The sequence below is a fragment of the Ruegeria sp. F12 genome (genome assembly GCF_056533885.1).
On the sequence record NZ_JBQFOV010000003.1, the window covers coordinates 171,953 to 227,931 of the forward strand.

58 protein-coding genes and 1 tRNA gene (2 of these 59 running past the window's edge) are annotated in these 55,979 nt (G+C 56.1%); 18 read left to right on the forward strand and 41 right to left on the reverse strand.

Going from position 1 to position 55,979, the window contains the following annotated elements; translation table 11 throughout:
* A protein-coding gene (gene cobS / locus ACR0CA_RS05535) for an adenosylcobinamide-GDP ribazoletransferase (RefSeq protein WP_480874964.1) crosses the window boundary here: on the forward strand, positions 1-638 show its 3' portion. It extends 127 nt beyond the left edge of the window; only the last 638 of its 765 coding nucleotides appear in the window; its start codon lies off the left edge, out of view; it ends in the stop codon at positions 636-638.
* Here the strand turns inward: cobS and ACR0CA_RS05540 are convergent.
* From ACR0CA_RS05540 to ACR0CA_RS05565, 6 genes are all read right to left on the reverse strand, one after another.
* Positions 635-1,405: a potassium channel family protein gene (locus ACR0CA_RS05540; RefSeq protein WP_480897676.1), complete on the reverse strand. Its 771-nt coding sequence runs from the start codon at positions 1,403-1,405 to the stop codon at positions 635-637. The genes cobS and ACR0CA_RS05540 overlap by 4 nt on opposite strands.
* Positions 1,406-1,508: 103 nt before the next feature.
* Positions 1,509-2,018 (reverse strand): CarD family transcriptional regulator, encoded by a 510-nt coding sequence (locus ACR0CA_RS05545; RefSeq protein ID WP_170381457.1) that lies wholly within the window; start codon positions 2,016-2,018, stop codon positions 1,509-1,511.
* Positions 2,019-2,304: 286 nt separating this feature from the next.
* Positions 2,305-2,643: a ferredoxin FdxA gene (fdxA, locus tag ACR0CA_RS05550; RefSeq protein WP_170769449.1), complete on the reverse strand. Its 339-nt coding sequence runs from the start codon at positions 2,641-2,643 to the stop codon at positions 2,305-2,307.
* 66 nt (positions 2,644-2,709) lie between these two features.
* Entirely contained in the window at positions 2,710-3,075 is a 366-nt protein-coding gene (locus ACR0CA_RS05555; protein WP_480897678.1) for an RNA-binding S4 domain-containing protein, read from the reverse strand.
* 6 nt (positions 3,076-3,081) lie between these two features.
* Complete coding sequence (locus ACR0CA_RS05560; RefSeq protein WP_480897679.1) at positions 3,082-5,892, reverse strand: helicase-related protein; 2,811 nt, start codon at positions 5,890-5,892, stop codon at positions 3,082-3,084.
* Between the two features lie 16 nt (positions 5,893-5,908).
* Complete coding sequence (locus ACR0CA_RS05565) at positions 5,909-6,517, reverse strand: tetratricopeptide repeat protein (protein WP_480897680.1); 609 nt, start codon at positions 6,515-6,517, stop codon at positions 5,909-5,911.
* A gap of 31 nt (positions 6,518-6,548) precedes the next feature.
* On the opposite strand from ACR0CA_RS05565, the gene ACR0CA_RS05570 reads away from it, so the two are divergent.
* From ACR0CA_RS05570 to ACR0CA_RS05580, 3 genes are all read left to right on the forward strand, one after another.
* The gene (locus tag ACR0CA_RS05570; RefSeq protein ID WP_170750697.1) at positions 6,549-6,839 is read left to right on the forward strand and encodes an SCP2 sterol-binding domain-containing protein; all 291 of its coding nucleotides are present in this window, start codon (positions 6,549-6,551) and stop codon (positions 6,837-6,839) included.
* The gene (locus ACR0CA_RS05575; RefSeq protein ID WP_480897682.1) at positions 6,839-7,804 is read left to right on the forward strand and encodes an alpha/beta fold hydrolase; all 966 of its coding nucleotides are present in this window, start codon (positions 6,839-6,841) and stop codon (positions 7,802-7,804) included. The genes ACR0CA_RS05570 and ACR0CA_RS05575 overlap by 1 nt, the downstream gene beginning before the upstream one ends.
* A gap of 67 nt (positions 7,805-7,871) precedes the next feature.
* Positions 7,872-9,692 (forward strand): M3 family oligoendopeptidase, encoded by a 1,821-nt coding sequence (locus tag ACR0CA_RS05580; RefSeq protein ID WP_480897683.1) that lies wholly within the window; start codon positions 7,872-7,874, stop codon positions 9,690-9,692.
* On the opposite strand, the gene ACR0CA_RS05585 is transcribed toward ACR0CA_RS05580, so the two are convergent.
* The 5 genes from ACR0CA_RS05585 to ACR0CA_RS05605 all read right to left on the reverse strand — a co-directional run bounded on the left by ACR0CA_RS05585 (position 9,693) and on the right by ACR0CA_RS05605 (position 14,162).
* A complete protein-coding gene (locus tag ACR0CA_RS05585) occupies positions 9,693-10,580 on the reverse strand; it encodes a DMT family transporter (protein WP_480897685.1) in 888 nt (295 codons plus the stop codon).
* A 3-nt stretch (positions 10,581-10,583) separates the two neighbouring features.
* Positions 10,584-10,853, reverse strand: a complete 270-nt coding sequence (locus ACR0CA_RS05590) for a DksA/TraR family C4-type zinc finger protein (protein WP_170352835.1) — start codon at positions 10,851-10,853, stop codon at positions 10,584-10,586.
* 57 nt (positions 10,854-10,910) lie between these two features.
* Positions 10,911-11,885, reverse strand: a complete 975-nt coding sequence (locus tag ACR0CA_RS05595; RefSeq protein WP_480897686.1) for a Gfo/Idh/MocA family protein — start codon at positions 11,883-11,885, stop codon at positions 10,911-10,913.
* Between the two features lie 199 nt (positions 11,886-12,084).
* Positions 12,085-12,981 carry an RNA polymerase sigma factor RpoH gene (gene rpoH / locus ACR0CA_RS05600; protein WP_170750687.1) on the reverse strand — a complete coding sequence of 299 codons (897 nt, stop codon included), beginning with the start codon at positions 12,979-12,981 and terminating at the stop codon, positions 12,085-12,087.
* 146 nt (positions 12,982-13,127) lie between these two features.
* A complete protein-coding gene (locus ACR0CA_RS05605; RefSeq protein ID WP_480897688.1) occupies positions 13,128-14,162 on the reverse strand; it encodes an RluA family pseudouridine synthase in 1,035 nt (344 codons plus the stop codon).
* Between ACR0CA_RS05605 and ACR0CA_RS05610 the strand changes: the two genes are divergently transcribed.
* Entirely contained in the window at positions 14,161-14,463 is a 303-nt protein-coding gene (locus ACR0CA_RS05610) for a DUF6476 family protein (RefSeq protein WP_480897689.1), read from the forward strand. The two genes, ACR0CA_RS05605 and ACR0CA_RS05610, sit on opposite strands and share 2 nt — an antisense overlap.
* A gap of 2 nt (positions 14,464-14,465) precedes the next feature.
* Here ACR0CA_RS05610 and ACR0CA_RS05615 read toward each other — a convergent pair whose 3' ends face one another.
* On the reverse strand, positions 14,466-15,938 hold the full coding sequence (locus ACR0CA_RS05615; protein WP_480897691.1) for a hypothetical protein: 1,473 nt from the start codon (positions 15,936-15,938) through the stop codon (positions 14,466-14,468).
* Between the two features lie 181 nt (positions 15,939-16,119).
* Here ACR0CA_RS05615 and ACR0CA_RS05620 point away from each other — a divergent pair, with 181 nt between their 5' ends.
* Entirely contained in the window at positions 16,120-17,007 is an 888-nt protein-coding gene (locus tag ACR0CA_RS05620) for a haloalkane dehalogenase (RefSeq protein WP_480897692.1), read from the forward strand.
* Here ACR0CA_RS05620 and ACR0CA_RS05625 read toward each other — a convergent pair.
* From ACR0CA_RS05625 to ACR0CA_RS05645, 5 genes are all read right to left on the reverse strand, one after another.
* Positions 17,004-17,993 (reverse strand): hypothetical protein, encoded by a 990-nt coding sequence (locus ACR0CA_RS05625; RefSeq protein WP_480897693.1) that lies wholly within the window; start codon positions 17,991-17,993, stop codon positions 17,004-17,006. The genes ACR0CA_RS05620 and ACR0CA_RS05625 overlap by 4 nt on opposite strands.
* Before the next feature lie 34 nt (positions 17,994-18,027).
* Positions 18,028-19,023, reverse strand: a complete 996-nt coding sequence (locus tag ACR0CA_RS05630; protein ID WP_480897695.1) for a glycosyltransferase family 2 protein — start codon at positions 19,021-19,023, stop codon at positions 18,028-18,030.
* A 105-nt stretch (positions 19,024-19,128) separates the two neighbouring features.
* Positions 19,129-21,150 (reverse strand): hypothetical protein, encoded by a 2,022-nt coding sequence (locus tag ACR0CA_RS05635; RefSeq protein WP_480897696.1) that lies wholly within the window; start codon positions 21,148-21,150, stop codon positions 19,129-19,131.
* Complete coding sequence (locus tag ACR0CA_RS05640) at positions 21,147-22,088, reverse strand: hypothetical protein (RefSeq protein ID WP_480897698.1); 942 nt, start codon at positions 22,086-22,088, stop codon at positions 21,147-21,149. Before ACR0CA_RS05640 ends, ACR0CA_RS05635 begins: the two co-directional genes overlap by 4 nt.
* Before the next feature lie 5 nt (positions 22,089-22,093).
* A complete protein-coding gene (locus ACR0CA_RS05645) occupies positions 22,094-23,077 on the reverse strand; it encodes a glycosyltransferase family 2 protein (RefSeq protein WP_170769430.1) in 984 nt (327 codons plus the stop codon).
* Between the two features lie 289 nt (positions 23,078-23,366).
* On the opposite strand from ACR0CA_RS05645, the gene ACR0CA_RS05650 reads away from it, so the two are divergent.
* Positions 23,367-24,473 carry a tyrosine-type recombinase/integrase gene (locus ACR0CA_RS05650; RefSeq protein WP_480897700.1) on the forward strand — a complete coding sequence of 369 codons (1,107 nt, stop codon included), beginning with the start codon at positions 23,367-23,369 and terminating at the stop codon, positions 24,471-24,473.
* A 13-nt stretch (positions 24,474-24,486) separates the two neighbouring features.
* Here ACR0CA_RS05650 and ACR0CA_RS05655 read toward each other — a convergent pair whose 3' ends face one another.
* From ACR0CA_RS05655 to ACR0CA_RS05715, 13 genes are all read right to left on the reverse strand, one after another.
* Complete coding sequence (locus tag ACR0CA_RS05655; protein ID WP_480897701.1) at positions 24,487-24,882, reverse strand: hypothetical protein; 396 nt, start codon at positions 24,880-24,882, stop codon at positions 24,487-24,489.
* Between the two features lie 1,016 nt (positions 24,883-25,898).
* The gene (locus tag ACR0CA_RS05660) at positions 25,899-26,942 is read right to left on the reverse strand and encodes a chorismate transformation FkbO/Hyg5 family protein (protein ID WP_480897703.1); all 1,044 of its coding nucleotides are present in this window, start codon (positions 26,940-26,942) and stop codon (positions 25,899-25,901) included.
* A gap of 171 nt (positions 26,943-27,113) precedes the next feature.
* The gene (locus ACR0CA_RS05665; protein ID WP_480897705.1) at positions 27,114-27,896 is read right to left on the reverse strand and encodes an SDR family oxidoreductase; all 783 of its coding nucleotides are present in this window, start codon (positions 27,894-27,896) and stop codon (positions 27,114-27,116) included.
* The gene (locus tag ACR0CA_RS05670; protein ID WP_480897707.1) at positions 27,830-28,258 is read right to left on the reverse strand and encodes an ApeP family dehydratase; all 429 of its coding nucleotides are present in this window, start codon (positions 28,256-28,258) and stop codon (positions 27,830-27,832) included. The genes ACR0CA_RS05665 and ACR0CA_RS05670 overlap by 67 nt, the downstream gene beginning before the upstream one ends.
* On the reverse strand, positions 28,258-29,034 hold the full coding sequence (locus ACR0CA_RS05675; RefSeq protein ID WP_480897709.1) for a beta-ketoacyl synthase chain length factor: 777 nt from the start codon (positions 29,032-29,034) through the stop codon (positions 28,258-28,260). The genes ACR0CA_RS05670 and ACR0CA_RS05675 overlap by 1 nt, the downstream gene beginning before the upstream one ends.
* The gene (locus ACR0CA_RS05680; protein WP_480897711.1) at positions 29,031-30,221 is read right to left on the reverse strand and encodes a beta-ketoacyl-ACP synthase; all 1,191 of its coding nucleotides are present in this window, start codon (positions 30,219-30,221) and stop codon (positions 29,031-29,033) included. The genes ACR0CA_RS05675 and ACR0CA_RS05680 overlap by 4 nt, the downstream gene beginning before the upstream one ends.
* A gap of 10 nt (positions 30,222-30,231) precedes the next feature.
* Entirely contained in the window at positions 30,232-32,373 is a 2,142-nt protein-coding gene (locus ACR0CA_RS05685) for an MMPL family transporter (RefSeq protein WP_480897712.1), read from the reverse strand.
* A gap of 26 nt (positions 32,374-32,399) precedes the next feature.
* Entirely contained in the window at positions 32,400-32,981 is a 582-nt protein-coding gene (locus tag ACR0CA_RS05690) for a hypothetical protein (protein WP_480897714.1), read from the reverse strand.
* Positions 32,905-33,816, reverse strand: coding sequence for an LpxL/LpxP family acyltransferase (locus tag ACR0CA_RS05695; RefSeq protein WP_480897715.1), 912 nt, complete (start codon positions 33,814-33,816; stop codon positions 32,905-32,907). Before ACR0CA_RS05695 ends, ACR0CA_RS05690 begins: the two co-directional genes overlap by 77 nt.
* Positions 33,809-34,108, reverse strand: coding sequence for an ApeI family dehydratase (locus tag ACR0CA_RS05700; protein ID WP_480897716.1), 300 nt, complete (start codon positions 34,106-34,108; stop codon positions 33,809-33,811). The genes ACR0CA_RS05695 and ACR0CA_RS05700 overlap by 8 nt, the downstream gene beginning before the upstream one ends.
* A 25-nt stretch (positions 34,109-34,133) precedes the next feature.
* Positions 34,134-34,535 (reverse strand): hypothetical protein, encoded by a 402-nt coding sequence (locus ACR0CA_RS05705; RefSeq protein ID WP_480897717.1) that lies wholly within the window; start codon positions 34,533-34,535, stop codon positions 34,134-34,136.
* Positions 34,536-34,553: 18 nt separating this feature from the next.
* Positions 34,554-35,288, reverse strand: a complete 735-nt coding sequence (locus ACR0CA_RS05710) for a glycosyltransferase family 2 protein (RefSeq protein ID WP_480897719.1) — start codon at positions 35,286-35,288, stop codon at positions 34,554-34,556.
* Between the two features lie 11 nt (positions 35,289-35,299).
* A complete protein-coding gene (locus tag ACR0CA_RS05715; protein WP_480897721.1) occupies positions 35,300-36,034 on the reverse strand; it encodes a class I SAM-dependent methyltransferase in 735 nt (244 codons plus the stop codon).
* A 198-nt stretch (positions 36,035-36,232) separates the two neighbouring features.
* Here ACR0CA_RS05715 and ACR0CA_RS05720 point away from each other — a divergent pair, with 198 nt between their 5' ends.
* A complete protein-coding gene (locus ACR0CA_RS05720; RefSeq protein ID WP_480897723.1) occupies positions 36,233-37,030 on the forward strand; it encodes a lysophospholipid acyltransferase family protein in 798 nt (265 codons plus the stop codon).
* A gap of 10 nt (positions 37,031-37,040) precedes the next feature.
* Here ACR0CA_RS05720 and ACR0CA_RS05725 read toward each other — a convergent pair whose 3' ends face one another.
* The 7 genes from ACR0CA_RS05725 to ACR0CA_RS05755 all read right to left on the reverse strand — a co-directional run bounded on the left by ACR0CA_RS05725 (position 37,041) and on the right by ACR0CA_RS05755 (position 42,917).
* A complete protein-coding gene (locus ACR0CA_RS05725) occupies positions 37,041-38,381 on the reverse strand; it encodes an AMP-binding protein (protein WP_480897724.1) in 1,341 nt (446 codons plus the stop codon).
* A 4-nt stretch (positions 38,382-38,385) separates the two neighbouring features.
* Entirely contained in the window at positions 38,386-39,012 is a 627-nt protein-coding gene (locus tag ACR0CA_RS05730; protein WP_480897726.1) for a hypothetical protein, read from the reverse strand.
* 6 nt (positions 39,013-39,018) lie between these two features.
* Positions 39,019-39,372, reverse strand: coding sequence for a phosphopantetheine-binding protein (locus tag ACR0CA_RS05735; protein WP_480897727.1), 354 nt, complete (start codon positions 39,370-39,372; stop codon positions 39,019-39,021).
* 701 nt (positions 39,373-40,073) lie between these two features.
* Entirely contained in the window at positions 40,074-41,963 is a 1,890-nt protein-coding gene (locus tag ACR0CA_RS05740) for an AAA family ATPase (RefSeq protein WP_480897729.1), read from the reverse strand.
* Positions 41,964-41,965: 2 nt separating this feature from the next.
* The gene (locus ACR0CA_RS05745) at positions 41,966-42,310 is read right to left on the reverse strand and encodes a hypothetical protein (protein WP_480897731.1); all 345 of its coding nucleotides are present in this window, start codon (positions 42,308-42,310) and stop codon (positions 41,966-41,968) included.
* 97 nt (positions 42,311-42,407) lie between these two features.
* Positions 42,408-42,605, reverse strand: coding sequence for a helix-turn-helix transcriptional regulator (locus ACR0CA_RS05750; protein WP_480897733.1), 198 nt, complete (start codon positions 42,603-42,605; stop codon positions 42,408-42,410).
* A gap of 225 nt (positions 42,606-42,830) precedes the next feature.
* Positions 42,831-42,917, reverse strand: a tRNA-Leu gene (locus ACR0CA_RS05755).
* A 141-nt stretch (positions 42,918-43,058) separates the two neighbouring features.
* On the opposite strand from ACR0CA_RS05755, the gene ACR0CA_RS05760 reads away from it, so the two are divergent.
* The gene (locus ACR0CA_RS05760) at positions 43,059-43,718 is read left to right on the forward strand and encodes a DsbA family oxidoreductase (protein WP_480897734.1); all 660 of its coding nucleotides are present in this window, start codon (positions 43,059-43,061) and stop codon (positions 43,716-43,718) included.
* A gap of 38 nt (positions 43,719-43,756) precedes the next feature.
* Positions 43,757-44,413, forward strand: a complete 657-nt coding sequence (gene lipB, locus ACR0CA_RS05765) for a lipoyl(octanoyl) transferase LipB (RefSeq protein WP_480897736.1) — start codon at positions 43,757-43,759, stop codon at positions 44,411-44,413.
* A gap of 309 nt (positions 44,414-44,722) precedes the next feature.
* On the opposite strand, the gene ACR0CA_RS05770 is transcribed toward lipB, so the two are convergent.
* Complete coding sequence (locus ACR0CA_RS05770; RefSeq protein WP_480897738.1) at positions 44,723-45,142, reverse strand: HIT family protein; 420 nt, start codon at positions 45,140-45,142, stop codon at positions 44,723-44,725.
* A 288-nt stretch (positions 45,143-45,430) separates the two neighbouring features.
* Between ACR0CA_RS05770 and ctaD the strand changes: the two genes are divergently transcribed.
* Entirely contained in the window at positions 45,431-47,089 is a 1,659-nt protein-coding gene (gene ctaD, locus ACR0CA_RS05775) for a cytochrome c oxidase subunit I (protein ID WP_170788481.1), read from the forward strand.
* Positions 47,090-47,207: 118 nt separating this feature from the next.
* Positions 47,208-47,699 carry a DUF2244 domain-containing protein gene (locus ACR0CA_RS05780; RefSeq protein ID WP_170788480.1) on the forward strand — a complete coding sequence of 164 codons (492 nt, stop codon included), beginning with the start codon at positions 47,208-47,210 and terminating at the stop codon, positions 47,697-47,699.
* Between the two features lie 25 nt (positions 47,700-47,724).
* Here the strand turns inward: ACR0CA_RS05780 and ACR0CA_RS05785 are convergent, their stop codons facing one another.
* Entirely contained in the window at positions 47,725-48,210 is a 486-nt protein-coding gene (locus ACR0CA_RS05785) for a GatB/YqeY domain-containing protein (RefSeq protein WP_480897741.1), read from the reverse strand.
* A gap of 183 nt (positions 48,211-48,393) precedes the next feature.
* Between ACR0CA_RS05785 and carA the strand changes: the two genes are divergently transcribed.
* Together carA and ACR0CA_RS05795 are read left to right on the forward strand one after the other, a co-directional pair.
* Positions 48,394-49,560 carry a glutamine-hydrolyzing carbamoyl-phosphate synthase small subunit gene (gene carA, locus ACR0CA_RS05790; RefSeq protein WP_480856642.1) on the forward strand — a complete coding sequence of 389 codons (1,167 nt, stop codon included), beginning with the start codon at positions 48,394-48,396 and terminating at the stop codon, positions 49,558-49,560.
* 79 nt (positions 49,561-49,639) lie between these two features.
* Positions 49,640-51,505 (forward strand): glycosyltransferase, encoded by a 1,866-nt coding sequence (locus ACR0CA_RS05795; protein WP_480897743.1) that lies wholly within the window; start codon positions 49,640-49,642, stop codon positions 51,503-51,505.
* Here ACR0CA_RS05795 and ACR0CA_RS05800 read toward each other — a convergent pair whose 3' ends face one another.
* Positions 51,506-52,153 (reverse strand): GntR family transcriptional regulator, encoded by a 648-nt coding sequence (locus ACR0CA_RS05800; RefSeq protein ID WP_170769421.1) that lies wholly within the window; start codon positions 52,151-52,153, stop codon positions 51,506-51,508.
* Positions 52,154-52,253: 100 nt separating this feature from the next.
* Between ACR0CA_RS05800 and ACR0CA_RS05805 the strand changes: the two genes are divergently transcribed.
* The 3 genes from ACR0CA_RS05805 (at position 52,254) to ACR0CA_RS05815 (ending at position 54,504) form a co-directional block, all read left to right on the forward strand.
* On the forward strand, positions 52,254-52,898 hold the full coding sequence (locus ACR0CA_RS05805) for a pyrimidine 5'-nucleotidase (RefSeq protein WP_170769420.1): 645 nt from the start codon (positions 52,254-52,256) through the stop codon (positions 52,896-52,898).
* Positions 52,899-52,985: 87 nt separating this feature from the next.
* Complete coding sequence (locus tag ACR0CA_RS05810) at positions 52,986-53,234, forward strand: hypothetical protein (protein WP_170769419.1); 249 nt, start codon at positions 52,986-52,988, stop codon at positions 53,232-53,234.
* A 73-nt stretch (positions 53,235-53,307) separates the two neighbouring features.
* Positions 53,308-54,504 (forward strand): UbiH/UbiF family hydroxylase, encoded by a 1,197-nt coding sequence (locus ACR0CA_RS05815; protein ID WP_480503023.1) that lies wholly within the window; start codon positions 53,308-53,310, stop codon positions 54,502-54,504.
* 7 nt (positions 54,505-54,511) lie between these two features.
* Here the strand turns inward: ACR0CA_RS05815 and ACR0CA_RS05820 are convergent, their stop codons facing one another.
* Complete coding sequence (locus tag ACR0CA_RS05820) at positions 54,512-55,639, reverse strand: aminotransferase class V-fold PLP-dependent enzyme (RefSeq protein WP_480897745.1); 1,128 nt, start codon at positions 55,637-55,639, stop codon at positions 54,512-54,514.
* A 205-nt stretch (positions 55,640-55,844) separates the two neighbouring features.
* On the opposite strand from ACR0CA_RS05820, the gene ACR0CA_RS05825 reads away from it, so the two are divergent.
* Positions 55,845-55,979: the 5' portion of a GntR family transcriptional regulator gene (locus ACR0CA_RS05825; RefSeq protein WP_170769416.1), read on the forward strand. Its footprint extends 567 nt past the window's final position; 135 of the gene's 702 nt are visible here — the first part of the coding sequence; it begins with the start codon at positions 55,845-55,847; its stop codon lies off the right edge, out of view.

A 55,979-nucleotide genomic window follows, 5' to 3' on the forward strand; every position in this document is an offset into this window, starting at 1 on the left:
CGTTTCCGTTCGCCGGTTTCGTTGTCGGCGCTCTGGCCTGTGCGGCGGGATGGGTCGGATCGGCTTGGGGCCTGCCCCCGTTGGCCTGCGCCGTCATACTGGTTGCAGTGCTGATCCTGTGTACCGGGGCCATGCACGAGGACGGGCTGGCTGACACCACAGACGGGTTCTGGGGCGGGTTTGACCCGGCCCGACGTCTTGAGATCATGAAAGACAGCCACATCGGCACTTATGGCGTTCTTGCCCTGATCTTGTCGCAAGCCCTGCGCGTTGCGCTGATCGCCCCCTTGCTGGCAACTGGCGCTTTCGGAGGCATACTGACTGCCTGCATCCTGTCGCGCGCAATGATGCCGATATTGATGACTGCCCTGCCCAACGCCAGAAACGCTGGTCTGAGCCATTCGGTCGGCGCTCCCCTGTCGTCCACTACTGGGATCGGGGCTGCCTTTGCCCTCGCAATGGCCCTGATCTTGACTGGTGCCACCGCATTTAAGGCTTTGATTGTCGCCGCTATTGTTACGTTCGCCATCGGTTTGGTCGCCAGATCCAAAATTCGGGGACAGACCGGCGACGTGTTGGGCGCAACGCAGGTGATGACCGAGCTTGCCATTCTGATAGCGCTGGCGGCGGCGCTTTAGGACGTGCCTCCAGTTTCGATCCGCAACACTTCGCCGCAATGTTTGCAGTGCACAGCGTCTGGGTCGTGTCGATACAAGCCGCAGCTTCGGCATTTGTGCCGTACTTTTTGTGGCATGAAAATCGCCTGCGCCAGCCGCACGAACAGCGCCACCCCAACCACCATGATAAAGACCGAAATCAGCTTACCGCCCGGTGTGTCCAGCGTGATGTCGCCGAACCCCGTTGTCGTCAGCGTCGCCATGGTGAAATACAAAGCGTCAATATAGGGGGTCTGGCTGTCCTCGGGGATGAAAAAGACCAGAACGGCAGTCGAGGTCACGAATACAAAGACCAGCAAATTGATGGCGGCAATAACCGCGTCTTCATGGGTGCGGAAATATTGGACGTCGCGGCGCAGATCGCGCAGTAAGTGAAAGGAATGGATCAGGCGCAGAGCGCGCAGAATCCGCAGAAAGGCCAGATTGCCCGAAAGGAATGGGTCGAGCATTAGCGACACGATCACAACCAGATCGGCTAGGGTGTAAATCTTGAAGAACAGTTTGCGCCGGTCCCGCGCGATCCATAGGCGCGCCGAAAAGTCCAGCAGGATCAGGAACCCGACGAACATGCTGGCGATCGTGATCCCAGGACCGTGTGAAATATGCGCAGTGGCGACAAAAAACACGATTGTCACCGCGTCGAACAGGATCAGCCCGTAGCGGAACCAGACCGAAACCGGGTCATGTCCGATATAGAGATATTTGAGCGTTTTCTTTATCTGGGCCATCTAGACGCCTCTACCTATTGGGAAAATACCCCCAAACGAAGAGGTAGAAAATAAAAAAGGCCGCCCCCAACAGGAGCGGCCCAAACTATTCAAAGCAATGCGATCAGGCAGCGCGCGAGGTCAGCACCTCATCCACCTGCTTGGCGGCCGACACTTCACCGGCGCCGGATACGGCTGCAACTTCACGGGTCAGACGTTCCAAGGCAGCTTCATAGAGCTGACGCTCGGAATAGCTTTGTTCGCGCTGATCGTCAGTGCGGTGCAGATCGCGGACCACCTCTGCGATCGAGATCAGGTCGCCTGAGTTGATTTTCTGTTCATATTCCTGCGCCCGGCGCGACCACATCGCGCGCTTCACCTTGGCCTTGCCCTTCAACGTCTTCATCGCCTGAGAGATCACGTCGGGCGAACTCAGCGACCGCAGACCGGATTCGGTCACCTTGTTGGTCGGAACACGCAGGGTCATCTTGTCTTTCTCGAACGAGATCACAAACAGCTCAAGCGAATACCCGGCAACTTCCTGTTCCTCGATCGAGATAATCTGACCCACACCATGCGCGGGGTAAACCACATAATCGTTCGGGCGGAACTCAAGCTTTTTCGACTTAGACATTCAGGTTCATCCTTGGTTAGCAGAGCCAGACAAAAAACGACAAAACACCCCAAAACCGTGCCTTGAAGGCCCGGTCAGGCAGTTTGTTTGTCAAAAAATTAGAACTCCAAAGCGTCCATACTTACGGAGTCATCCCCAGCTCAGTCATCATTCAGCTACGAAGTATATCACAAAAATGCGACACACAAAAGCGTTACCGACCAATGAGCCGATAAAATCATTATTAAACATAAGGTTGCGGCGTTTTTTTCGGCATCTAAACCACTGAGTTCAGAGAGCGAATCGCTTAGCCACCTTCGCCGGGCGCTTCAGAGAAGTACTTCTCCATCTTGCCTTCTTCGCCGTCGCGTTCCTCGGCTTCTGGCAAGGGGTCTTTCTTGGTCACGATGACCGGCCACATTTCCGAGTATTTTCGGTTGAACTCGACCCATTCATCCATACCCGGCTCGGTATCGGGGCGGATTGCGTCGGCGGGGCATTCGGGTTCGCACACGCCGCAGTCGATGCATTCATCGGGGTGGATGACCAACGTGTTCTCACCTTCGTAGAAACAATCCACCGGGCATACTTCGACACAGTCGGTATATTTGCAGCCAATGCAGTTTTCAGTGACAACGTAGGTCATGGTCGGATTCCCGTTTGCGCTTTGGGCGTCTAGCTAAATCAGTATGGCGTCAGCTTCAAGATAGGATCAGCTATCTTGATAGCGAGAAAGGTCAAGCGCGCGCCGATCTTTCTTAGTTGGACGACCTTTTCCTTCAAAGCTTGGATTTTGCAGCGGCTTGTCCTGCTTTTCGGTCAAATCCGTATATAGCGTTTGTGCCTCGGGGGCTGGACCGCGCCGTTCACCCAGTTTTTCCACCCGCACAACACGCACAATGCGGCCCTGAGGAAAGGTCAGAACATCGCCGGGGTTGATAGCTGTCGCCGGTTTCAGAACCCGGTTACCGTTGACACGCACATGGCCGCCGCTGACCTGTTTGGCCGACAGGCTGCGGGTCTTGAAGAACCGCGCCTGCCACAGCCATTTGTCGATCCGCAGCTTGGCCTCGGACATGCGCGTTTAGTTGCCGTCCTTCAGCCCCATCAACGCAGCGGCGAAGGGGTTGTCGGGATCAATGGCTTTCTCTTTCTTGGGCGGACGGGCCGAGAAAGATTTCGCGCCTTGCGGCTTGCCACCCTTTTTGCCCTGCGGGCGGCGGTTGTCCTGAGGTTTGCCACGCGGTTTGCCCTTGCCCTGCCCCTGCTCGCGGCGCGGGCCACGATTTTGCTGACGCTGACGGCCCCACGTGAAGGTATAGAACACCTCGACCTCGGGCTCATCACTTGCGGGTTCTACGACCGGAGCCTCGGCTGCCGCCTCGGTGCTTTCGGTGGCCTCGGCTGGCGCCTCGGCGGGTGCGGCGGCCTCATTCGTCGCACCTGCGTCTGCCGGGGTTTCCTCAGTCACAGGTTGCTCGGACGCTTCTGCCGCAGGTTGTTCAGCAGGAGCGGCTTTGACCTTTTCACGCTCGCCACGCTCGGCCTTGTAACCCAAGCCTTGCATCAGGTCGGCGAATTGTTCCAGAGTCATACCGGTGATCGAGAGCATGTCGGGCTTGGCTTCGAACCCGCCCCGGCTGTCCTCAGACCGCAGCATGTCTGCCAGACGTTCCAGCATATCAATACGGATCGAGCGCTCACCGGCGTCGCGGTAACCGCACATGGTGTCATACCCTTGCGGCGCGTCCTTAGCGACGGGGACCGTAACCAGACCCGGAGGCGGCGCTTCAGGGAATTCCTGCAAGCCGCTGGACAGCGCCCACAGAACCAGACGCAAGCGCGTCGGCGCGGGTTTCAGCAGCAGCGGCATAAAGATCGTGAATTGACCGAAGCGGATGCCGTGCTTGCGCAGCGCACCGCGAGCGTCCTGATCCAGATCCTTGACCTCTTGCGCGACCTGCGCACGCGGCAAGATGCCCAATGCCTCGACCATGCGGAATGCAAAGCCCTTGGCCAGACCGCTGAGTTCCTCGTCTCGCGACAGGTTCAGCAGCGGTTCAAACAGCGCGGCCACCTTACGGTCAATGAAATGCTGCAGCCGGCGCTGCACCTTCTGTTCGACATCGGGGCCTGCGGCTTCGTCTACGAAAACCTCGACCATAGGCTTGAGCGGCTCGGCCCCGGCAACCAGCTTGCCAACGGCATATTCGCCCCACATCAGGCCACCTTGTTCGGTGAAATCAATTTCTGTATCCGGCGCGTTGTAGAAGCGGTCGGCACGCAGATGGAATTGCGGCGCGAGAGCTTGCAGCGAAGCCGATTTCAAGGCTTTCGCCTCGGTCCCCTGCGCAGCTTTGTCCGGAATGAACCGGAACCCTTCCAAACGACCGACGAATTCGCCTTCGACGGTCACTTCACCCTTGTCATTTACTTCGGCCAAAAGGGCCTCCTTCTGTTTGAGCCGCCGCAGCAAAACGGATGTGCGCCGGTCCACAAATCGTTGGGTCAGACGGTCATGTAATGCATCTGACAGCCTGTCTTCTACAGTGCGCGTTTCCTCACGCCAATGGGATTCGTCACGCACCCATCCGTTTCGTTGCGCAACATATGTCCAGGTGCGAATATATGCCAGCCGTTTGGACAGCGCATCAATATCTCCGTCTGTCCGGTCAATCCGGCGGATTTGCCGCGCCATGAAGTCATCAGGGATCGACTGGCGTTCGTGCAGATGGCCGTAGATCACCTCGAGCAGGCTGGCATGTTCCGAATGGCTGATGCCGCGAAAATCGGGGATTCGGCATACATCCCACAACAAGCGGATGGATTGCGGATCGCTTGCGCGGGCCATCACTTCGGTCACTTGCGACAGGGATTTCAGCACGTTCAGATCGTCGGCGGGCCGCGCTTTGAGTAGGTTTTCATTGTCCGGGCTGACTTCAAGCGAGTTGATCAGCGCCTCGATGGATCCGAACCGCAAAGCGGCATTCCGCCAGTTCAGCTTTTTCATCGGCGTAAAGCGGCTGTCCATGATGGCCTGCGCCACACCGTCATCCAGCGGCGGGGCCTCGCCCGTGACGCCAAACGTGCCATCCGACATGCCGCGCCCGGCCCGGCCTGCGATCTGGGCCAGTTCGTTTGGGGCCAAGGGCCGCATCCGCCGACCGTCAAACTTGGTCAGCGAAGAAAACGCCACGTGATTCACGTCCAGATTCAAGCCCATACCGATGGCGTCGGTGGCGACCAGATAATCAACTTCGCCATTCTGATAGAGGTCCACCTGCGCATTCCGAGTGCGCGGGCTGAGCGCACCCATGACCACGGCCGCCCCGCCCTTTTGACGACGCAGCAGTTCCGCGATGGCATAGACGTTATCAACCGAGAACCCGACGATGGCGCTGCGTGGAGGCATCCGGCTGATCTTTTTCGATCCGGCATAAACCAGTTGAGACATCCGTTCGCGCCGTACAAACTGTGCCTCGGGTACCAGCGCTGATATGGGACCACGCATGGTGTCCGAGCCTAGGAACAGCGTCTCGCTTGTACCGCGAGACCGCAACAGACGGTCGGTGAAAACATGGCCGCGTTCAGGGTCGGTACACAGCTGGATTTCGTCGATGGCCACGAAATCGGCGCCCATGCCTTCGGGCATCGCCTCGACCGTACAGACCCAATACTGGGTGCGTGGCGGCACGATGCGCTCTTCGCCCGTGACAAGTGCCACGACCGACGGCCCGCGAATGGCGACGATCTTGTCATAAACCTCGCGCGCAAGCAGACGCAGCGGCAGGCCAATGATACCGGTCCGGTGGCCCAGCATACGTTCAATCGCGTAATGCGTTTTGCCTGTGTTGGTCGGACCCAGTACGGCCACGATTCGGGATGACCCGCTCACTCTTGCCCCCTGCCCCTTAGAGGGACGAGCCCTCGACCTGAGGCTTCAGTCGATTCACCGCATTGGTTACTTCTTCGTGATGGGGATGTATAGCCAATGCACGCTCGTAGACAGCCAGCGCTTTGTCCGGTTGGCCAATAATCTCAAAGATCAGGCCAAGGCCATAGATCGCTTCGTAATGGTTCGGGTTAAGTGTCAGCGCATATTCCAGATCAGCGGCTGCCAAGCCAAACCGTTCAACCCCAAAAAATGCCGACGCGCGTACGTGCCACGCTTCTGCAAAGTCAGGCGCATGATCGGTCAGCGCCGTCAGATGTTCGATAGCCGCCTTTGTGTCACCGTCATCCAGCGCCTCACGTCCCCGTTCCAGCAAAAGATCAGCCGAGGCTGAACCCGATAACGACCACAGAGACTTGAGTTGACGATCAATGCCAATCGCTTGATCGGGTGTTGATTGCGCCAGTTGCTGCAATAGCTCGGTTTCATCCCGTGAATCTGCCTGCTGTGCAAGACAAGGGATGGAAAACGTGACTAGCAGCGCGGTTGCCGCGACGATACCTTTGAGATTGGTGCTTGCAATGCTCATAACAACGGTCAGTGTAGCGTAGCGCAGGAGGATGTCCATTCCCTGTGCTCAAATCAAAGTGAGGAGAACCATGAGCGACACTCTGGAAAAAGCCGCAGCGGCGCTGAACGAAAAACTGGCCGACAGCGGCTTTGGCGCATCCGCCAAGTTCGCCATTGAAGGTGTGGGTTCGATTGTTCTGGACGGCAGCGGCGCGCGTGTCAGCGACGAAGAAGCTGACGTCACCATGAACGCGGATGTCGACACGTTCGAACAAATCCTAAGCGGTGAGCTGAACCCGACCGGTGCTTTCATGTCCGGCAAGCTGACCGTCGATGGTGACATGGGTGTGGCCATGCAACTGGCATCGGCGCTGGCCTGATGGAAATGTCGTCGGCCCCTTTGTTCGAAGACGTGGCCGGCGCACCCGCCGGTGGACAGGCCCATTGGCTGACGACCTCTGACGGGGTTCGCATCCGAGTGGCTCACTGGCTGCCACAGGGTGATGCGGTCGGGACAGTGTTCATGTTTCCTGGCCGTACAGAGTATATCGAGAAGTACGGTAATACTGCGACCGAGTTCGTCGGGCGTGGATTTGCATTTCTGGCGATCGACTGGCGTGGTCAGGGACTGGCCGATCGCCCTCTGGACGATCCGCGTGTCGGACATGTCGATACGATACCGGACTATCAGATGGATGCTCAGGCCGCTTTTGCGCTGGCCACAGAGCTCGACCTGCCCAAACCGTGGCACGTCATCGGTCACTCGATGGGCGGTGCCATTGGCCTGCGGGCTGTACTTGAAACTGACAAGTTTGCCACCTGCGCCTTCACGGGACCGATGTGGGGGATTTTCTTCACGCCGCTGATGAAACCGCTGAGCCGTTTGACCGCCTATTGGGGCCCTCGGTTCGGGCTGGGTGAGAAAACCCCGCCTACGACATCTTTGGAAAGCTACGTCCTGTCGCAACCGTTTGAAGGCAACGTGCTAACGCGTGATCCAGCGATGTACCAGATGATGCAGGATCAGCTGAACGCCCACCCCGAGTTGGCGCTAGGCGCACCCTCAACAATCTGGCTGCGCGAGGCGCTGGACGAATGCGCCTGGCTGATGGAGCAGACCGCCCCCACCATTCCGTGTCTGACTTTCCTTGGAACCCATGAACAGATCGTGGACCGCAAAGCGATCCGCGCCCGCATGGCCAACTGGCCCAGCGGCACGCTCGAGGAAATCCCCGACGGCGAACACGAGGTTTTGATGGAAGCTCCAGAGGTCCGCGGCCCCGTTTTCGACCAGTTGGCGGCGCATTTCATGGCCGCCGAACGCGAACCGGCCCTGTCTGACTAACACCCCGCTTGTGATCCCCGCCCGGCACGCCTAGATGTTGGCAAAAGCTGTTATTTCGAGGTGATCCATGCGCGACCTTCCCTTCCCCGTCCGTGACGCAAACGCAGTCGGCGGGTCCGACAATCTTGGCAACCTGCCGGAATGGGACCTGACGGATCTGTACAGCTCGGAAGAGGCGCCGGAACTGTCGCGCGATCTGGACTGGCTGGAAGGCGAATGTGCGTCCTTTGCGGCAGACTACGAGGGCAAGCTGGCCGATCTGGACGCTGATGGTCTGCTGAACTGCGTCCTGCGCAACGAAAAGATCAACGCCATTGCCGGGCGGATCATGTCCTTCGCCGGTCTGCGGTACTACCAGCTGACCACCGATGCGGACCGCGCCAAGTTCCTGTCGGATATGCAGGAAAAGATTACCATCTTCACCACGCCGCTGGTGTTCTTCACGCTCGAGCTCAACCGTATCGACGATGACGCGCTGAAAGCCCGGTTCGACGCCAACGCGGATCTGGGCCGGTACGAACCCGTCTTCCGCCGCATCCGCGCGATGAAGCCCTATCAACTGTCGGATGAGCTGGAGAAATTCCTGCACGATCTGGGTGTTGTCGGCGATGCATGGGAACGTCTGTTTGACGAAACCATCGCCGGCCTGACCTTTGACATCGAAGGCGAAGAGCTGAACATCGAAGGCACCCTGAATCTACTGACCGAGCAGGACCGGAGCAAACGCGAAACCGCCGCCCGCGAATTGGCGCGGGTGTTTCAGGACAACGTCAAAACCTTTGCCCGCGTTCACAACACACAGGCCAAAGAGAAAGAGATTGTTGATCGTTGGCGCAATATGCCAACCGCTCAAACCGGTCGCCACCTTTCGAACGATGTGGAACCCGAAGTGGTTGAGGCTCTGCGCGAAGCCGTTGTCGCCGCCTATCCCAAGCTGAGCCACCGCTACTACGAGCTCAAGCGCAAATGGCTGGGGCTGGACGTGATGCAGGTTTGGGACCGCAACGCGCCCTTGCCGATGGAAGACACGCGCATCGTCGGCTGGGACGAGGCCGAAAAGACCGTGATGGATGCCTATAACGCGTTTGACCCGCGCATGGGCGAAATCGCGGCCCCATTCTTCAGCAAGGGCTGGATTGATGCGGCCGTGAAGCCGGGCAAAGCGCCGGGTGCATTTGCCCACCCGACCGTGACCGACGTGCACCCCTACGTGATGCTCAACTATCTGGGCAAACCGCGCGACGTGATGACCCTGGCGCACGAGCTGGGTCATGGTGTCCACCAAGTACTGGCCGCCGGTCAGGGCGAGATGCTGTCCTCTACCCCACTGACACTGGCTGAAACGGCCTCGGTCTTTGGTGAGATGTTGACCTTCCGCAAGATGCTGGATCAGGCCGAAACCCCCGAACAGCGCAAAGTGCTATTGGCGGGCAAGGTCGAGGACATGATCAACACGGTCGTCCGCCAGATCGCGTTCTATGATTTCGAATGCAAACTCCACGCCGCCCGCCGCGAAGGCGAGCTGACACCTGACGACATCAACGCCCTGTGGATGAGCGTTCAGGCCGAAAGCCTTGGCCCGGCATTCGAATTCATGGACGGGTACGAGACCTTCTGGTCCTATATCCCACACTTCGTCCACTCGCCCTTCTACGTCTACGCCTACGCGTTTGGCGACGGATTGGTGAACGCCCTCTATTCCGTCTACGCAAGCGGGTCCGATGGGTTCGAGGACAAGTATTTCGACATGCTGCGCGCCGGTGGTTCGATGCACCACAAGGAATTGCTGGCCCCGTTCGGGCTGGACGCGAGCGATCCCAAGTTCTGGGACAAGGGCCTGTCGATGATCTCGGGCTTTATCGACGAACTCGAGGCGATGGAGGGCTGATCATTGCTGGTTTTTGGTGGTCAGAAACACGGCCAACACGATCAGCACACCCCCAAGGGCTGCAATCGGCGTGATTGCGGCCCCCAGAAACAGCGCCGAATTGACAAAGGTGAACACGACCGAGGCCGCAAACATCAAGGTTGCGGTTAAAGTCGAAACCCGCGCAGCAGCCTCGTACCACAGGTAATAGGCGCAGGCGGTCGGCAGCACGCCCAGCAAGATTAGGAACACCACGTCATTGGCGGACGGAACCTGCATCGAAAACGCGGCCAGCGGCAGCAGGAGTGCCCCGGAACACAAGAAGATGCCGAACAGGAAGTTCAGCCGCTCTCCGGTCGATTTCGAATTGCGCATAGCCCGACTGCTTGAAATCAGGAAGACCGCCCAGCTTAGCCCGGCCCCGATTTCAAGAAGATCGCCGAACAAGGGCTCTCCACCTCCCTGAAAATCCCGGAAGACGGTCAGGAAAACGCCCAGAATGGCCAAAACTGTGGCCAGAACATCGGTTCGCGTGACCGGTGTATCCGCAAAGAAATAAAGGAAAACCAGCACGAAAAAGGGCGCTGTGTTCTCCAAAACCATCGCGTTGGCCGCGCCGGTATATTCAAGCCCGATGTGGAACAGGATGTAATTCACAACGGTCGACAATACGGCCAGACGGAAATTCCAGTCACTCAACCGGACCGAGACGGAAACCCGCATCAGCCGCAACATACAAAAGATCGCCAACGCCGCGATGAACAGGCGCAAGACCGCGATTTGCAACCCGCCCAGATCGCTGGTCAGATAGCGCACGATGACGCTGTGCGTGCCCCACAAGAACGCAGCCAGGAACCCAAGAACCAATCCATTCTGCAACAGGGGCTGTTTTGGCATGGGCTCAGGCATGGACTATTTCAACTGACTGTCCTTGGACCCGCGCCGATTGATCCCGGACCGCGCTTTGAACGCACCGTCCCTATCCTGCTGGCAATCCAGACAGAGTTTCACCCCCGGCAAGGCAAGTCTGCGTTTCTCGGGGATCGGCTCTTCGCATTCTGCGCAATGGGTCAGGCTTTCGCCCTGAGGGCGCTTTTGCGCCTGCATCCGGGCCAGTTCGTCGGATATCGACGCCTCGATCTGTTCACTCACCGCGCCGTCGCGCGCCCAGCCGCCTGCCATTGTCGTCTCCTGTTCAGGTGACGACCAGACTAGGCTGCCGGACCCGCGCGTGGCAAGTCAGCGTGAGACCGCCACCTCAAACGCTTGGTCAATCATCGCCTGCGTCCCGCGCGAGAACTCCAACGGGCACGGATAGGTCGCCCCTTCCCGCACGGATCGACCGAAGGCTTCGACCTGCAATATGTATTGATCTTCACCGGGAAAGCGCGTGATCTGAACTTCAAGCCCCGGACGATGCAACTCGACCTGAGCCACGTCAAAAACCCGCGCATTGAACGGTGCGGTCAAACGGATCACGCCGCCCTCGCCGTGAAACTCCATCGCCTGATGCGGGTGCATCCGGGTCGACACATAGGTCGAATAGGTAAATCCGGGGAAGCGCGCATTAATCTCGGTGAACACGTCCACGTCGTTTTCCCATCGGATCGTCGAGCGGACCTCGACCGGCTCTTCCCCAGTGACAAACCGAGCGCTGCCGATCGTGTAAACGCCGATATCGCGCAACCCGCCGCCGCCAGTTTCGGGGCGGTTTCGGATGTTGCCTGTGTCGGCGCGATTGTCATAGGTGAACACACCGGTCACATGAATAAGTTTGCCAATGGCCCCATCCGCGATCAGCTTTTTGGCGAACTGCCACTGCGGGTGATGCACGATCATATAGGCCTCGGCAGCCAACAGTCCTGTCTCATCCCGCTTGGCGATCAGCGCATCGAACTCGGACGCCTGCATCGTCATGGGTTTCTCGCACAACACGTGCTTACCGGCATCCAAGGCCTTTAGCGACCACTCTACATGCAGGTGATTGGGCAGCGGGACATAAACCGCATCGATCTGCGGATCGGCCAGCAGCGCATCATAGCTGTCATAAACGGTCAGATCGGGGCAAAAAGCCTGAAACGGTTCGGCCTTGGCCGGGCTTGACGTTGCCAATCCGGCCAGCCGCGCGCCTTCCGCCGCGTGAATAGCCGGTGCCATAAACCGACGCGCAAAATTCGCGGCGCCCAGAACACCCCATTGAACCGGTTCTTGCATAAGTCCCTCCCAAATTTCAGTATCGCCGTTATCGCTAACGGTTCAATCTCGGCTCTTTTAGCAACGTCTGGGCGCGAAGTCAGGCATTTTTGGCCATTTCTGACGTCAACACATCACTTATCAGAGAGCGAGACCTTAAACGGTATTGGACGCAAAAAAGCCCGCCGTCTCAGGCGGGCTTTGGTTCGCAGCGGCCGGATTACATCTGGCCCAGCATCCCTTTCTCGCGCGCAAGGTCGCGCATTTTCTTTTGCAGCTTTTCGAAGGCCCGCACCTCGATCTGACGGATGCGTTCGCGGCTGACATTATACTGCGTGCTCAACTCTTCCAGCGTCACCGGCTGATCCATCAGGCGGCGTTGAGTCAGAATGTCCTTTTCGCGGTCATTCAGCACCTCCAACGCGGCGGCCAGCAATTCGCGGCGTGCGTCCAACTCGTCGCGCGCCTCATAGTCGCCTGCCTGATCGGCATCTTCATCCTCAAGCCAGTCCTGCCATTGCATGGTGCCTTCGCCTTCGGACCCGACGGTCGCGTTCAGCGAGGCATCACCACCGGACATCCGGCGGTTCATGCTGATGACTTCCTCTTCGGTCACACCAAGATCATTGGCGATCTGAGCGACATTCTCCGGGCGCAAGTCACCCTCTTCCAACGCGCCGATACGCGCCTTGGCTTTGCGCAGGTTGAAAAACAGCTTTTTCTGCGCCGAGGTCGTGCCCAGTTTCACCAGCGACCAGGACCGCAGGATATATTCCTGGATCGAGGCGCGAATCCACCACATCGCATAGGTCGCTAGACGGAACCCTTTTTCCGGGTCGAACCGTTTGACCGCCTGCATCAGGCCTACATTGGCCTCGGAAATCACCTCGGCCTGCGGCAGACCGTAGCCGCGATAACCCATCGCGATCTTAGCTGCCAGGCGCAGATGCGACGTAACCATTTTATGAGCCGATTCAGTGTCTTGCTCTTCGACCCAGCGCTTGGCCAGCATGTATTCCTCTTCCGGCTCCAGCAGCGGAAACTTGCGGATTTCCTGCATGTAGCGGTTCAGGCCACCCTCGGGCGTCGGCGCGGGGAGATTTGCGTAATTTGCCATAATTCATGTCCCTCCGACAAATGTTTAAGTTGTTAACATAGGATATGGGAGGTCGTCCCGATTCATTCAAGAGGCAGCGCTAACAGAGTGGTATTAACCAACGATAAAGAAAAGATAAGAACGCGTTACTCACGAGTGTGCGCATATTATGACAACGGCGCGCGCAGCTTATCAATCAGTTTCTCCATGTCTTCCGGCAAATTAGCCTCAAACCGCAAAATATCGCCAGTGACAGGGTGCTCGAACCCCAGAACCGCGGCGTGCAAAGCCTGTCGCGGGAAGGCGCGCACCGCTTCGGCGGTATCAGTGCTGAACGCTTTGGCCGCGAGCTTGCGTTTGCCGCCATAGACGGGATCGCCCACCAAACCGTGTCCCGCATGGGCCATATGCACGCGAATCTGGTGCGTTCTGCCCGTTTCCAGCCAGCATTCGATCAAGGCCAATCCCGCCGGGTCGCCAAATGTCTCAACCACCCGCGCCCGCGTCACGGCATGACGCCCGCCATGGAAAAGAACCGCCTGTCTCTGTCGGTCGGTCTTGTGCCGGGCCAATTGCGTGGTCAGGCGCATGATGTTGCCGGGCTCAAAACTGACACCCTTCACACCGCGCAAACGGGGATCGTTGGCGTCGGGAACACCGTAGCACACCGCGCGATAATAGCGCTCGACCGTGTGGGCCTCGAATTGGGCGGCCAGGCCGTGATGCGCGGCATCTGATTTAGCGACGACCAGCAAGCCGCTGGTTTCCTTGTCAATTCGATGCACAATACCCGGACGCTTTACGCCACCCACGCCCGACAGGTCATCTCCGCAATGATGCAGCAGAGCATTCACCAGCGTTCCATTGGGCGAGCCTGGTGCGGGATGCACCACCATGCCTGCGGGTTTGTTGATGACGATCAAATCGGCGTCCTCGAACACCACCTCCAGCGGGATATCCTCGGGGCCGATATGGCTGTCTTCGGCCTCGGCCACCGCAATCGTGACAGATGTGCCCTCGGCCACTTTTGCCTTGGGATCGCTGGCTACGGTTCCGTTGATCCACACGGCACCTTCTTCGATCAATCGGGCAAGACGCGTGCGAGACAGATTTTCCTCGGGTGGCACATCGCGCGAAAGCGCCTTATCAAGGCGTGGCGGCGGATCTGCCGCGATCTGAAATTCAATCTGGCGAGTGCCCATGACTGTCCCTTCCGAACCGCAAGAACCGCAGGAAACGCCTCAGCTTCGATTGCTGCGGCGGATGGTCATGCTGCTGACCGCGGTGATGATTGGCGGCGTTCTAGTGACATTCGCGCTGATTGTCATCCGGCTATCGGACAGAACCCCCACCCTGCCCGATCAGATCGAGCTGCCAAACGGCGCCAAGGCGCAGGCGGTCACCATCGGGAACAACTGGTACGCCGTGGTCACGGACGACAACCGCATCCTGATATTCGACAAGGCAACCGGACGGCAACGGCAAGAGATCGTAGTGGAGTAGCCCTAGATCGCGGTCAGCGACTCAACGCTCAACCGCAGTAGGGTCGAGCCAACCGCTGCATCGGTTTGCTTCAACGTTGCGACATCCAGAACGGTATGGCCCAAGGTCAGAAACGTCCCCTCTTCTGTAGCGATAAGTTGCATGGCGCGCTTCGCTTCTGCGTCGATGCCTGGCGAGGCCAGAAGCAACGATAGCAGCAACAGCCCCCGATCCACATCATCACCTGTATTAAACAACAGCACTTCATCGGCCATCGCAATCCTCTCGCGGCGGCCATAGATACTGACATCTCCCGCGATCCGCCTGATCCGGTCCAACGCGGCCTTTACCCCATCAACTTCCTGCGCCGCCTGCCACAGTTTTGGTCCGCGCAAAGAGTTTGCCAGATACGCCCCCGGCGCCTGAATCGACACATCCCGATAGCAATACCGCGCCTTTCCAAAGACCGAGAGATCATCCGAAGCCGCAAGCTCGGTCAACAGGCTGCGCACCTCGTCTGCGCCTTTCAGCGTGTCAAAGCGCCTCAATTGTTCGGTTGTCGCCCGGCTAGGGACGAAGCTCACGCCTTGGTGGCGAAGTGTTCGGAACGGCGGCAGCTCAATCCCGAAAAACGCCCTGCAATCCGCATTGAAGCGATCCAATTGCTCTGACGGAATCGCACTTGGCCTGCCGTCTAGCACCAAGGTTCCGTACATGGTGATAAACCTGTCGGCATAGGGCACGCGTCGGTCAAACTCGGCCAGAGGGTCGGCGGCATCCGGGCCGTTCGTGAGCCTCTGCCACCCGGCCTGATCAAAATACTCCGGCTTTCCGTTGCACCAGAACCGCTGGCCGTCCTTTTGCAACAACGTCGTGTAGTGGCCCGGAGAGCCGACCATAAAAGCATCCACCAGCGAAATACCGTGCAGGATTGTGGCCAGCGACGTTGTCAGCGTAGCTTCATCCGCGCAAACGGTGACACCCATAGGCCGGTGCTTTTTATGGCCCATCAGACGCGACATAGCATGCAAACCATCGATTGTATTGTAGATGTAAAGCGGCAACTGATCTCGTTCGAGCACCGGAAAGATGTCCAGCGCGGGGGTCAACAACCCGTCCGAACGGCGGCGGGTCACGTGCCGCCAAAGCTGCGCCTTGATGCGGTCGACAGGTTCTGCCCCCAGCCGGTCCCTTTCATCCTGAAGGTTCAGCAGCCCCACACGATCTGCCGTGCCCATGGGGAAGTCATGGGTGAAATGGCGGTCGATATACTCCAGCATCTCATGGGTGATCTGACTGGTTGGCGCGAGGTCCCGACCCGTCGGGTCCACGCGGGATAGGATCTGATCGCGGATATGCCACAGCCGGTCGCTCATCAGATTGGCCAGGATCAGTACGATCAGCAAATCGGGATCGGTCGCAGCATCCATCAAACCGGGATGTGCCGCACGCGAAAGCAATTCAATCCGGGCTGAGGGTTTCGGGATATCGACCACGGGCTGCTCCTTCCTGTTTGCGACCTCGACCAGAGGGGCAGACGAATGCTACAATCGGAAGACCATGCCGCCCAGCGCCTTTGACTACTAACGCAATTGTTTGCGCTGCTGCCCAAAAGGGCTGCTATGGTCGCGCATCCGCAGCGATCCCGCATGCGCGCACCTCAGAAAGGCCCTCTCAATGCATTCCGAAAAGCCGATCTCAGCCGAATTTCCGTTCGACTCTAAATATATCGAGGTCAAGGGTCAGAAAATTCACTATGTGGATGAAGGCAAAGGTGCACCAATTCTGTTTCTGCACGGCAACCCGACCTCCTCCTATCTGTGGCGCAATATCATCCCCTATGCAGCCAAGGGTCATCGCGCCATCGCGATGGATTTGATCGGTATGGGCAAATCGGACAAACCCGACATTCCCTATCGTTTTGTCGATCATGTCCCCTTTGTCGATGGTTTCATCAAGGCCTTGGGTCTGACGGATGTAATACTGGTCATCCACGACTGGGGTTCGGCCCTTGGGTTTCACTACGCAAGCCGACATCCCGAAAACATCCGCGGCATCGCGTTCATGGAAGGGATCATTCGCCCGATGACATGGGCCGCATTCCCCTCTGATTTCCGCGCCGGATTCAAGATGATGCGCACACCGGGACTGGGATGGGCGCTGATCTCGGGTCTGAACATGTTTGTCGAAAAAATCCTGCCCAGCGCCATTGTCCGCGACCTGACCCAGCAAGAGATGGACGCCTACCGCGCGCCCTACCCAACCGCGCGCAGCCGCCAACCAGTGCGGGTATGGCCCCGCGAGATACCGATTGATGGCACTCCCTCGGACATGCACCAGATCGTCAGTGCCTATAGTCAATGGATGGGTGAGACCGAAATACCGATGTTGCTGTTTTATGCCAGCCCTGGTGGTACGATCCGGGAAGACGGCGTCGCGTGGTGCCGCGAGACCATCCAGAACTTGCAGACCGTCGATATCGGGTCGGGCATTCATTTCATACAGGAAGACAACCCGCACCTAATCGGTGACAAGCTGGCTGACTGGCTGGTAACTTTACCCTAAGGCTGCGCCTCTAGCGCCAACCGGAACACGATTTCGGATGCCTTCCTTAGCGCCTCATATTCCTGCGGCGTGTCTCGGCGAAAGGCCTGTTCCTGCGCGCTCAACTCGACCTGCGAAAACAGGCTGTGCCGATCAGGGAAGAATTCCCGCTGAAAGGACAAGTCTTGGCCAGCCATGTAGTCATCCAACCACGCGCGCTCGTCCGGTTCCAGCACATCGTTGCGGCGCACCATGACTGGAAAATCCAGTGTGGTCCGCCGCAACTGACGGCTTTTCCTGCGCCCCATTGCGCGGGTCACGATACCAAAGGCTTCGCTCGCGGCACGTGACTGGGACGGATTGGCAGGTTGTTGGCCCATCAGGTCATCCGCGACCGGAGTCCCGACCCGCGTCAAAAAATCGGCCACCACATGGCCATTCGCCATCTCAGCCCGGTCATATAGCATCGGCACCACGGTGACACCGGGAAAAGCGGTGCGAATGTCGGCAACTTTGGCGGCGAAACTATACTGCGCCGGATTGGCCTCGATCTGCGCAAGCTGCGCCTTGATATAGCCCGAACCCGCATTCACCAAACGACCGTTCTTGGCGCGCTGCTTGTAGTCGGCCTCGAAGAAATCGGAATAGCGGCGGCAATAGAAGGTGATCCGTAGCTGCCGTGCTGGGATTTCCGCGAATACTTGTGCCAAACGCGCCAAATCGACCGAATAGAACATTTCGGAGGACACGAGGCAGGTCCGATCCGCATGATCGTCGAATTCGCTGGTCATGGCTGCGCGGAACGGGTCCATGGGCTCATTGGTCTGGTTGATGTGAAAGGCGATGATGTTGTGGCTCATCACCAGTCGGGTTTTACCCTCCAACCGCCTGCGCCCGGCCTCCATATAGTGCAGACCCGCATCCGCCAGAGCCGAAGAATTGTCGCGCAAAAACCCCTGCAAAGCGGTCGTGCCGGTTTTGGGCATGCCCAGATGTAGCCACAGCATCAGAGCGCCCTCGCCTTACTGCCCAAACCCTGCCTCACGGCTGGCTGACCTCGAACCCCGATGTCATCTGCTGCATCAATTCCCGCATTTCAGGCTGTTCGCGCAGCTGGGCAATGTGCTGGCGATGCAGGTCACAGGATTTATGATGCAAACGCGCCGTTTCGGGGTCGGATAGCATCTCGTAGTAAATCGTCCGTTTGCGATCCAGAACGGCATCGATGGATAGGTTTGTTTCGGCGTTCTGGTTCATCATGTTCCAGTATTCCATGCCAAGGCTTTCGCCCAAATGATGCGCCCGCCCGCGCATCTTCTTTACTAAATAGCTCTCGCAGGATTTCAGTGCGTAGTGGTTCAGTTGCACCAGGTCATACCCCACCGAATCCCGCGCTGAACGCCAGCTCTTGTCATAATACCGGTCCGGCATCCGCTGACCCGAGCCGTTATACCAATGGCATTCCTCCATCGTCTCGACCGTTGGGCGCTTGGGCCGATGCACGCCCAGCGCGTCCCAAAGCTCTCGCTGGAACATCGTCTTAAAGCCCCACGCTTGCGGAGGTCGAAAAATCCGCTCGGGCGCGGCCTGCCGGAACTGGTCCGACAGGAACCGGTCCTCATACCGTTCGACCCCCGCATTGCCGAAAAGCCGCCATGTCATCGAGATGGTCCTGGCCTCGGGGATCGCCTGCGTCAGCGCGCGCAGCGTGTTGTCGCCGGTCTTGACGTTGATATGTTCATCCGCGTCAATCACAATGACCCAGTCTTGCGGGCGCGCAATTTCCATCCGCATGAAAGCGTTATAGGCGCGTTTCTGTGGGCTGGTCCGACGGCGCGAGTTGTTGTCTACATGAGTGACGATCCCACGCTCATCCAACCGCCCCAACAGAGCGTCTGTGCCGTCGGTACAATCGTTGGTCATCACGACGATCTGGTCCACGCCTATCGCCCGGTTATGCGCCACCCATTCCAGCACGAAGGGGCCTTCGTTTTTCATAGGGGTAATGCTGATAAAGCGTGGATCCTGATCGGTCATGAAAGACTGCCCTGCTGCTTTCTTGTTGCCCGGAGCTTCGTCGCGGGATCGTTTAGATTTTGCGAACAAACTACGAATTTTTGGCAGGGGCACCAAGCGGAAAACTCACCCATCGCCGCCTGCCCGCTTTAGCTGGTTCGAGAATTTTTTGAAGGTCGGACACAGGTCACGCGCGCGTTTCAGGTATCTGCGGGCCTGCTGCCGATCTCCGCGCCGCAATAGGATTTGCCCTGCCTCGCCCTGAATTGCGGCAGTATTGTCATCCAGATCCGCCGCTTGAATGATCTGGCTTTGCCCCTGTTCAACTGCGTTGTTGCGTGTCAGAAACTGTCCCATAGCGAAGATCAGGAACGGATTGTCCGGGTCACAGGCCAAAGCCTCCGCCATGGTCAACCTGGCCTGCGCAATTTCTCCGTCAGCTTCGTACAAATCGCACAGCCTCTTATAAAACAGAGGATTATCCGGACAATCTTTGCAAACTCTTCGGGCTTGATCGATTTCTGTGGTCAGGTTGGTTTCACCCAACCGCAATTGCAGTGCGCCAGATAAACTTTGGTAGCTTGGGCTATTTTCAGGGATTTGTATCAAAGGGGACAGATTTGTCATGTTCAACAGACCATCTTGCAATATCTGCAAACGGTCCCTGTCATTTGGTAACCGACGCGCTTTTTCGTCCACGGACAAAAAAGCCCAATCAAGCAACAGCAAATCAAAGTTGCAGGGCCTGCGCGAAATGACTTTCCTTTGCGCGATATGCGCATTGTAGTTGAACCAAGACCGCCTGATAGCTCTTTGCATGGCCCAATCTGCCGGGGGCAATGCGCGATACGCCAATTGATCCCGAAACAACAAGCGCGAGCCAAAAATCGTTATGTCGGGCCGCAGCGGTTTGGCCCAGAAAGCCTGAGAGAATTCTCGGGCAGCGTTCCATCTTTTTTTCTGCCCACCCAAGGTCGCTGCGCGCAAGGCTCTTGCCACCGCGTAGTCTTCTGGCCAGGTGTTTGGATTTTCAAGAACGAGGTCCGCCATTCGCAGGGCATCGCCCCAACGTTGGAGATAGAAAAAATTTATGGCCTGCAACAAGGGCAGGAACGCATTGTCCGCTTCTGTGTCCAATAAGGCGTGGGTTATGTCTGCCGCTTCCTGCGCACGGTCAGCCGAATGCAATGAATACAAATGAAACGTGGCCTTGGCATAAATATGCGCCGCTTCCGAGCCGTTGATAAATCCGCTTGGTCCATTTCGAAGACGCTCGACCACTTTTTCATGAGCCTCAGTCATTTCGCTCTCGGACAGAACCTCACGGAACATTTTGCTTTGTGACCCAGCGATCCGCGATGCTGCCATCGAGAATGCTGAAACTGCTGGCGCAATCACCTGATCGGCCCGCGACATCGCATAAAGTTCCAGGAAATCGCGCTTGGCGCGGGACAGGTTGGACAGGTCGGCGATATCAGACATCTGCAAAAGCTGCGGGAACTTGCTCTGGAACCGGGCGATCAGTTCCGGTTGGTCCGAGAAAATGATTGCCGTTTGGCCCTTGGTCTTTTCCAGATGCGCCTGGTACAACTCTTCGGGCTCAATCTTGGCGGGCCATGTGGTGTGCTTCCACGGCTCGCCATTCAGAATGTCGCCACGGCGTATGTGATAGGCTGACACCCCCTGCCCCGAAAGCCGTGCATCAGCCTGCTCCATGACGGCCCGGATATCCTCGGAAAATCCGATCTGGTGGATGAAATCCCGATACCGAGGGCGAATTGCTTCGATATCCTCCCATGGAAAAGCGAGGACCTCGAACCCTTCTTCGACCAAGACCGAGCGGCCTGCTACCAGATGCGCCTGCAACCGATCAGGGGATTTGTCCCCCAGAAACGACCAGACTGGCAAAGCGTCCTGTGTCAAAGTCTCGAACGCGTCCGCATCCAGAAAATGCGTGTCCATCCAGCTTTGGGTGAACAACTCCGAAGGCGTGTCCAACTCGGGGGCGTCGGCGCCTTTGGGAAACCAGTTGACCTTATAGTCGGCGCCAAAATCCTCGGCCAAACGAATGCAGCTCAGCATCATCAGCAGACGCGCGCCCATGCGATCCTTGCGCTGACCGATAAAGACGCCCCGCGCGGCGGTCATGACGCGTCGCTTGCGGCGGCCATCGCGGAACGGCGCAGCCTACGAAACCGTTGGCGCGCCTGCCGGACCAATGCGTCATGGCGGTCGCCTGCCATGCTCTCGATGCCGCGCATATACAAGGGCAAACGGCGGCGCGCGCGCATCATCTTGTAAAACCCTTCCGGTTCCAACGTGCCGTCCATCGCGCCCAGCATGACCGGTTTCAGGATATCCAGTTTACGCAGCATCGGGGCAGCAAAATGGTTGGAAAACCAGGTCTTGAGCAACAACACATTGTCGCCTTGCAAACGCTCGACCTGTTTGCGGTCCAGATCGAAGAAAGGGTCATAAAATACATAGGCACGCCCAGCCGCACCCACCGTCTGCGCCGCATCGCTCAAGGGCAGATCCCAATCCTGTACCCGGCCGAACCGATAGCGGGTTTCCCATGGCACCAGACGCTCATCCAGCGTGGTTTGCGGATTAAACGCGATCACATGCGCGCCCGGAACAAGCTGTGAGAAAGTCAGCGCGCCGAACCCGCCCATCGAGGCCCCGGCAAACACGACCCGGTCAAAACCGTTAAAGAAGCCTGCGGCAGCCTTACCTTCGAAATAAGTCAGAATCTCGGGGTCGCGATACCAGGCTTTGGCGCGGGCAAAGACCCCCATATGCGACCACCCCTCATCGCGAAAGAACTTCCACCCCCAGGGTTCGCGCGCAAAGGACAGGTCGTTTGCGTTGGCAATATTGTCAAAGCTAACAACCAGTTGCGATGCAGACCGCCGATGAAACAGGATCGAGTGGCGGTCGAGTTTTTCCAGAAATCCGGTGCCATCACCGCCGGGGTAAAGCTCCACGAACCACGGCGGAGCGGGATCGGTCAAGATGCGCTCGTACCCGGTCTTGCGATCAGGATGTTCAGGTTGAAGCTGCTCTTTCGAAAGATCGTCTGCCATGGGCGTCACGTCAGATTGTCAGCCAGCCAAGACCGGAATTCCACCCAATCCGGCCGCATCTTGATCTCGGCGATCTTGGCGCGGTGCCAGTCGCAAGCCGTCGCGTGAAGCGCACCAAGTTCCGTATCTGCTTTCAATTCGTCCAGCAGAGGCGTGGCCCGCCGTGCGGCAGGCAGAATGGATTGGTCCTGCTCTTTGTTGACATTCATGTCCTGCCAGTAGGACTGACCCTGATCCATGCGGATATGGTTGGTCCGACCCCGGTCGCGTTTGATCAGGAAACCGTCCAGCGACCGCACTGAGTAATGGTGTAGCCGCCCGAATGAATGATCGAACCGACGCCACGCGCGCCAGCCCACCTTTTCAGCCGGAAACAGATTACCACTGGCATCCGACCAGGCGATATCGGCGGCCTCGTCGGGTTCGAACCCTTTCGGGCGATGCGGTCCGAACCGGCGAAACTTACCGTTATTCCTGAACAGTGTCTTCAACCCGTAAGCCCGGCCCGAGTGATAGGGGTATTCCTGATCCCCCATCGAAAACGCCTCGGTCACGGGTTTGTCTTCAAAGCTGAGATTGCCCGAACTTCCAAACAGCTTCCAGGCAAACGAGATCGCATCCACCGGCTGCCCTGCCCGTTCTTCTACCTCGGCAATCAACGAGGGAAAGCTGTTGTCGCCGCAGCGTATGTTCCAGAATTCGTCCACATCGAGACACATCAGCCAATCGGCCTCTTTCACCTTGGGTTGACGGCGCGCGCGTCGCAGCATCTGGTGTTGAGGATTGCCGCCTTCTTTCACTTCGTTGTTAACATGGGTGGCAAGGCCCAGGGCTTGCAAACGCTGCGCAATCTCGTCGGTGCCATCTTCGCAATCATTGGTGAAGATCACAAAGTGATCCACGCCCAACGACTTATGGAACGCGACCCATTCCAGCATATAGGGGCCTTCGTTCTTCATCGTTGTGAATACGGTAATGGTCTGAGACATTTGCACCTTCCGACTGCTCTTACTCACCGTCATACACGTCCGAACCCGGACGGGCGAGACGTGAATTGCGCGTATCGGAAATCCAAAGCCAAACGAGGCAAAACGACACGCACTCAGTGCGCATCTAGTATCAAAAATATGAAGATTTGGTGCGGTCGAGACGCACCAACCTTCATATACAACCGTCGACATCCACATACATTACCAATTGTAAAATAATAATTAATCACCATCTAAGCATCTCAAAGTAGCTTACGGTAGATACCCGTTGACGAGGCAAGTGGTAGACATGTCGGTAGACAAACTAACAGCAACAAAATTGAAAAAGCTGGGTGAGGGCAAGCATTCGGACGGGCGTGGCCTCTACTTTTTCGTTCGGGGCGAATCGCGTCTTTGGACATTGCGCTACACTCAGAACGGCAAGCGCAATGAGATTTCGTTAGGGCGTTACCCTGACGTTACGCTCGCACAAGCCCGAGAGCGACGAGAGGAGGCACGGAGGGCCATCGCCGAGGGTGTTGCCCCTAAGCAATCGCAGACCGACCGCAGGGTGGCTACTTTGGTGGCCGAGACATTTGACGCTGTTCGAGGTGATTTGAAAGGTGGCGGGACCGCAGGTCGCTGGATGTCGCCAGTTGACACGCATATCATACCGAAACTCGGATCAAAGGACGTAACAAAGTTGACGGCGATTGAGGTGCGCGACGCCCTCTCCCCAATCTGGCGCACCAAAACTAGCGCCGCATCAAAGGCCCTCGATCGCCTCGGGATCACGATGCGACACGCGGCGGCAAAATATCCGGGGGAAGTAGACGCAACGGTGGTGCCGAATGCAAAGGTACTACTGGGTTCGCAGGGCCACAAGGTTACCCACATCCCAGCTATGCCGTGGTCGGATGTGCCTGAGTTCTACCAGAGCCTCGGTGATGACGTCGTGGAATTGGCTCTGCGCTTGCTCATTCTTACTGCAAGTCGGTCAGCCCCAGTACGGTTCGCACACATCAACCAATTTGATGGTGATACGTGGACGGTACCCGCCGAGAACATGAAAGGCGGCGCGGAATTTCGCATTCCTCTTAGCGCCGAGGCGCAGCGTGTTGTAAACACATCGACCCTTTTGGCGCGCGATGGGTTCCTGTTCTGCGCGCGACGAGGCAAGCCGATCAGCGACGCGGCGATGGCGAAATACATGAACCGATGTGACCTGAGCTATCGTCCGCATGGTTTCCGATCCAGCTTTCGGGATTGGGCGGCTGAGAGCGGCAAGGATTGGACCTTGGCCGAGGTAGCGCTGGATCACCGGGTTGGCGGCAAGGTTCAGCGGTCGTATCAACGTTCCGACCTATTGGAACCGCGCCGCGCTTTGATGAATGAGTGGTCGTCGTTTCTAGGCTGACTTCTTACGTCTCTTAATCTCTTCTTGGGTAGTCACGCATTCCATATGGTCCACCCTTTTGCAGCTCACCGAACACTCCCCAAGCCTGATGACAGGCATCTGATAGGGCCATGTCATCCACAGGGATGCTATCTTTGAAGTTCGGATAGGCCATAGCCCGCGCCAGTTTTTCCATCATCATCGCGAAGTGATTGCGCGGGATGAATGCTCGGTAACGATAATCGCCGCTAGGTGTTTCGATCACCTCGCCATCCATACCGTAATCGCGCAGAAGTTCGGCGTCCTTAGCGCGACGGAACCGTAGACAGATGGGAGACCCCATGTGCAGCCCACTAATGTTGCCGCCCTTGTCCTTTGCGACGGCAGAAAAAAAGCCCGAACCCTCGGGCGTCGAGAATGCTACCCACATATGCAGGTCCTCCTATTCAAATTTTTTGGAAATGGCCGGTCAGCATAGAGATGTATTGCAGCGGTATCAAGATGAGCCTAAATTAGTGGCCTATAGGGCAATCATGCGCGGGCGCGTGGCCTGCGCCCCAAATCCAAACCTCCCCCATACCAGTACCTAGACGCATATCCGACCTTCGAACCCCGAAAATCGACTGTCCAGCAACCTGAAAACCCGTGGAGGTATTACAGCGATGGGTTGGTTTTCCCCTGGTAGCAATGGCTGTCGTAGAGGGGCATATGAAATGCGGGTATCAGGGAAAATTCGGGACTTGGGCGTGCCTTGCTTTCTCGGCCTCGCCTTTTAGGTGGCGGTGGGGGGTGTTTTGGAGGGAGATGTGTCGCCTGAAAAACCGGATCAGCGGTGTTTGTTTGGTGAGCGGCGCAACTTGGTTGCCATCTGGACGCACTGAGGGCCGCAATACTTGCTGTTTGCGTTCTTGTAGAAAGGGATGCGCTCACCGCAGTGTTGGCAGAGGAAGCCATCTATTTCCAAGCGTGTAAGCATGCTAACTATCCGGGCCTTGCTATTCGGCACCAGATATGCGGAACGCGGCATCCGCACTCCGTCGAACCGCTTAAAGCTGTCGTACAGATTACGCTGCCACCACGTAGGCCGCACTGCATGCCAACGCCCATCATCCTCGTAATACTCGACCTCGACCCGCGCCGGGGAAATCCGCTCTTGGGCTTGTGGCGATAATTCATTGCCCATAGGCCACTCCTCCGATTTTGTGCACCATCTCCCTGCAATGCGTTGTTTTGTATACTTCGGTATTCTATGACGCACCAAGTCAGCTAATTGCCTCTCGCTCAGCTTCGTCAGAGAGCAGTTCCCGCAGTTCGCCATGAAATTGGCAATTATGCAGGGCTCGAACCATCGCAATACAGTTGAGAGCGCGAGCCCGGGCAGGATGAGCAGCAACAACCGCGTTCGTCGCTTGCAGTAAAAGCATTGCTAAAAATTTCCGATGTTAATTAGCAAATTCGCAGTGCTAGACCGTTTCTCGGATTCACGCAGCCTTCGACTTCGATCAGCAGATCCTTGCGGCAAATATCAACATTCATGAAAAACAGCTTCCGTTTATCCAGTTTCCATTTCTTCGTCAAAATCTCGCTAATCAAAGGATAGTCTGAAGCGTGCCTGAAATAGACCTTGAAGTGATCCATATCCTCCAAGGTAAAGCCCTTTGACCTGCCGGTCTCACTTGCGTCGACGGAAGAAAGCATCCACTGAACATTTTCCATCATGATGTCGATCTGCTCTATTAGATTTCCTTCACCAACGGTTTCAGAGCCTCGGATGCTGGCAGTACCTGAAAGGAAAAGACTGGTTCTGAGCGCATCATTCTGGTTCAACTCCTTGAGAACCGTACCTCTGGCAAAGCTGGGGGATTTGGGGCCATAGCAACCGGGATATTGGTAGGCAGGAGTCTGCAAAGGGTTTTCAATATGTCGGTACTGACAATTTCTTGATGCGACAATGTATCCAAGGATGTCTTCAGAGTGCGAACCTATCCCAGTTGCCGCAGGCATTAAATTTTCGCTTAGGTGAAATGCCTCAAACGCTCTAGCCCGACCTACGCAGAACGAGCGGTATCGCTCAATTTCTCCCTCTGGAACCTCGTTGATCCGCGGAATGAAGTTCCAAGACCTAAGTAGAGTGGTGAAACCCGAATCTAGTAAGTACGAAAATAATTCATTGTAGGCATGATTGACTGTTGCCTCGACATTCTCGATCGTGCCTAGCCTACCAAACACAATGACGTCTTCGCCAACGTCTATGTATCGGAGGTCGCCGTTGGATAGGCTTCCGTCTTGGATGTTCCCGCCCGCATCTGTCCACCAGTTTTCGCAAACATTAACTCTGTGTGTCGGAGTGCCCATGGCCACGCTCATTTCGCGCTCGTTGATTGGAGAGAAATCTGCAGTGCAGTCGACGTAGCGTACTCTGAAAACCGGTGCATCACCTAGGCTTTCCGAGGATTCCGAGTTGCTCAAAAAGTAATTTATATCGCTCATTTTTAATCTCAGCAAAGTGGAGGGATAGTTCCACCACGCGGTTGGTTTCAGTGGTTCTTATTGAAGTCCAACCGGGTGGTACACTGCATTCGAAAACTGTCAACGGCACCGAATTTTATACGATGATTACTAGAAGCGTACCGACGTTTAATAGACAACCCAAACGGACCTTCACGACGCGCCACCATCGATGCAAATCTGTTGACCTGAAATAAAACCAGCTTCCTCACCAGCCAAAAACTCGATTAACGCCGCCACCTCACTAACATGCCCCGCTCTATTAACGGGAGTCTGGCTGACAAGCCTTTCATAGTTTTCCAAAGCCGCAGTTTCTTCAGTCTCGATCAGGCCTGGAGACACTACATTTGCAGTAATCCCACGGGATCCGTATTCGTAAGTCAGCGACTTCATCAAAGGCAGAAAACCTCCCTTTGCAGCGGCGTAGTTGGCCTGACCCCTATTACCCTTTACTCCAGAAAGGGACGAAACAGCGATCACACGCCCCCATCTGGACCTAATCATTGGCAAAATCAAAGGGCGAAGCGCCGAAAAAAAGGTGTTAAGATTAGTATCAATGACCGAAGTCCAGTCGTTCGGAGACATGGCTGCAAAAGGCATATCCTTCTGCCGTCCCACACAATGGACAAATACCTGCACCGGCTGGTCGACGGATAGTTGCGCCAAAGTCTCTGAAGCTGGTTCACCGGCGCACAGGTCAACGGCAATCGCCTCAGCACTTCCACCAGTTTGATGAATCTGTTCTACGCAAGCCTTCGCTTTGTCCAATCGTGAGTTTGCATGGACAATCACATGCAAGCCGCTGGAGGCCAACCTCCGGCAGATCGCGGCTCCAATTGGACTGGACCCGCCTGTGACCAATGCTCGTTTCAAGACTGGTTTCCTTCCAGTTTCAACAGTGCCCTTCCTGCAAGCAATTCGGTTTCCCCAATGCAAACAGAAAATGCATAGATCGCGCCACCAAGATCACTGTGCAATTGTTCAGCCGATATTCTAAATGAATTACCCTCCCGCGACACAACGTCTGAAAATAGGCTTACGTTCTGTAGCGCGACCAGCAGTCCCCTATGCTCGCCTTGCATCTGATACAGAGACTGATGGGCAGCTGCAGCCTGAGCTCCAAGCTCACACAAAACCGTCGAGTATAGAACTCCGTTCATCAAAAGCGGAAAACTATCATCATTGTGGTCAATCGCATTGCACTCAATCGAGCGTTCGTCCGCCATAAGGATCTTGTCGATTAGGCGCATACGACCCGAATGCGGCATTTGATCGAGCGCGCGCTGAAAATTCGACATCAGGTAACCTCGACGATTAACGATGCACCCGCATGGAAAGGCAGCGCGACTGGCCCCGATTCAATATCTAACAACCGCTCCAAAATAGGCAACATTGCTAAGGACGGGTTGCTATCATTAGAGTTCGATTGGTTCATGTGCTGCATGTTATCTCCGGAATGGTACTCGACATCCAGCCTCGCAATTGTTGAATCAGTCGCCAATGGTGACAACGCCAAGGCCACTGCACCCGGCACACTCACATGATGCGAAGTACACAACGGGTACGGCAAAGGAGCATCAAAAAGTACCAGTCCCACAGAAGCCTTTTCGAACCGAACCTGGACCGATGCCTTTAGCAGACTTGCGGCCGCCGTCGCTGCTCCCGCACAAATGCTTGTTGCAGCACCTTGTGATTTTCGAACAATTGTCCACTGCCCTGAGGCGGCATTGTGAACAGAATTCTGAAATTTCAGCGGTCGAACAGCCATTTCAGGTCCATTTAACGCGTCCAGAATGCTTTTGAGGGTTTCTCCCTCTCCATATGCCGATCCAAACACCCAAGACGCATCAGACTCCAACGCAGGGCTGATCCTCTCAGCCACGGCTATCGCTAGTAGAGTTTGCGGGCTTAATCTTTTTCGCGAGCGGGGCGAAAGCGAAGCTGGGCTAGGCTGCCAATCTTCCACCGCCTCGGCAAAAAACTCGTGTGGAAGACTGTCCGACAGTCTTTCTCCAACTGCGGATTTCAGCGTATATAGACTAAATCCATTTACAAAGACTGACAGAACGTTCATCGGCTGAGCACCAAAGCACAGTTGTTTCCCCCAAATCCGAACGAGTTGCTCAAAACTGCACGTAGCTCGGCTTCCCGACAGTTTGCCGTGACGTTCTGCATAGCCAAGGGGTCCAAATTTTCCAGCCCTGTATTGCCCGGTATCAAGCCCTCTTCGATAGCGATCATGCTGATTATCGCCTCTACAGCACCAGCTGCGCCAAGCGTATGACCCACTGCTCCCTTGACCGAAGACACTGGTACTCCCGGACGAAGCACGGAGCGGATTGCCTGAGCCTCAGCTGGATCATTTACGGGTGTGGCTGTCCCATGAAGGTTAACATAGTCAATGGCATCCGCACTAAAGCCTGAAGATTTCAGGGCTTGCCCAATGGCTTTTGCCGCCCCTGCCCCGTCTTCAGGTGGAGTCGACATGTTAGTTCCGTCAGAGCTTTCACCATAGCCACGCAGCCTGATACATTCCCCTGCACCTCGTTCAACAAGCACAAGTCCTGCGGCTTCGCCAATCGAAAGGCCATCACGATTCACGTCACAGGGCTTGCAGGGAGCCCGTGACACGAGTTCAAGGCTTTCAAACCCAGCCAAGGACGTCAGGCACAGGCTGTCTACACCGCCGGTTAGAACCGCATCGCAGATACCCAAATCAATTAACTGGTGGGCGTCGATCAGGGCCTTTGCGGACGAAGAACACGCGGTGGAAACAGTGTATACGGGGCCTTCAAGCCCAAGGTAACTTTGCAAAAACGCGGCAATCGCGTGTTGGCTGTCATGATGTTCAGGCCGATAGTTTGAAGGCATCGTGGCGCCTTCGGGCAGCTTTCCGTAAACACCTTCTAGGTGCTCCATGCCAGATGTCGATGTTCCCAGAACTATGCCACACCTTGCCACCCCCCATTTTCCTATGGCTTTTTGCACTGCCACCTCAAATTCGTCGGTTTGAAGGGCTAACAACGCCAAGCGGTTTGCGCGGTTGTCAAAACCTGTGCACTTAGACGGAAATGCCAGCAAGTTCAGCTCGGACACTTCGCCGACAAAACAATCAAACGGCACATCGAACTCTTTTGGAGCAGCGAGCCCCGTGCGCCCACTGCGAAGGGCTTCAACATGAGTTTGACGACCGCGACCTAGGCAAGTTACCAAGCTCTGGTGTGTAATACCCGTTCCTTGAGACCAAATCTCGGCTGTCACTGCTCGTCCTCTATTCTTTCCTCGCCAAGGTCAAAATCAGCATCGCCGACAACCCCAAAATAACAGTGGCTCCGATCTGCTGAAGTATCCGAACATCGGAAAGGAACATCACTGTGAAGGCTATCAAAGTTGAGGTCGCGCACAAGCTCACCGCTGAACTTGTCGAATCCACTTCCTCATCATCACTCATAGCCTGAAAGAACAGGCTATAATCCACCCCAATTCCTAGGACAAGCGCCAAGGCGACCATATGAAAAATGCTGATTGATCCATAAATTGCGACCAGAATTACAGCCGTGATCACAAGCGTAGCGATTGCCGTCCGCATTATCCGTAAAGCACTCAACCAATTGCTCAAACCTTTCGCCAACAACAAAGTCGCAATTACAAATCCGACCAACAGCCACAATGACAGTTGGTTCTGCAAATTGGTTATTGCTTGCCGAATAGGTTCGAGCCTGTCCATCAGAACCGCGTTGTTGCCGCTTAGCTCAAAACTCGGGCGTGCAACATTCGTTGGTAAGTAAAGGGGGATTATTTCTCTCCACCCTTCTTCTGTTTGCGAAACCCGACGGGTCAAATGCCGTATTTCAGCATGTTCCGCGAGTTCTTCGGATGATATTCGATCAGCGTTCTGCGCCTCGAGAAATGACTCAACTTGGAAAGTTGAAAAATCGGGAGAGAGACCCGAAGCTTTAAGCGACTTCTCCACAGCGTCTTTATATGTTGCCAAATCCGGCAACCCTCCTGTTTGCGCTTCCATAAGATCCGCCAACATATCGTAACCTTGCAAACGTCCTTGTTTAACTGCGGTATCCAGAACTGGCTTGAGCGCTGCTTCAGCCGCCAACAATTCGTTCAAATTCTCCGCAGCTACGTCGATCGCGTACCGTCCTGAAGGTAGCAGAAGAAGCTCGCGCATCTCTTCGATATCGCTTTCTACATGATCTGGCGGCGCAAATAGGGAGATTTCGGCGGGGCCGGACTGAACAAAAATATACCCACAACCGAGCAGGATTATCACTGCTTCCACTATCGGCTTTCCAGGCAAGTGCCAAACAAATCGCGACAAGCGAAATACGTGCAAACGTTTAACTTCGGGCAGATTCAGAAGCGCGGCTGAAATAGCCGAAGCCATCAAACCAGACGAAATAAAGACACCGGTTTGGACAAGTGCTGGAATACCCGAACCAAGCATCGCCAGAAACGCAATGCTTGTGGTTGCAGCCCCTAAAAACACAAGGCGGATCACGCGCTGCCGTTGCCATCTCGGATGGCTGATAATGTGCATTGGATAGTCCAGCGACAAACCAATCAACGCTCCACCAAATCCTAATGCAATTACATGAACAAAACCAAAAACAGCTTGAACGACGAAAAGCCCGGTTCCAAAACCGATCGCCATCGGAATAAAGATCAAAACCACGGACACTGATCTCACAGCAAAGACTAGCCACAACACCAATAGGCCCGCCGCAACCGAGGATGCCACCGCCGAAGCCCGAGCGTTTGCATAGGCTGTCTCGGCGGCAATAAAACGAGTTCCCAGCAAAACCGCACGCGCACCGTGATCCGTCGCTAGGTTCACTATGTCCTTTGCCAACTCACGCGTTTCGTTGGCATCGAACGGGGTGTTCGCGTGGGTGACAAATATCAACGACGCCTGTTTGTTTCTAGATTGCCAAATACCATCCTCAACAAACAACATACGCTTCTTAGACTCGAACCGGGATAGGATTTCATAGTAACTGCCTGTTGGATCCAGCAACAAACGGTCGCCAATAGCGATACCTTCAGCACTATCGAAAACTGCTATTGCCTCACCAAGGCGCTGGGTCATATTTTCGGGCAGAAACGCTTCGGGCGGTGGTGGTATGATCTGAAACCTTTTGTCCCATAGCCAATCAAGAAACGTTTCACTGGGCGCTTGTGGACCCACGCTGACCCAGGCGACCCTATCGTCCTGCAATAAGGCATCAGCCAACGTTTTTGCCGACTCGCGCGAATTCGAAACCGTGTCGCTTTTCACCGCGACAATAAGATCAAGGTCCACGTCCGGCGTGATCAGGGTTTCAGAAGATGCTGAGGACAGCCCAGAAAGATCTGAGCGCACATCTACGCCTGACCAGATAATGGTCAGAATCAGGCCCAAAGACCACAGGATCAGAGCGGCAGGTTTCAATTTTCGCCGAACCGAATTGCTCGGCTTTGAGTATTGGACACAATAAAATCGATACCCAAAAGCTCAGCGCCGCACCCAACAAGAATGATCTGTTGAGTCTGTCCCGGCTGCCGAGAGATCGGAAGTTTCCAACCATCGTCTCTGATCTCAAGTGTACCAACAAGCACAGTGTCACGATGTTGTTGCCCACCCAGTACAATTGCCCTTAGTTGCCTGAGCAGAGGCTGTAATTTTTCGGGAATTGGTCTGTGTTCGTCTGTCCCATTTCGGCGCACCCTGATCCAACCCGGACCTATCTCCATCTCTTCGCGTTTGGGTACGTCTTGTCGGCGCAACACTGTTTCATCATCTTTAACCAGAAATACGCCACTGGCCTTCAGCGTGCTGCCAAATGCCTTGTGGGTAATCGCCTCGCGGTAAGGCAGAAGCTCCCCGGACAATCGAGGTTCGGCCCTCAAGGCGGCTTGCGCATTGGCAGGCGGCGGTTGCGTGCAAACGACTTCATTCGCGCCAGATATCGAAGAAATTGAACCAATTATAAGGATCGCGCCGGCAATGGCTTTCGAGAACCGCAACATATCTTTTTGCCAATTTTTGCGCATTGTACGTCCGTTCCGAGCGCGCTACGTGCGCTCCGTCATATAATTCAGAAAACTCCGCCTGATAGGAATACACTCCGTTCCAGGTCGCAAAGCTAAGAAAGATTGGCACCTCAGCTGCCATGGCGGTTAGATAAGGCGAGGTCGGCACATTGATCTCTCCGCCCAAAAACTCAACAGTTGTTGCAGCGCGGGTCGACTCATCAGGTACGCGATCGCCCAGAAAGGCAACAAACTCGCCGTTCTCTAGCGCACTGTAGACTTGAAACATTGCCATAGGTCCGTTTGCAAGCGATATGACCCTGTCGCCCAACTTGGGATTAAGCGCCTCAAGAAGGCGGGTGCTGTGTTCGGCATGTTCGGGAAACATCAGGTAACGCACAGACAACCCTGGCAGATCACGTTCTAACGCCCTTAATGCTTCGAAACTCCCGTAATGAGCGCCCAACAGAACGCCCCCTCGACCTTTAGAAACGCGTTCCTGCACAATCTCGCCCCCCCGGAGGGAAACAGAATATTCTGAGGTCCCTTGAGCCAACAAACCCACTCTTTCAAAGAACACATGGCTAAATGTAAGATTGTGGCGATGGCGTTCCCAGAAAGTAGGAGGACGGTTCAGAATCCTGCTCAGGTACATCTCGGACGCCCGAGTGGTTTCGCGGCGTCGGTCGGCGGCGAAAACCAAGGCTATTACCCAAAGTACAGGGGAACTGACTATGCGTGGCGCTCTAAGTCCCAGAAAACGCATGAAACGAAGTTGCCAGGCCGAGCCAGCCTCTTTGCTAATTGCCCATTCGGCTTGATTGTCAGTCATGAACGCGTCCAATTCGCACCCGGGCTTCGGCTATAAGATCACCACATGCAACCCAAGCGATGCGTCCTGAGTCTTTCTCTATCTTACAGTTGATTTCGAATGGAACTTCTGGAGTCAGCTGACTCAGAAATTTGACGCGGGTCAAGGCAAGTATCCTGTAGCCCTTCGATGATAGGCCTTGGGTCGCAAGCCCCAATAACACCGCGCCCGGTACTATTGGATTGCCTGGAAAATGCCCATCCAGGCAATCCGCGTCACTGGCGATGCCGCGGGGGAAGGAAAACGTTATCATACCACTCTCCCGCTAAGATCAGCATTTAGTTGAGGCAAAAAAGTACGTCGTTGCTTAGGTTCTCGACCCAACTACTGTAGCGGTTATGGATCGTGTTCTTACTAGGGTTGTACTTCATGTTTTTGGAGTCGCGGTAAGTAATATTGAATGCTTTGCCGCTGTACTGAATATCGACCGCAACGTAGTGTTTGCCCCGAACAGTCAATGTCCCAACCATTTTTCCGGCCCCATCGGGCGAAAACCGCCAACCACGTTGAGCACCGCACGTCTTGAAAGCCTGCTGCACCTGTGCAGCGGAATACTGCTTGCCTCTAGCGGCTTCAATATCTGTATAGATTGGTTGAACCGGCTTAAGCGCCCACGCCGGTGTACTTACGAGTAAGGTCGCTACCACCGCAATTCGCAAAGCATTGAAGATTGATCTCATAGTTCACTACTCCTTAGTTTATTCTTTTTTCAGCCCAATTGCCCGCAGAAGACCAGGCATACAAAGCCGGTTACTCAAGAGGAACACCGTGACCAACCCGAACAAACGCGAAAAATCTCGCATGGGGTCGAAGTGACTCGGTCGTAGAACGTAACCATCGTATCGGGCTTTTATCGGCACATAAGAAAATTCCGTGCCAAGTTTCGCTGCGTACATGAGAGCCGCGGTTTCGAACTTGAAACCATGTGTATGCTGCACTGGTATTTTCAGTCGCTGCCACATCGAACAAGGATAGGCCCGCATTCCACACTGCGCGTCCGGGATAGATCTATTACAGGCCCAGCCGATGAAGAAATTGCCGAATTTTATGCCGCGCCGACGATGGCTGGGCATGTGTTTCATATCCCCCGAACGATCGCCTAGAATGAACGCTGAGGGATCTTTACGATGTGCATTGATAAAATTAGGAATGTCTGTGGGATCATGCTGTTGATCGGCGTCCAAAACAACAACGACATCAGCCCCGATTCTTAGTGCGTAGTCCAGTCCTTCAACCAACCGCGCGCCCTTTCCAAGGTTTTCTTCATGGCGAATGACCTTGCAATCGCTGCCAGCCAAACAGCCAGACGTGTCGTCCGTGGAGCCGTCATCGATGACAATCACTTGATCAACGAACGGTACAGTCGCATCCACAACCTTCCTAACAGTAAGCGCTTCATTGTGCGCAGGGATCAGGGCAACGGTTTCAAGCATTCCGGATAGGGTTACTTTTTGGCGCTGTATTCAGAGAAGCAGCCCAAAAGCATCTTGTGTTCGGCCACCTCAAACCCCGCCCGCTTCAGGCTAGTTAGAATAGCCTCCGGATCCACCATCTGATCCATGGAGTCCCAGTAATACCGCATCAAACGATACGAATTGCGATCCCAGGTAAGCAATCCTGATGCCCACGGCAGAAGATACTTAAAATAGGCTTTAAATATCTGCCGGGAAACAATTCCGCTAGGCACAGTAACATCCATGATCAGCACCTGGCCACCGTGTCTCAGAACTCGATGAAACTCTTTGAAGCTTTCTTCGAGGCTATCCACGTGTCTCAACGCAAAACCCATCGTCAGAAAGTCGAATCTGTCACTATCAACCGGTAGCTGCTCGGCAGTGGATTGATGGTGGACAACCGGTACGGTTTTCAGCGATTCGCGGATCATCTCGCCGGATGGCTCGACACACTCCACTTGATCAGGGCTGTTGACGATGCTCAGGATAGCGCGGGCAACCTGTCCGGTTCCGGTTGCAACATCCAGAACTTGCATCTCCGGAGTAACACCGTGACGCTTCAGCGCCTCTTTTCTGTACCAATCGCCAGACCCGAACCATCCCCATTTGGCAATGAATTCATAGTGTTTTGCTGTATCGTCAAAAACGTCCCGTAGAAAAGGTTGTTTCCCATCTGCGGAGTCGTAGTAGCTTCCAACCACAATTGGTCTGTTTTCCTCAGGCAATTAGGTGCTCTCTTAGCTTGGGGTGCCGCGTCAGCAACTTGTTTTTTAGATCCTTATTGCAAGAATGGAAGGTACAAAAAAGCCCAAACCGGAATAAATTTTCAAGCCGGTCGGTCTTTCCATCCAAAGCTACACAGGATAAATCACAGCCGGAGTGCGCTTTTTGGGAATGTGGCCTAAGCGAATGATTTCTGAACAATGAGCAGCAAGACAGAATCCAACCACACCTTACCGGAAACAATCATTGCGTTTATGCGCACCCGCCTCAATGAGTTGTTCGTTTTCTTAATTAGCCTCATTTGCGGGCTTGTTATCTTAGTCTATTTGCGATGGACGAAGACACCGCGCCACGTTCGTTGGCTTCTGCGCTTCTGGTCCGCATCATTCATTTTTGGCGCTAGATACATTCTTGGTGTGAAGTACAAGCTGGAAGGCTTGGAAAATGTCCCCGACGAAACTGTTATATACATGGGCAACCACCAAACCGCTTGGGAATCGATCATGATGACCGTGCTGGTTCCGCACGTGAATATGGTGACCAAAAGCACAGCCCTTTCTATTCCAGTCTTTGGGTGGGGATTGAAACATGCACCGATGATCTACATCGACCCCGACGCTCCCGGCAAAAACATCCGTGGTCTACTGCGCGGTGGCAAAACCTCAATAGCAGAGGGCCGCAGCATTGTGATCTTTCCCGAAGGATCTCGCGTGCCTATTGGGCAAACACGCGAGTATGCACGCGGGTTTGAGACCCTCTACAAACACTGCAAGGTCAAGGTTGTCCCATTTGTAACGAACGCAGGTTTATCCTGGCCTCCGGGATATTCGATAAAATACCCCGGTGTGATCACCCTAAGGTTTCTGGCGCCAATAGATCCCGGTCTTCCACCACAGGAGTTTTCGAATAAGATCGAGCAAACCATTCGCACCGAGGCCGCGAAGCTGCTTAAAACCAAGCCTCCGACGTGCCCCCAGGTTCCGTCACAAGTCGCCTAGATTCTGCCCTTCAGCCAATACCTGCTTTTTTAGCAAGGAACTTATAGGATTCTGAAGAAATCTTACCCGTCGGTGTACGTGGAATCTCGTTTAGAATCAGGACACGCTTTGGTACAAACGCCGGATCGAAATGCTTTAGTAAATAGTTCCGGATTCGGTATTTTACTTCACTCTCGCCAACGGTTTTATCACCCGGCACAACTGCTACCGCCAACTGATCATCAGTCTCCGCTTTCATATGTAAATATGTAGCATCAGACAGGCCCGGGGCCTCGGCCAGTATAGCATTCAAGGCGGAAAGATGGTTGCGTTTTCCACGGATGCTAACAGTATCACCCTTGCGACCGAGAAGCAGGAACTGACCGTCAGATTTCAATTCGACTTCATCACCAAGTATCACTTGATCAGGTAGATGTGGTGCCTGTGCGATACAAAAATCTCCATGCTGTCGCATTTCAAAACCTGCAGCAATCGTCCAAGCAGTTTCTTTAGACGTTCGTCTGAACGCCAGTGACCCTGTCTCCGTACTGCCGTAAATCTCAAAAACGCGCAGCTTACCGCGCGCCTCAAGCCTTTCAGCCTGAGGAACAGACAACGGAGCGGTAGCGGAAAGCACGCAGCAAATCTCAGGCGTTCTCAGAATTGTTCGTTCCAAAAACCGCAAGTGCGCAGGACTTGTAACCAGTACAATCCGTGTTCGCCCCAAAGCACGGGCCGCTGCAACCGCCGCATCTAGATCAGCTGGGTAGAATATTGTTTCTCTATAGGTACAAAGTCCTTGTCCAAGGGTAGCAAAGACATTTGCCTCTAGCCCGAACATGTGACGTGGAGGTGTGGTGCCCAATAGCGCAACTTTGTCTGGCGAAGCGTCAAGGCGATCTGTAATCAGCTTGGTAACGGTCGCTCCCGCGTTCAGAATACTCCAAGTTTTTGCGACCCGGTCGGGGCGTTTGGTTGTCCCTGATGTGAATACACTAATTTCGCTTTGAGATGCCGCAAGCCGACAAAAAAATTGCCTCGTTTGAGTATCCAAATCCACTGAACTTAAATTCGCAATCGGAGCGGGATCTTCGACAGGCAGGGTAGCCCTGCTAGCATAAAACGGATCTTCCGCGCCCAACAGCGACGCTGAAACTGCTTCGGGTGCGTCTGACGGCGGTAGTACGGTAATCTGCCCATTCAGCATTGCTGCGGCCAAGGTTAGCGAGAATCTCAGCCTGTCCTGATAAAGATTGCAGACATGAGAAAACTCACCAATCCTTGGCTGAAGCGACCTTGTCGCAGAGGCAAACTGCGCGGCATTGACGGTGCCCTTCGTGGAAAAAAACATCGTGTGGTCGGAAGAGTACATATTCTTAGATCTTAAGTTTTGACCAGGTTTCGTGCCGCGTCATATGCAGCAGAGTAACCTGCCAACGTTCTGGGCGCCCATACCAAATTTGCGCGAATAAGTGCGAGGTGCAAAACCAAATAATCTGAATTGCCAAAAGAGCCCAAAGCGCATGGTTGATCACACCTCGTGCTTCTGATGAGACCATAGCAGTAACACTGAGCGCTACAGTTGTCGTGCCAAACCCCATCCATACGAAACACTGTCGCTTTAGATAGCGTATAAACATGCTCGACATCGGTGGTCCCTCATGCGCCACCTCAACGAAATGCGCCAGAAAAGAAGAACGCCCTTGAATAATTCGGTGGCTAAATACGTAAGCCACAGCTAGATTTCCGTTGGCAAGAGCTAGGTACGGCCAGAACGGGACGCTGGGATCAATCAGGACAGCAGCGGAAATAAGAGCCAATTCGATCAAGAAAACCCAACAGGCCAACCGTTTTCGATTGCATGGTCCGGCAAAGAATGAAGCAAGTCCCAAAAGGGACAGAAGACCAAAAAGCAAATTGAACAATTCTGGCGCAAGAATCCACGTCGCCAAAAAGATAGGCACCGCGACCCAGATCAGATAATTTCCCCAATCCCCTGACACACTTCACTATAGTGAGCGGTTTTCGAAAATATGCCGCGCCAATGATCTGACGTTGGCAAAAATCTCTTCATTGCGCTCGTCGTCCGAGCGCAGCTTGAACCCGTATTTTTCGCCAATTGCAAATGCGATCTCAAGAGCGTCGATAGAGTCGAGACTCAGCCCGTCTCCGAATAGAGGCGCATCGAAATCAATTTCCTGTGCTGTGATATCGTCCAGCTCCAGGGATTCTACAATTAGTTCGGCCACTTCGATCTCGAGCGTGGAAAGATCGTGAGTTACGTGCAGGGTATCCACTTCAATGCCTTTTTTCTGGGTCCCGATAGAATGAAGTTGTGTGGCGCAGCCGTCGAGAATAGTCAATGGAGCATACGTCGATGGAGCTTCAGTTCTGGCCTCTTTGCAACGGTGGAATCCACCCGTCCTTCGTCAATGCGCACAGTCAATGATCCACGCGCGTGATATAAGACAAGAAATAAGGCAGCACATGTGATTTTGCGCCAAAAATCAGGGATAGCCAGACGAAGTCAACCAGTTCTCAAAAACGCAGACGTAGCTCACTTAGCCCTGACACCAGCTTGCGCAGCGCCAAATTATCCAAACACTTGGGAAACTCGACCTCCTCGGCCATCCTGTGCGCAAGGCGGGCGCGGAACTGAATTCCGCTGACTTCTCCAAAGCTCTTGCGAGCATTTGCCAGACCGAAATATCCTGATACGGCTCGGACTATCGAACAGAAACATGATTTTTCTTCGGGAAAATTCTTGGAGCGTGGGGGCTCCATGCTCCACTGACCTGCCCCTTTTAGGCGAGGTGGGGGGGTGTTTGATGAAAGTTCTTTGCCTTGGGAATCCGAACCCGCAAAAAGGTCTGTACTTCAGCTCGAGTAAGCTTCCCGCACCATTCGGCACTACAGCCATGTGCGCCTCTTCCAGGCGTCGACCAAACTGAAAACCTTTTACCCAAGGTGACAACTAAAGCGACAAGTGATGTGTGATTAGGGGGTCTGGGGGGGTATTCTATACCCCCTTGGGTTTACACACATCACAAACATCAGTTGTCGACTAGGTTGTCAGCCTCAGCCACGATACCTCATCGCTATCCACGGTTTGTTTGATGCGCCTGCTCAGCAATAGGTCGCCGATGGCCTTATTAACCGCTTGGGATGATACATCTCGTTTGCGCATGACCTCGTCCCGAACCTCACTGCGACGTCGTCCCTCTGGAAACTCGCCCAAAATTTGAACAATGTCTGAGCGTGAACTGCCATTCTTGCGCGTGTTTTTGACAATCTCTGCCATGCGAACCTGCGCGGGGGTCATCTGCTGGAACCGTGCCGTGTCCTTGTCGAAATGCACTCGGATTGCGGCATCCTCTTTGAAGCCCCGCCCCATACGCTGGATCATGCCATATGATGTCGGGACCTTAGTCTCGGGGTCGAGGACTCGAGAGACCGTCAACAGGCCCTCCACGGTCCCAGCAATGAGGTTGGACCCTGCGACGGAAGCAAGTTGTGACCGGGCACCGACTCGCCCACTTGGGTCTTTGTTAGTGTGCGCCACCGCAATGACGGCCACCCCGGTTTGAACGCACCAGCTTTGCAGCGGTTCCAGTTTCGCAAAATCCTTGTCTTGGGCATTTCCTTCCATGGCGACGGGCGGGCCTGACATCCACCGCAGCGTATCTAGAACAACGCACCCGATGGTGGGTTCTTTGCCGCATTCCTCGGACAGGAGTTCAATCAAGTCCTCAATGCTCTCCGGCAGCGGCCCCATGTTCACATCCTTGAACCGGAAATGAACATCGCCGGTCAGGTCCATTTGCCTTAGACGTTCAACGGTCACCTGCAACCCGTTCTCGGGGGCAAAGTAGAGAACGCGCGTGGCTTTAGTGGCGTTGTTTCCCCACAGAGGCTTACCCAAACTGATGGCCTCAGCCATTTGCATCGCAACGAACGACTTGCCCGCCTTTGGGTCGCCCACGAGGTAGGTGAGGTGCGCAGAGACAAGGTTTTCGATCAATGGCTCCTGGGCGCGAACGTCCGAATTCACGAGCGCATCAATTGAGAAATCTGTGATTTCGATTTCTGATGTTTTAGTGCCGCGAGCCTCGGCCACGTACTTGGCGAAATTGGCTACTCTTTCCGGGTCAGGTGGCGTGGTCGCGCTGTTGTTTTCCCAAGCGCGTTGCAACGCTCGCTCCGGTTCGCTTCGCTGTTCCTCGACGTGGGCGCGGGCGTTCCCACTGAGTTGCATCACCACTGAGGCGTATTCATGCGGCTTAAAGCCACCGGACTTGAGATGGTAGGCGATTGAGGACAGTGCCGCACTGCGGTCGCTAATATCGTAGCCCATGGCCTTGTCGAACCTCTGATTGCCCTTCCGTAGACGGTCCACACGCTTTTTGAGCGCATCATCCGGCTCGTTCCAGCCGAAGTCATATTGTTGGGTCTTGAACTCTTTGCTCTGGGCGCGTTTGTCCAGCGTGGCGCAAACCTCACGCGGTAATGTGGCAAGCGGTAGATCCTTAACAACGCTGTACCCCTCACCGAACGCAATCCAGCCGCCAGCGCCCCGCGTATCCAGCCCTGTGACCACGTTGCTGCGGGTCCGCAAGTCCTTATACCCTTCGGGCAACTTGAAGAGGTATTGCTTACCGCCTGAGACGGTAGTGTGAATGCGCGTTTCGGTTGGGATTTGGTGTTGCTCAATCCATACCCACGGATCGGCGTCATCCTTGTAAGCGTCGGCGTCGATCACATAGAGGCCGTCGCCTGTTGGCATCCCATAACCATTGGCTCTACTCCAGTCGAATTGCTCGACATCCGTTGATGCGTCTTTGTGACCATGTTGCGTAAGCGGTTTCTTCCGCCATTTACTCGCATCCTCATCATAGAAGATCGCAATCGGGAATACCGGGCGACCTTCGCCCCGAGCCTTTTCTTTCCAGTCCATCATTAGCCCCCTTTACGCGGATGTTTGCGCAAGAACTCTCGAAGGATTCTACTTGGGTTGTGACGAAACTCTGTGACGCTGTCGGGATAGTGCACCAATTGGGCTGAGGGCACCGCTTCCTCGGCATCGCACATCGCACAATGTTCGCGGCCTAGATTGCGGAAGACCCGTTTACGCGTGTCGCAGCGATTGTAGAACGCACTCACGATCTGCAGACGGATGGTCTCATTGGTTTTCCGAGCGATGTTGGAATGAAAGTCTTCCAATCCGCATTTACTCAAAGCTTTCCTTCCCGCGCGAAAGTGAGTGGCCTCGGCGTATGCTTTAGCAATATCTTGTGGTAACATTTTCATAATCTCATATAGAGAGTGTCCAGCCTTTGGGAGGCATTTGCATCAACGGCCCGATGCACACGCAGCGGGTCGTTTTGCATTTTCCGCGGTTTCATCGCGCGGTCTCCTCATCCACTGCCGCATAGCTCAGTGTGCCGTGCAGTTTTTCGATGGGGTAATAACGGATGACCTTGCCGACCTTGATCCATTTCGGACCTACTCCAGCCGCGCGCCACCGATACAATGAGTTCGGCGCGACGCCGAGGTAATCGGCCATGTCCTGTGCGGTCCACATTTTTTGATTAGGCATGTATAGCCCCTTTCTGCGCAGTTCGCGCATTGGGGCCACCGAGAAATAAGCGAGCCTTCGAGTCGGCTCTCGTGTCATCGCTGGCTTTGAATGACTGCCGGTAGACACCGACCCAACTAGGTTAAAGTTTTTTACCTGAATTTACAACGGTAGACTTTTCGGTAGACAGGAAGTAGACGACCGCAGCTCAGGATACAGTTTTTGCGGGATTTTTCCTAATTCAACTGGTGCGGTCGAGAAGACTCGAACTTCCACGGGTGTTACCCCACAGCGACCTCAACGCTGCGCGTCTACCAATTCCGCCACGACCGCACTGCCAGTGACTTGGTAGAGGCGCGTATAGACGCTGCGCGCGGGGATGTGAAGAGGCAAAAACAAGGGTGGTTTGAATTCCGTTCGGGGCTTCATATCTAAAGCGTCAAATCCAGCCTATCGCCCATGCAGGAGCCCTAAATGACCGAAACCGATACCCGCCCCGTCGTCCAGATCGACATCGTGTCGGACGTTGTGTGTCCATGGTGCATAGTGGGCTTTCGACAACTGGATCAGGCGCTGCAGTCTCAGAACGTTCTGGCCCGCCTGCGCTGGCATCCGTTCGAGTTGAACCCCAACATGCCGCCCGAAGGACAGAACCTTCGCGAGCATATCATCGAGAAATACGGGTCAACCCCCGAGCAAAGCCAGCAATCGCGGGATCGTCTGGTGCAGATCGGGACGGAACTCGGGTTTCAGTTCAATTTCGAGGATGACAGCCGAATCGTAAACACATTCGCCGCGCATCAGTTGCTGGATTGGGCTGAAACGCAGGGGCGCCAGCATCCGCTGAAAATGGCTCTGTTCCACGCCTATTTCACCGAGCAACAGGATGTCTCGGACGTGAACGTTTTGCTGAACGCGGTCGAGGCCGCTGGTTTGGACGTTCAAGTCGCACGTGCAGCGCTGGCCTCCGGGGATCACATCGCGCCTGTGCGTGAGAAGCAGCAGTTCTGGACCAGTCGCGGAATCTCGGGCGTGCCGTCCATGGTGTTTGGTGGCAAGTACCTGCTGACCGGCGCACAAGGGGCCGAAACCTATGCACAGGTCCTGCAGCGCTGCCTGACCGAAGCCGCCTAGCCCCTTTTCCCCAGCCAACCACCATTGTAAGAGGCCCCATGGAATGGAAAATCACTGACGGGCTGACTGACTATCAGGATGCCGTGGTCTTTATGGAAGATCGCGTCGTCGCTATTGCTGCGGGCGAGGCCGAGGAATGCGTGTGGCTGCTGGAGCATCCGCCGCTTTACACCGCAGGCACTTCTGCCCGTATCGAGGATCTGGTCGACCCGGATCGATTTCCTGTCCACCAGACCAAACGCGGCGGCGAATACACCTATCACGGCCCCGGTCAGCGCGTGGCTTATGTGATGCTGGATCTGAACAAGCGTGGCAAGGATGTTCGGCGCTTTGTCAAGCAGCTGGAAAACTGGGTGATTGCGGCACTGGCAGAGTTCAACGTGCGCGGTGAAATCCGCGACGGGCGCGTCGGTGTCTGGGTGCAGCGCGACGACAAACCCCTGACAGCCACAGGTCATCCAGCCGAAGACAAGGTTGCCGCGATCGGGTTACGCCTGCGCAAGTGGGTCAGCTTTCACGGTATCTCAATCAATGTCGAACCTGATCTGGAGCATTTTTCAGGCATCGTGCCTTGCGGTATCTTAGACCATGGCGTGACATCCCTGGTCGATCTTGGCCTGCCTGTGACAATGGCCGATGTGGACACTGCGCTGCAAAAGACCTTTACGGAAATCTTCGCGACCGAACGGGTTTGAGGCGTCAGTATCGAATCGACAGAATTCGCCGCAGGCCTCAACAATCCAAGCATCTCAACCCGTTCTGTTTCCGGGCAAAGCGTTTTTCGAGGGCAAATTCCAGGCCAGTTAAGGAAAATTAACGGTAAATCCGCTCAATTCGATACACCGCAGCCGCAACCGGGTAAGATGGTTTCACCGTTCTAGAGTGAGTGGTGTGTTCATCCGATCATCGAGGGTCCGCCCTCGGATACGGACAAGTTCTTGGTAACGAGTCTGCCGTTCCGACCCCAAATCGGAACGGCAATTCTTTTTCTCGCTCTGGCCCGATCAGGCCAAAGACGCTTTGATCTTTTCGGCATGTTGGGCGATCAGTTCGAAATCACCCATCGTCCCCGGTGCCCGCACCGAAACGCCTTCATGGCGCGGCAGGACGTGGAAATGCAAATGGAATACCTCCTGCCCGCCAGCGGGCTCGTTGAACTGCTGAACGGTTACTCCGTCTGCATCAAACGCCGCCATCACGGCATGCGACATCTTCTGAACCGTCGCGATCACCGCGGCCAGTTGCTCGGGCGTGGCGTCCAGCAAGTTGCGGCACGGAGTTTTCGGGATCACCAGAAGATGCCCGTCCGAGCGGGGCATGATATCCATGAACGCCAAAGTGTCATCGTCCTCGTAGACGCGGGTCGAGGGGATTTCGCCGCGCAGGATCTTGGCGAAGATGTTGTCGGTGTCATAGGCGGTCATGTCTGGTCTCCAAATGCGGGGTTGCGTTTAGTTCTGAGGCGCGCCCCGGCGCGGGTCAAGCCGCGATTTGCTCCCGATTGCGCGACACTTGAATATTCGCCACCGATGCCCAAATAGCGGCTGTTCATGGTCGAAAAATCGCAGGCGCCTCGGGGACCCGCGACAATTATTCTTGATCCAGATCAAACTCGGCCATTGAAGGTGCCTCTTTCGCATTCTAAAACCAGCAGGAATCCCGCGCGTCGGAGAGGTCCGGCTGCGCGGTCGAATTGCAACAGGAGGCACCTAATGGCAGACGCAGCCATTCATGGTCACGATCATGAAGACGAGCGCAGCTTTTTTCAGCGCTGGTTCATGTCGACCAACCACAAGGACATCGGGATTCTCTACCTGATCTTCTCGGCGCTGGCCGGGTTCATCTCGGTGGCGATGACCGTCTACATGCGGCTCGAACTGATGCACCCCGGTGTGCAGTACATGTGCCTCGAAGGGTTCATGGCCGACCCGTGTACCCCTAACGGGCACCTTTGGAACGTTATGATCACTTATCATGGTGTTCTGATGATGTTCTTCGTGGTCATCCCGGCCCTGTTCGGCGGATTTGGCAACTATTTCATGCCGTTGCAGATCGGCGCGCCTGATATGGCGTTCCCGCGGATGAACAACCTGTCCTTCTGGCTGTACGTCGCTGGTACGTCGCTGGGTGTGGCTTCGCTGCTCAGCCCCGGTGGCAATGACCAGCTTGGTTCAGGTGTTGGCTGGGTTCTGTATCCGCCGCTGTCCACGACCGAGGGCGGCATGTCCATGGACCTTGCGATCTTTGCCGTGCACGTATCGGGCGCCTCCTCGATCCTCGGCGCGATCAACATGATCACCACCTTTCTGAACATGCGTGCCCCGGGCATGACCCTGTTCAAGGTGCCGTTGTTCAGCTGGTCGATCTTCGTCACCTCGTGGCTGATTCTGCTGTCGCTGCCGGTTCTGGCAGGCGCGATCACCATGCTGCTGATGGACCGCAACTTTGGCTTCACCTTCTTTGACCCGGCCGGTGGCGGCGATCCGATCCTGTATCAGCACATCCTGTGGTTCTTCGGTCACCCGGAAGTGTATATCGTGATCCTGCCCGGTTTCGGCATCATCAGCCACGTGATCGCCACCTTCTCGCGCAAACCGATCTTCGGCTACCTGCCGATGGTTTGGGCGATCATCGCAATCGGTGTGCTGGGCTTTGTTGTGTGGGCGCACCACATGTACACCGTCGGCATGTCGCTGCGTCAGCAAGCCTACTTCATGCTGGCAACGATGGTCATCGCGGTTCCAACCGGCGTTAAGGTTTTCTCGTGGATTGCGACCATGTGGGGCGGTTCCATCGAGTTCAAAACTCCGATGCTCTTCGCGTTCGGCTTCCTGTTCCTGTTCACGGTTGGTGGTGTGACCGGTGTGGTTCTGTCGCAGGCTGGCGTCGACCGCGCCTATCACGACACCTACTACGTGGTTGCGCACTTCCACTATGTGATGAGCTTGGGTGCAGTCTTTGCGATCTTCGCCGGCGTTTACTTCTACTTCTCGAAGATGACGGGCCGTCAGTATTCCGAATTCTGGGGCAAGATCCACTTCTGGATGTTCTTCATCGGCGCAAACCTGACCTTCTTCCCGCAGCACTTCCTTGGCCGTCAGGGCATGCCGCGCCGCTATATCGACTACCCCGAGGCATTCGCCCAGTGGAACTTTGTGTCGTCGATCGGTGCCTTCGTTTCCTTCGCCTCGTTCCTGTTGTTCTTCGGCATCGTGATCTACGCCCTGATGCGCGGCGCGAAAGAGACCCGTCCGAACCCGTGGAACGAATACGCGGATACGTTGGAATGGACCCTGCCCTCGCCGCCGCCCGAGCACACGTTCGAGCAGCTGCCCAAGCAGGAAGACTGGGACAAGGGCCACGCCCACTAATCCCGACCTGAACACAAAAAAACCCCGCCCAACTGGCGGGGTTTTTCTTTGCCTCTTAGGCACACAAATTTGCCTTCGATCCAATCGACACCGGCCAGAAAAACGCTAGAATATCCTTATGCCCTATAGCTGGACACAAAGATCGGACACGGAACAGGAACTGAGGTTGTGGCCCCATAACTCGCTGCCGCCCCGCTGGGCTGTGCGAGTGGTACTAGCGGTGTTTCTGTTTGGCCTGATCCCGCTTATGGCGGTGCTCGGGTCCCCCCTTTTGTGGGGGCTGCTGCCGTTCCTGTTGATCTCGGTCCTTGGACTATGGCTTGCGATACAGGCCAACTACCGCGCCCGCAGTGTGTTCGAGGTTCTGACACTTACCAAGGTGCAAGCTCGGTTGGTGCACCACAACCCTAGGCACGGCAAACAGGAGTGGAGCTGCAACCGCTATTGGGCCCGCCCCGAAATGCACAAGCATGGCGGACCCGTACCCAACTATGTCACCCTCATCGGTGACGGGCGCGAGGTTGAGATTGGCGCGTTTCTGACCGAAGAAGAACGGATCGCCCTATACGACGATCTGAATCTAAAACTGCGCGACCCGGTCGCGCAGTAGATGCGGAGTTAGGATGCTATTTTGGTCAGCACCCGCCGCTGGCCACAGCGCAGAGCTGATCCTTGACCATTGGACCGACCTTGCCGAAATCCATCTGACCGGTATAGCGCGTCTTCAACTCGCCCATGACTTTGCCCATATCGCGGATCGAGCCTGCCCCTGTAGTAGTAATCGCGGTCTGGATCGCTTGCGAGACCTCGTCCTCGTCCAACTGCTTGGGCAGGAATTCCTCGATTACCTCGACTTCGCGCAGTTCACGCTCGGCCAGGTCCAGCCGTCCGCCCTCTTCATAGGCGCGGGCGCTTTCCTTGCGCTGCTTGGTCATTTTGCCAAGGATTTCAAGCACCTCGGAATCGCCGCATCCCTTGGCCTCTTCATTGTCCGAAGCGCGCGAGGCGATGTCGCGATCCTTGATCGCAGCGTTGATCAACCGCAGCGTCGACAGACGCTCGGCCTCCTTGTCTTTCATTGCTTGCTTCAGGGCAGAGTTCACCCGTGATCGCATATCCATATGATCTGTCCATCCCCATGGAAAAGGAACCCCGACCATATCGAAACAAAAAGCGTGACACAACAGGGGTCAACAACAGTTAAGTTATTGATTTATTTACATAGCCCAAAAATTGAACAGGCTTGACCCAAACGCGTAACCCCCTTAGGTATGCGCCGGTTTACCTTGCAGGAGAGTCGCGCCATGGCCCAGAACACCCCGTCCAAGCCCACCGCATGTCTGGCATTGGCCGACGGAACCCTGTTCTACGGGATCGGCTTTGGCGCCACCGGCCAAACTGTTGCCGAGCTGTGTTTCAACACCGCCATGACCGGCTATCAAGAGATCATGACCGACCCCTCTTATGCCGGTCAGATCGTAACCTTCACCTTCCCGCATATTGGCAATGTCGGCGTAAACCCCGAGGATGACGAAACCGGCGACCCCGTCGCGGCGGGCATGGTGGTCAAGTGGGACCCGACCGAGCCCTCCAACTGGCGCTCGGCCGAAGAACTGAAGACATGGCTTGCACGCCGTGGCCGTATTGCCATCGGTGGCGTCGACACCCGCCGCCTGACCCGCGCCATCCGCCAACAAGGCGCACCCCATGTAGCGCTGGCCCATGACCCCGAAGGGAATTTCGACATCGAAGCGTTAGTCGCTGCCGCGCGCGGCTTTGCCGGGTTGGAGGGAATGGATTTGGCCAAGGACGTCACTTGCGCACAAAGCTATCGCTGGGATGAAATGCGTTGGGCCTGGCCGGACGGGTACACACGCCAGGAAGCACCGGTGCACAAGGTTGTCGCCATCGACTACGGCGCAAAGCGGAACATTCTGCGGTGCCTGGCCTCGTCGGGCTGTGACGTAACCGTCCTCCCTGCCACTGCAACAGCTGCCGAAGTGCTGGCCCATAACCCTGACGGCGTGTTTCTGTCCAACGGCCCCGGCGACCCGGCGGCAACCGGCGAATATGCCGTTCCGATGATCAAAGAAGTTCTTGACACTACCGACTTGCCCGTTTTCGGCATTTGTCTGGGCCACCAGATGCTGGCGCTGGCCCTGGGCGGTCAGACGGTCAAGATGAACCACGGCCACCACGGCGCGAACCACCCCGTCAAGGATCTGGAGACCGGCAAGGTCGAGATCACCTCGATGAACCACGGGTTTGCAGTGGATGCGCAGTCCTTGCCCGAAGGCGTGGTCGAAACCCACCGCTCGCTGTTTGACGGGTCGAACTGTGGTATCCGCATGTCCGACCGGCCTGTCTATTCGGTGCAATACCACCCCGAAGCGTCACCCGGCCCGCAGGACAGTTTCTACTTGTTTGAACGTTTCGCGCAGGCGATGGCCGCGCAAAAAGCACAGGCATAACACAAGCGAATCAAGGTTAACCGCTTGTTAACCTTAATGGATGAACCCTGACACCGGCCAAACGTGTCAGGGTTTTTTCGTGGTTGAACTGAACTTACAACATTTCGCACGCGCCGCGCCCATTCCGACGCGGGTCAGGCGGCCTCTGGGCACGTGTCTGCGCGACCGGGGCCTGATCACGCCGGATCAGTTAGAAAAAGCACTGCACCTTCAAGCGCGACAACAGGCACCGCTGGGTGAGATTCTGGTGACCGAGGGCTGGGTCAGCCGCGACGACGTTTTGCGCGCCTTAGCGGATCAAACCGGATTGCAGGTGGCGAACCTGTCCGAGACACCGGCGCAGGATGGGCTCTGCCAGATCAAACCCATCGAATTCTGGTTGCAACACAATGTCATCCCCTGGAAACAGAGTGGTCCAATCCTGCTGATTGCCACCGCACGCCCTGACCGTTTCGACGCAATCCGCGATGCGATGCAGGATCAGGATTGCGCCATTGTGCCGGTGCTGTGTTCCTCCGGCGCGATTGACCAGGAAATCGCCCGCATTTACGCGCAGGACCTGGCTGAAAAGGCGGAAACCCGCGTGTCCGAGGATCAAAGCTGCCGGTCCTGGAGCTTGCGGGCCCGCACCGGCACAACGGTGATGCTGTTGACCCTGATGACTGGCTTTCTGGTCTGCCCGACACTGGGGCTATCAGTCCTTGTCGGCGCGGCTGTCGGGTCACTGGTTTTGTTTCTATGCCTTCGGCTGGCCGGGTTGTTGGCCTATTTCAAGCCCGTCCCGCAGCCACCGCGCTTACCGAAGGGCAAGCTGGATCGCCTGCCCTGCGTGTCGATCATGGTGCCCCTCTACAAGGAACGCGAAATCGCGGATGCTCTGATCCGCCGTCTGCACCGCCTGACCTATCCCAAAGCCTTGCTGGACATCATTCTGGTGCTTGAGCAGTCTGACGACGTCACACGCGAAACGCTGTCTCGAGTCGATCTACCAAGCTGGATCAGAACGATCGAGGTGCCCGCCCTGAACGGCCTGACCACTAAACCCCGAGCGATGAACTATGCGCTGGACTTTTGCCGGGGCGACATTCTAGGCGTCTGGGACGCTGAGGACGCGCCACAACCCGACCAGATCGAGCGGGTCGTGCGCCAGTTTGCGCAGGCTGATGACAATGTGGTGTGCCTGCAAGGTGTCTTGGACTACTACAACCCGCGCACCAACTGGCGTTCGCGCTGCTTTACCATCGAATATAACAGTTGGTTCCGGGTCATCCTGCAAGGCATCGCGCGCATGGGCCTTGTAGTGCCATTGGGCGGCACAACCTTCTTCTTCCGCCGCGATAAGCTTTTGGAACTGGGCGGCTGGGACGCCCACAACGTCACCGAGGATGCCGACCTTGGTGTCCGTCTTAGCCGCGCCGGATACCGGACCGAGATGGTCGATACAACCACCTATGAAGAGGCCAATTTCCGCACCTGGCCCTGGGTGAAGCAACGCTCACGCTGGCTCAAGGGGTTCATGGTCACATATCTGGTGCACATGCGGTCGCCCCTGCGCCTGCTGGCCGAACTGGGCCCGCTGCGATTTCTGGGCGTGCAAGCGTTTTTCCTCGGCACGGTCGGGCAGTTCTTGCTGGCCCCTGCCTTGTGGCTGTTCTGGCTTACAACCCTGGGCCTGACCAGCCCGCTGGATCAGGTCATGCCCGGCGACATCCAGATAGGTCTGATTTACCTGTTCATCACAGCCGAGATCATCAACCTGATTACCGGAATGCTCGCCGTCGCCGCGCGTGAGAGGCGGTTTCTAATGCCCTGGGTCCCGACCATGCCACTATATTTCCCTTTGGGCGTTCTGGCGGCATATAAGGCGCTGTGGGAACTGGTGATCAATCCATTCTTCTGGGACAAGACCCAGCATGGTCAGGCCCATGAAGAAACCGCGCCCTGATCAGGATTCGCGCCGAACAGCATCCTGTTTCAGCCGTGTCATGAAGGCGACCGAGATATGCTCCTTCAACGCGCGAGCCGCGGCCTCTTCATCGCGCGTAGCGATGGCGTCGACGATGCTCTTGTGTTCGTTCTGAGCGATCTCTCCCCGTCCCTGCACAGCCAGCGAGGTGGTCGCCATCAGCGCCATGGTGCGGTGCACAAGGTCCAGTTGCTGCACCAGATAGCGATTGTGCGACGCCAGATGGATCTGTTCGTGAAAACGTCGATTGGCACGCGACAGCGCGGTCGGGTCATCGACCAGCGCATCGTCAGCAGCGACCATATCCTGCAGCACCTTGATCTCTTCCTCGGTGGCGTGTTTTGCCGCCAGACTGGCTGCCAGCCCCTCCAACTCGCGCCGTACCACGTACAGCTCGGCCATCTGGTTGTGGTCCAGCGAGGCCACAATCAGAGACCGCCCGTCCCGCTCAAGCAGCGATTGCGTCTCAAGTCGTTGCAACGCCTCGCGGATGGGCGTGCGAGATACGCCGAAACGCTCTGCCAGCTCGCTTTCGACCAAACGGTCGCCGGGTTTATACACACCCACGTCTATCGCTTCGAGTATCAGGCTGTAGGCGTCCCTGTTGGACTGTTTGGACTGGGGCATGGGGTGGTTCGTCTCCTCGTTCGAACCTGTCTATCCGTCACCGCCCCTTCGGATCAAGTGTGGCATTGAAATCCGCTGGCGCGCAGCCTAAACCAAGCCCATGGTCAAACCCGCCTTTTCTCACGTCACCCAATGGGTGTTCGATCTGGATAACACCCTCTACCCGCCCCATATGCGCCTGTTCGATCAGATCGAGGTGCTGATGACCGACTACGTGGTGCAGGCCATCGGCGTCGACCGGGCCGAGGCGGATCGGCTGCGCGGCCATTACTGGCGCGAATACGGCACCACGCTGGCCGGTCTGATGGCCGAGCATGATCTGGACCCCGATCCCTATCTGCACGCGGTTCACCAGGTCGACATGAGCCATATGGACCCCGACGCGGAACTGGCCGACCACATCCGTTCTCTGCCCGGCCGCCGTATCGTCTATACCAATGGTAGCGCGCCCTATGCCGAGCGGGTTCTGGCGGCACGCGGTCTGAGCGGGCTGTTTGATGCGATCTATGGGATCGAACATGCGGGCTATCGACCAAAGCCCCAGAAAGCTGCGTTCGAGGCAATCTTTGCCAAGGACGGGATCGACGCCAAACAAGCCGCCATGTTCGAAGATGACCCGCGCAATTTGGCCGCTCCGCATGCGATGGGAATGCGCACCGTCCACGTCGCGCCCGAGCCGCAAGAGGCCGATCACATCCATCATCACACCGACGACCTGACCGCGTTTCTGGCCCGCCTGCGATAGGCTGTCACACTGCGACCATCTGTGTATTTCGCGGGTGCAGCATCGCCCCTATATGCGCCTCAGCGACGAACAGAATCGGAGAAAACCATGAGCGCGATCGAGGTCCCTCGGCGCCTGCCCATCTGGCAGCGCCTGTTGTTTGCGATCCCCCTGTTTGGCTGGATGGCCAAGGACGTGGCCCAGAGCGACGGTGAGGATTGGGGTTATACGGCCCTGGCGATCTTCAGCATGTGGGGGTGTTCCATCTTGTTGTTCGGCCTGCCGGGTCTCTACATTCCCGCCGTGATGATGGTGCCGGTGATGTTCCTGATCCTCATCCTGATTTCACGCGGGTAAGGCACGGGACAGGATGTCACTTAGCACCCCGCACAGAACCGCACTAGGTTCTGCCCAAACGGAGGCCAAGCCCATGACAGATAGCTGTGACATCCTGATTTCAGGCGGTGGAATCGCCGGTTTGACCGCTGCGGCGGCTTTCGGAACAGCCGGGTTCGACGTGATCTGCGTCGACCCCACCCCTCCGGTGACGGAACGCGACGTGGACGGGTCCGACATGCGGACCACGGCCTTCCTGCAACCGGCGCACGGGCTTTTGGATCAATGCGGGCTGTGGGCGCGACTGGATGCCCATGCCGCCCCGCTGCAGATCATGCGCATCGTGGACGCGGGCGGAGATGTGCCCGAACCCCGCGTCGTGCGTGATTTCAACGCCGCCGATATCTCGGACCAGCCCTTCGGATGGAACCTGCCCAACTGGCTGTTGCGGCGCGAGATGGTGGCGCGTTTGGCCGAACTGCCCAACGTGGATTTTCGCCCCGGCACCGGCACGGTCAGCCTGTTCACTCGCACCAATGAAGCGCGCGTGAGCTTGAGCGACGGCAGCCGTATCCGCTGCAAGCTGGTCGTGGCCGCAGACGGGCGCAATTCGCCCATGCGCGAGGCGGCGGGCATCCAGATCCACACCACGCGCTACGGCCAAAAGGCTCTGGCCTTTGCCGTCACGCATCCGATCCCACACGAAAACGTCTCGACCGAAATACACCGTTCAGGCGGGCCGTTCACACTGGTTCCCCTGCCCGACTGGCAGGGTCAGCCTTCGTCGGCGATTGTGTGGATGGAGCGTGGGCCGCGTGCAGTTGAATTGCTGAACACTGAACCCGACGCGTTCGAGGCGCTGATGACCGAACGGTCCTGCGGGTTGTTCGGGCCGCTGAAACTGGCCTCGCGCCGGACGATCTGGCCGATCATCAGCCAATCGGCCGAGCGCCTGTCAGGCGAGCGTATCGCCCTGATGGCCGAGGCCGCCCATGTGGTTCCGCCCATCGGCGCACAGGGGCTGAACATGTCCTTGGGCGATCTGCGCAGCCTTCTAGACCTTGCGCAAGCCCGCCCCGAGGGGCTGGGCGACGCGCAGATGTTGGACACCTATCACAAGTCCCGCCACACCGAGATCGAGATGCGCGTGAAGGGAATCGACCTGCTGAACCGCGCCTCGATGATCGAGGCACGGCCGCTGCGTGACGCACGAGCGATGGGGTTGAATGCGCTCTATTCCCTGCCGCCGGTGCGCAAGACGCTGATGCAGATGGGTCTGGGCGTGCGCTGACCCGCGCCTAGATCACCTGATCCAGCACGCGCTTCAGACGTGCGATTGTGCCATCCACATCATAGAGCTTGTCCAACCCGAACAGACCCAAACGGAAAGTACTGAACCCCTCGGGCTCATCACATTGCAGAGGCACGCCCGCCGCAATCTGCATCCCCAAAGCCGCAAATTTCTTGCCGTTCTGCACTTCGGGGTCGCCCGTGTAGCTGACAACAACGCCCGGCGCGCCGAACCCATCAGCCGCGACCGAGACAACGCCCTTGTCCTTCAGCATCGCGCGGACGCCATTGCCCAACGCCCACTGCGCCTCGCGTAGCTTTTCAAACCCATAATCACGGGTTTCAAGCATCGTGTCCCGGAAATCCTTCAGCGAATCCGTCGGCATCGTCGCGTGATAGGCGTGACCACCGCCCTCATAGGCCTGCATGATCTGCCGCCACTTTTTCAGATCCACGGCGAAACTGTCCGAATTGGTCTGTTCCAACCGCGTCTCGGCCCGTTCGGATAGCATCACCAGACCCGCGCAAGGCGTTGCGCTCCACCCTTTCTGCGGGGCCGAGATCAGGACGTCCACGCCTGTCGCCTTCATGTCGACCCAAGCACAGCCCGACGCAATACAATCCAGCACCATCAGCGCGCCGACCTCATGCGCCGCCGCAGCCATGGCGGTCACGTAATCGTCCGGTAGAATAACCCCGGCCGACGTTTCCACATGCGGAGCAAAAACCACATCTGGGCGCTGATCGCGAATGGTCGCCACGACCTCGTCAATCGGTGCCGGCGCGAAAGGAGACGGGCTGGAATTGCCGGTTTGCCGCGCCTTGAGCACAGTGGCCGAGGCCGTCAACCCGCCGGTCTCGATGATCTGGCTCCAGCGATACGAGAACCAACCGTTGCGCACGACCACCACGTTTGCGTTGCGGGCAAACTGCCGCGCCACAGCTTCCATGCCATAGGTGCCGCCACCGGGGATGACCGCCACGCCATAGGCATTGTAAACACCGCGCAACATGTCCGAGATGTCGCGCATGACCTGCTGAAACTGTGCGGACATGTGGTTCAGAGATCGGTCAGTGAACACCACCGAAAACTCCTCAAGCCCATTGGGATCAACAGTATCCAAGAGCGCTGGCATATTTTGTCCTTTCGATTTTCACCCGACCACCTGAGGGTCAGTCCCGGCTATTGACCCTACGGAAGATGGTAACTTCAACAAAAAAATTACTTTTTTCTCTTTCAATCGGGCACTAAATGACGCCAAACAGTGTCAGCCGCCCTTTACACCCTGACGTGTTTCTGACCAGATACGCACACTTTGAAGCAGAAAGGTATTTCTAATCGTGACGGCGCAAAAGCGGATCAGTTTTCAGGTTGTACGTGACGAAGTAAAGCGGCGTATCGAAACCCGTATCTGGCCACAGGGGTCGCTGCTACCAACGGAAACGCAATTGGCCGAGGAGTTCAATTGCGCGCGG

What these genes read in the sequence shown, in the direction of transcription:
- ACR0CA_RS05540 (WP_480897676.1), bottom strand. Translation starts at nt 1,405, where the DNA reads ATGGCCCAGATAAAGAAAACGCTCAAATATCTCTATATCGGACATGAC.
- ACR0CA_RS05545 (WP_170381457.1), bottom strand. Translation starts at nt 2,018, where the DNA reads ATGTCTAAGTCGAAAAAGCTTGAGTTCCGCCCGAACGATTATGTGGTT.
- fdxA (WP_170769449.1), bottom strand. Translation starts at nt 2,643, where the DNA reads ATGACCTACGTTGTCACTGAAAACTGCATTGGCTGCAAATATACCGAC.
- ACR0CA_RS05555 (WP_480897678.1), bottom strand. Translation starts at nt 3,075, where the DNA reads ATGTCCGAGGCCAAGCTGCGGATCGACAAATGGCTGTGGCAGGCGCGG.
- ACR0CA_RS05565 (WP_480897680.1), bottom strand. Translation starts at nt 6,517, where the DNA reads ATGGACATCCTCCTGCGCTACGCTACACTGACCGTTGTTATGAGCATT.
- ACR0CA_RS05570 (WP_170750697.1), top strand. Translation starts at nt 6,549, where the DNA reads ATGAGCGACACTCTGGAAAAAGCCGCAGCGGCGCTGAACGAAAAACTG.
- ACR0CA_RS05575 (WP_480897682.1), top strand. Translation starts at nt 6,839, where the DNA reads ATGGAAATGTCGTCGGCCCCTTTGTTCGAAGACGTGGCCGGCGCACCC.
- ACR0CA_RS05580 (WP_480897683.1), top strand. Translation starts at nt 7,872, where the DNA reads ATGCGCGACCTTCCCTTCCCCGTCCGTGACGCAAACGCAGTCGGCGGG.
- ACR0CA_RS05585 (WP_480897685.1), bottom strand. Translation starts at nt 10,580, where the DNA reads ATGCCTGAGCCCATGCCAAAACAGCCCCTGTTGCAGAATGGATTGGTT.
- ACR0CA_RS05590 (WP_170352835.1), bottom strand. Translation starts at nt 10,853, where the DNA reads ATGGCAGGCGGCTGGGCGCGCGACGGCGCGGTGAGTGAACAGATCGAG.
- ACR0CA_RS05595 (WP_480897686.1), bottom strand. Translation starts at nt 11,885, where the DNA reads ATGCAAGAACCGGTTCAATGGGGTGTTCTGGGCGCCGCGAATTTTGCG.
- rpoH (WP_170750687.1), bottom strand. Translation starts at nt 12,981, where the DNA reads ATGGCAAATTACGCAAATCTCCCCGCGCCGACGCCCGAGGGTGGCCTG.
- ACR0CA_RS05610 (WP_480897689.1), top strand. Translation starts at nt 14,161, where the DNA reads ATGACTGTCCCTTCCGAACCGCAAGAACCGCAGGAAACGCCTCAGCTT.
- ACR0CA_RS05605 (WP_480897688.1), bottom strand. Translation starts at nt 14,162, where the DNA reads ATGGGCACTCGCCAGATTGAATTTCAGATCGCGGCAGATCCGCCGCCA.
- ACR0CA_RS05620 (WP_480897692.1), top strand. Translation starts at nt 16,120, where the DNA reads ATGCATTCCGAAAAGCCGATCTCAGCCGAATTTCCGTTCGACTCTAAA.
- ACR0CA_RS05625 (WP_480897693.1), bottom strand. Translation starts at nt 17,993, where the DNA reads ATGCTGTGGCTACATCTGGGCATGCCCAAAACCGGCACGACCGCTTTG.
- ACR0CA_RS05630 (WP_480897695.1), bottom strand. Translation starts at nt 19,023, where the DNA reads ATGACCGATCAGGATCCACGCTTTATCAGCATTACCCCTATGAAAAAC.
- ACR0CA_RS05635 (WP_480897696.1), bottom strand. Translation starts at nt 21,150, where the DNA reads ATGACCGCCGCGCGGGGCGTCTTTATCGGTCAGCGCAAGGATCGCATG.
- ACR0CA_RS05640 (WP_480897698.1), bottom strand. Translation starts at nt 22,088, where the DNA reads ATGGCAGACGATCTTTCGAAAGAGCAGCTTCAACCTGAACATCCTGAT.
- ACR0CA_RS05645 (WP_170769430.1), bottom strand. Translation starts at nt 23,077, where the DNA reads ATGTCTCAGACCATTACCGTATTCACAACGATGAAGAACGAAGGCCCC.
- ACR0CA_RS05650 (WP_480897700.1), top strand. Translation starts at nt 23,367, where the DNA reads ATGTCGGTAGACAAACTAACAGCAACAAAATTGAAAAAGCTGGGTGAG.
- ACR0CA_RS05655 (WP_480897701.1), bottom strand. Translation starts at nt 24,882, where the DNA reads ATGTGGGTAGCATTCTCGACGCCCGAGGGTTCGGGCTTTTTTTCTGCC.
- ACR0CA_RS05660 (WP_480897703.1), bottom strand. Translation starts at nt 26,942, where the DNA reads ATGAGCGATATAAATTACTTTTTGAGCAACTCGGAATCCTCGGAAAGC.
- ACR0CA_RS05670 (WP_480897707.1), bottom strand. Translation starts at nt 28,258, where the DNA reads ATGTCGAATTTTCAGCGCGCGCTCGATCAAATGCCGCATTCGGGTCGT.
- ACR0CA_RS05675 (WP_480897709.1), bottom strand. Translation starts at nt 29,034, where the DNA reads ATGAACGTTCTGTCAGTCTTTGTAAATGGATTTAGTCTATATACGCTG.
- ACR0CA_RS05690 (WP_480897714.1), bottom strand. Translation starts at nt 32,981, where the DNA reads ATGTTGCGGTTCTCGAAAGCCATTGCCGGCGCGATCCTTATAATTGGT.
- ACR0CA_RS05695 (WP_480897715.1), bottom strand. Translation starts at nt 33,816, where the DNA reads ATGACTGACAATCAAGCCGAATGGGCAATTAGCAAAGAGGCTGGCTCG.
- ACR0CA_RS05700 (WP_480897716.1), bottom strand. Translation starts at nt 34,108, where the DNA reads ATGATAACGTTTTCCTTCCCCCGCGGCATCGCCAGTGACGCGGATTGC.
- ACR0CA_RS05705 (WP_480897717.1), bottom strand. Translation starts at nt 34,535, where the DNA reads ATGAGATCAATCTTCAATGCTTTGCGAATTGCGGTGGTAGCGACCTTA.
- ACR0CA_RS05710 (WP_480897719.1), bottom strand. Translation starts at nt 35,288, where the DNA reads ATGCTTGAAACCGTTGCCCTGATCCCTGCGCACAATGAAGCGCTTACT.
- ACR0CA_RS05720 (WP_480897723.1), top strand. Translation starts at nt 36,233, where the DNA reads ATGAGCAGCAAGACAGAATCCAACCACACCTTACCGGAAACAATCATT.
- ACR0CA_RS05725 (WP_480897724.1), bottom strand. Translation starts at nt 38,381, where the DNA reads ATGTACTCTTCCGACCACACGATGTTTTTTTCCACGAAGGGCACCGTC.
- ACR0CA_RS05740 (WP_480897729.1), bottom strand. Translation starts at nt 41,963, where the DNA reads ATGGACTGGAAAGAAAAGGCTCGGGGCGAAGGTCGCCCGGTATTCCCG.
- ACR0CA_RS05745 (WP_480897731.1), bottom strand. Translation starts at nt 42,310, where the DNA reads ATGTTACCACAAGATATTGCTAAAGCATACGCCGAGGCCACTCACTTT.
- ACR0CA_RS05750 (WP_480897733.1), bottom strand. Translation starts at nt 42,605, where the DNA reads ATGCCTAATCAAAAAATGTGGACCGCACAGGACATGGCCGATTACCTC.
- ACR0CA_RS05760 (WP_480897734.1), top strand. Translation starts at nt 43,059, where the DNA reads ATGACCGAAACCGATACCCGCCCCGTCGTCCAGATCGACATCGTGTCG.
- lipB (WP_480897736.1), top strand. Translation starts at nt 43,757, where the DNA reads ATGGAATGGAAAATCACTGACGGGCTGACTGACTATCAGGATGCCGTG.
- ACR0CA_RS05770 (WP_480897738.1), bottom strand. Translation starts at nt 45,142, where the DNA reads ATGACCGCCTATGACACCGACAACATCTTCGCCAAGATCCTGCGCGGC.
- ctaD (WP_170788481.1), top strand. Translation starts at nt 45,431, where the DNA reads ATGGCAGACGCAGCCATTCATGGTCACGATCATGAAGACGAGCGCAGC.
- ACR0CA_RS05780 (WP_170788480.1), top strand. Translation starts at nt 47,208, where the DNA reads ATGCCCTATAGCTGGACACAAAGATCGGACACGGAACAGGAACTGAGG.
- ACR0CA_RS05785 (WP_480897741.1), bottom strand. Translation starts at nt 48,210, where the DNA reads ATGGATATGCGATCACGGGTGAACTCTGCCCTGAAGCAAGCAATGAAA.
- carA (WP_480856642.1), top strand. Translation starts at nt 48,394, where the DNA reads ATGGCCCAGAACACCCCGTCCAAGCCCACCGCATGTCTGGCATTGGCC.
- ACR0CA_RS05800 (WP_170769421.1), bottom strand. Translation starts at nt 52,153, where the DNA reads ATGCCCCAGTCCAAACAGTCCAACAGGGACGCCTACAGCCTGATACTC.
- ACR0CA_RS05805 (WP_170769420.1), top strand. Translation starts at nt 52,254, where the DNA reads ATGGTCAAACCCGCCTTTTCTCACGTCACCCAATGGGTGTTCGATCTG.
- ACR0CA_RS05810 (WP_170769419.1), top strand. Translation starts at nt 52,986, where the DNA reads ATGAGCGCGATCGAGGTCCCTCGGCGCCTGCCCATCTGGCAGCGCCTG.
- ACR0CA_RS05815 (WP_480503023.1), top strand. Translation starts at nt 53,308, where the DNA reads ATGACAGATAGCTGTGACATCCTGATTTCAGGCGGTGGAATCGCCGGT.
- ACR0CA_RS05820 (WP_480897745.1), bottom strand. Translation starts at nt 55,639, where the DNA reads ATGCCAGCGCTCTTGGATACTGTTGATCCCAATGGGCTTGAGGAGTTT.